Below are 57671 nucleotides of genomic sequence, written 5' to 3' on the forward strand. Positions count from 1 at the left end.
AGGAGAGTCGATGAGAAGAAAAAGAAAAAAATCGTAATTTTAACACTGAAATAAACACGCTTTTGGGAACTGTTTTGCTATGCTCTATTTAAACAGGAATACCCGGGTCAATTTCATAGGAATCTCCAACATAATTCACAAAGAATTACTACGTGGTCTATCTAAAGCAAAACCTCCACAAGAATTTTGCGATCTATTTGAGGTCATTCTTAAAGATGAATATGAGAATACAATACAGAATACAAAAATGATCATTGAAGCAATAGATAAGAAGTTATCTACTTTAAAAGAAAATCAACTGATGGTTGTAGAAAAGTATGCTTTGGGAAAAATAAAAGATGAACACTATGAAGCATTATTAACCAAGATGAATACTGAAATCAAAGAAACTGAACAAGAAAAAACTAATTACGCGGTAGATGAAAACATGAAGGAGTACATATCTTTTGGGTTAACCCTATTAACTAATTTAGACAAAATCTACAAAGACGCTTCTATTGACGTAAAAACTAAACTACTCGGTTCATACTTCTCAAATAAGTTAATTTTCGATGAAAATAAATTCCGAACCCTACCATTTAGCGACCCAATAAAGCTTTTGTGCAAGTATAGCAAGGGGTTTAAAGATTTTGAAAATGAAAAGGGAGGCAATTTTTCAATTACCTCCCAGTCTGTACTGAAGGCGGGACTTGAACCCGCACGGCCTTACAGGCCATTGGATTTTAAGTCCAACGTGTCTACCAATTCCACCACTTCAGCATGGTATATATTGTCTCAGAGCGAAAGACGGGATTTGAACCCGCGACCCTCACCTTGGCAAGGTGATGCTCTACCCCTGAGCTACTTTCGCAGTTTTTTAAGAACTTCGCAATCGTTATTGCGGATGCAAATTTAAAACATTTCTAGTAATACCAAAGTCTTTTCGCAAAAAAGAATAAAAAAATTTACACTTGCGATGCTTTCTTCCTGGTTAACATACGTTTAATCTCATTAAGTTTCATTAATGCTTCTACCGGAGTTAACGTATCTATGTCAATATCCAGAATTTCTTCCTTAATTTCTTCTAATAATGGATCGTCAAGATTAAAGAAACTTAATTGTAATTCATCTTCTTCCTGCAATCCTTTAATCTTATCTGTTAATTCTTCACTACTGTGGGATTTCTCAAGCTTTTTAAGCATCTTATTTGCTCTATGCAACACTTGCTGCGGCATTCCTGCCATTTTTGCTACGTGAATCCCAAAACTATGTTCACTCCCCCCAGGAACTAGTTTACGTAAGAAAAGTACATTATCTTTAAGCTCCTTTACGGATACATTATAATTTTTAATACGGTCAAATGTCTCACACATCTCATTCAATTCGTGATAATGTGTAGCAAACAAAGTTTTTGGTCTGGCTGGATATTCATGAAGAAACTCACTAATTGCCCATGCAATAGAAATTCCGTCATAAGTACTGGTCCCTCTACCTATTTCATCTAATAATACTAAACTACGATCTGATATATTATTAAGAATACTTGCAGTTTCATTCATTTCTACCATAAAAGTAGATTCTCCCATAGAGATATTATCACTGGCTCCTACTCTTGTAAATATTTTATCTACTACTCCTATTCTAGCTTCTTCTGCTGGGACAAAACATCCCATCTGTGCTAACAATACAATCAAAGCAGTTTGTCTTAAGATCGCAGACTTACCACTCATATTTGGCCCTGTGATCATGATGATCTGTTGATGATCTCTATCTAGCAATACGTCATTTGCAATATACTGTTCTCCAGGAGGAAGTTGTTTTTCTATAACCGGATGACGCCCATTTTTAATTTCTAAATCATAAGATTCATCCATTAGTGGTCTTACATATTGATTTTCCTGAGCCAATTGAGCAAAAGAGCACAAACAATCCAATTGACCTATCAAAGTTGCATTAAGTTGTACTGGTTTGATATACTCATGCATCCAAACGACCAGTTCACCAAATAGTTGCTGTTCTAACGCTAGAATCTTTTCTTCTGCCCCAAGAATTTTGGCTTCATATTCTTTAAGTTCTTCTGTGATATATCGCTCTGCGTTTACCAATGTTTGTTTACGTATCCAATTCTCGGGTACTTTATCCTTATGCGTATTTCTTACTTCTATATAATACCCAAAGACGTTATTGGATGCGATTTTCAAAGATGTAATCCCTGTGCTTTCTGTTTCGCGCTCCAACATTTTATCCAGATAGTCTTTTCCAGAGTAAGCAATTAACCTCAATTCATCTAGCTCATCCAAATATCCATCGGCAATAGTATTTCCTTTCAACACATTTACAGGAGCTTCTTCATTTAATGTCTCTTTGATCTTATCCCTTAACAATTCGCAATCATTAAGTGTATCTCCTATAATTTTTAGCGCTTCATTTTCACTATGAGACGCCTGAGATTTTATGGGAACAATAGCTTCCAAAGAGTTTTTAAGTTGAATTACCTCTCTCGGATTCACTTTTCCGGTAGCTACTTTAGAAATCAATCGCTCAATATCACCAATCTGCTTAATTTGATGCTGAATTTTTTGATGTAAAGCTGAATTGTCTAGAAAAAATTGAACAACCTCATGACGCTTTTGAATTGCAGTAATTTGACTAAGTGGTAACGCTAACCAACGTTTTAGTGTACGTCCTCCCATTGGCGAAATCGTCTTATCAATAACATCTAGAAGGGTTACTGCATTGATCGCATTTGGATTATACAATTCTAGATTACGAATAGTAAATCGATCCATCCAGATATATTGATCCTCTACAATACGCTGGATTGCCGTTATGTGCTGTAATTTATGATGTTGCGTTTCACCTAAATAATGAAGAATTACCCCTGCTGCAATGACACCTTCTTGTAAATGATCTACACCAAAGCCTTTTAGAGTTTTGGTTTCGAAATGGTTATTTAAAGTTTCATCTGCATAGTCTGGTTTGAAAACCCAATCTTCTAAAAAAAACGTATGAAAATCGTTTCCAAAATCCTCTTCAAAATCTTTCTTTTTTGGTTTACTAATCAAAACCTCACTTGGCCTAAAGTTTTGCATTAACTTATCCATATGAGAAGCATCACCCTGCGCCGTTAGAAATTCACCAGTAGAAACATCTAAAAAAGCAACTCCTAATTCTCTTTTACCATAATGTAATGCGCATAAAAAATTATTGGTTTTACTTTGTAACACCTCATCATTAAGAGCAACTCCCGGAGTAACTAACTCGGTCACTCCACGCTTAACAATGGTTTTGGTTTGCTTAGGATCTTCTAATTGATCACAAATAGCAACGCGTTCTCCAGCTTTTACCAATTTAGGCAAATAAGTGTTTAAAGAGTGGTGAGGAAACCCAGCTAATGCTGTTTCCTGCTCACTACCATTACCCCTTTTGGTTAAAACAATATTAAGAATCGCTGCTGCTTTGATCGCATCTTTACCAAAAGTTTCATAAAAATCTCCTACTCTAAACAGTAACAATGCATCAGGGTATTTCGCCTTTATTGCATTATATTGCTTCATTAACGGAGTAACTTTTTTATCGTTTTTTGCTGCCAAAAGAATAGTATTTATGAATACCGCTAAAGTAGCTATTCTTCTATTTTTTTTGAAATATCCACATTAGGAGTTATTCAATTTTATTCACAATTTTCTAAGCAAATAGTTTTTGTATGTTTTAGAATAAAAAATAAATCCTTACCCTACTTATAATATGGTTTTTATTGCTAAATTTCTTACACTTCCTTTGTCTGGTCAAAAAACAAATTACGATCTGATACTCAGAAAAAAATTATTCCTTTTTCTTTGCGTTTGCTTTTTCTTTAAGTTTTCTATGTTTTTTAAGAACGGAGTTATAGATTATAAACTTTATTTTTTGGATATTTTTTCTGATTTTCAACTTAATATCATCATTTGCAGAAACATATTTTCCTTTATAAATAAAATCTCCATCTTCCTCATCCAAACTTAGTGTGACTTTTTCTCCTATAGCGTTAGCTGTTTCTACCACCATATACATAAATTCGTCCTCTACTCTTAATTCTGTAACTCTTTCATTATAACGATTCACAAAATATATTTCTTTAAATTCTGGACGTGGCTTCTCTTTTTCCTGAGCACTTACTGTTATACTTACTAATGCTAATGCTATGAGTATTAAAAATTTGAATTGTTTCATTTCTACTATTTTTTGACAAATGTAAAGTGAAGGTTAATTTCATTAAAACACCTATCAATATTCGTAGAGTATGGTTTTATATACGTAATGATTTATGGATTTAAACACTACTATTAATTGAAGTTTGCTTTATGAACAAGCTTTTTAATTTTACTTTTTTCTTCTTCTGAAAACGTATTTCCTTGAAGTAAAAACTTTTCCAAATTGGTTAACTTTTCTATAGAATTAGGAAGATGTATTAGTTGGTTATTTTCTATAAAAAATCTTTTCAAATTAGTTAATCGTCCTATTGTTCCTGGAAGACTTGTTAGTTGATTTCCTCTAAGATTAAGATGTCTCAAAACTGTTAATTCCCCTATTCCTGTAGAAATACTCGTTAATTGGTTTTTGCTGAGATCAAGTGCTTTCAAATTCGTTAATTGTTCTATTTCTGAAGGAAAATTAGTCAATTGATTTCCTCTAAGATGAAGACTACTTAAATTCGTTAATTTCCCTACTCCTTCAGGAAGATTTGTTAATTGATTTTCTGTAACAGTAAGAAAACCTAAATTAACCAAATTCACTATTTCTGAAGGAAGGCTTGTTAATTGATTTTCACTAAGGTAAAGTGACTCTAAATGAATTAACTTACCTATCGTCATAGGAAGATTAGTTAATTGATTTTTCCTGAGATTAAAGCTTTTCAAACTAGTTAACTCTCCTATATCTTCGGGGATATTTGTTAATTGATTTCCTTTAAGGTAAAGCGTTTCTAAATTGATTAGTTGACTAATCTCTACCGGAATGTTTATCAGTTGATTATCATCAAGATCGAGCACTTCCAAACGAGTTAATTTACATATTGCTATTGGAAAATTTGTTAATCGATTTTCTTTAAGATGAAGGTTTCTCAAATTAACTAACTTCTCTATATTTACAGGAAGGCTTGTTAATTCATTTTCTAAAAGATAAAGCGATTTTAATTGGGTTAATTGCCCTATTTCTTCAGGAAGACTCGTTAATTGATTCCCTCTAATATTAAGAGTTTCTAAATTGATTAATTGTCCTATTTCTAAAGGAAGGCTTGTTAATTGATTATCCTTGAGGCTAAGGGTTTTTAGATTCGTTAATTGCCCTATCGTTACAGGAAGAACCTTAAGGTTTTTACCCGATAAATCTAATCTATACACGTTATTAGGATGTCGCAAAGCCTTTTTTAAAGAGTGAAACATTTTATCCTCTTGTGCTATTGCACCAAGTACAATAAAAAAAATCATTGCTACTATTATTCTCTTCATTAGTTTATTTTATTTAAGTATCCCAAAACAGTACACCAACTCACCCAATATTAAAAAATGATTTTATATTTGATACTTACTATTATTAATAGGGTTCATCTCTAGTTTTTAGATTTTTTGGCAAAAGCATACACCCTATAATTCTTCAACTGTAGATGTTACTAATTCCCACTCATCCTTTGCTATTTTCTTATAGGTTATGGTACTTATTTTACAACAACCAATAGGATGCATTTCGGTAATCGTTTGATTTTCAAAATCAATAGAAGTTGGAAAAAAAGAGAGTTGAAAAGGAAATGAATCCTCTCTTAAGAAAGTACCATTTTCTTGTTGCAAGAAAAAATCATAAATAGACCCTGCACTTCCTCCCACATCATGTAAAACTGCAAAATCTTCTAAACCATCCATATTAAAATCCCAAATAATAAAATATCCATACGCTCCAATCTCTATAGATCTATTATCACTACTGACTTCAAAATAATTTCTAACATCACAAGACACTTCTCCATAAGAATACCAAAGCGAAGGAAAATAATCCAAACGTTGAAAAATACTATTCTCATCCGTAATTCCTTGAATTTCTATTCTTACTTTGGACGGACGACCCTCTTCATTATACACTAACGCTTGCATACTATAGATAAAATTACTAGAAGCATTATCCATAACACATTGCTTATCCAAACTAAACGATTTTTTAGCCTGATCCAAAGAATCATAGAGTATTGAGCTATCTACACTGTAATTAATAAAATAATCATAGATATAGCCTTTAACTTCTTTATTAGTTATTGAAGAAAAGAAAGAAATATAAACCCATTGTCCATGGGCAATACGTCCATTGCCTAAGTTTAGGTTTTCAAAATTATTAGTTCTTCTTAATACTTTTACACTTGCTTCATAGGGAATTGTTCCTATTTTATCACTTTTTAGACTTGGTTCATTTCTAATATTCAATCCATTTTCAGAATTTACATATCCTTCATACAACAATGAAATACCTAAATCTCCTTGATCCTTATATGTTTTGCTTTTAACCAAATCATACTGATCATTAGGAGGGTTTATCATATAAATCTCAGAACCACTAACCTGATAATAACCTGGCTCATATTGGCAGATATAATAGTCAATATCTTCTCCGTCTTCAACAACTTGTAAAACTAGAGTATCATTAGTTTTTTTTTATTATTTCGCCAAAGTACTTAACTGGTTTTTCATCATTGACTCGAACCGTTAGACTAGACCTGGTTTCATTGACATCAAAAGTCAAATAAACACTATTAGCTTCCCCCATATGAGGTATATCTTCCAAATCAAGATGATACCTCCCCATCCATGTCTTTTTAGAAGGAATATTTATGTCTTTTTCAGAAGTTTCAAGGTCATTATTTTCTTTGGTATTAGCTTTAGTATCATTTTCTTTACATTGACAAAGCATGATAACTATATTTACAAGAAATAATGCTCTAAAAACCAATCTACAATTAGTCATTCTCGTGATCTTTAAAAATAAAAGTCGTTTTCATTACAAATATCTTATTTGAACACCCTAAAGATAAATAGCAAACCATCAAATAGAGAATCATCAATTTATATTCGATGAAGCTAATTGTATATTTGATCAATTTTTGATGTTACAGTGGTTTAAATTTCTCCCATTGGACACAAAACACTTCTCCTCGTTCTTTTTCTCTTCTGTGAATAAATGATATTTTTGCAGCAATGAAAAATAATAGAAAATTAAAAAATAACGAACTCGATCGCAAAACAATAGCAGAATTTAAAGCATCTACAAAAACACCATTACTTATTATTTTAGATAATATCAGGAGTTTGAATAATATCGGATCTGTTTTTAGAACTGCAGATGCTTTTTTAATCGAAAAAATATACCTCTGTGGTATTACTGCAACTCCACCTCATAAAGATATTCAAAAAACGGCTCTGGGAGCAACAGAAACAGTGGATTGGGAACACCATGAAGACACATTGAAATTAGTTGAAGATTTAAAATTAGAAAACATAAAAATCCTTTCGATAGAACAAGCAGAAAATGCAATTCTACTAAATGACTTTATCCCACAACCCAATCAAAAATATGCGGTTATCTTTGGAAATGAAGTAAAAGGTGTGCAACAAGATGTGGTTTCAGAAAGCGATGATGTAATTGAAATTCCTCAATATGGAAGCAAACACTCCTTAAATATTTCTGTAAGTGCTGGAGTTGTAATTTGGGATATATTCAATAAAATTTAAATAAAAATCCCTTGCTAAAACTCATGATTTAATCTTTTACATTTACTTTTTAAAGGGTTCAAAAAAAGTCGTCAACCAATCATTTCTTTGAAAAACAAGAGTGCTTTATAAAGAAAAATGAATACTCATCCAATCAACAATTTTTAAATTGTCCGAAATCCCTTTTCGGGCAGTTTTAGTTTCAGAAATGATGATCTAAAATTTGTTTCGTATGTTTATAGTTAACTGATTTTCAACGACAATAGCACTCAACATGAGACACATTTCATTATTTATCATTTTTATTTCTCTTTTTGTTTCCTGTAAACAAGAAACTACCATGACAGAAAAACCAACCGAAGATCAACTCATAGTCAAAGCAAAAAAAATTCACAATAATGTCATTACATTAGACACGCATTGCGATATCAATATTAAAAATTTTACAGATTCTATAAACTATACTCAGAACCTTAGTTCTCAAATAACACTGCCAAAAATGACAAAAGGAGGACTAGATGTCGCCTGGTTCATTGTGTATACTGGTCAGGATTCTCTTACTACCATTGGTTATGAGAAAGCATATGAGGTTGCAATGTCTAAATTTGAAGCGATACATAAATTAACCAAAGAAATTGCTCCAGACCAAATTGAACTAGCACTTACTTCTGATGATGTACGACGAATTCATAAAGATGGTAAAAAGGTAGCAATGATAGGGGTCGAAAATGGGTATCCTATTGGCACAGACATTAAAAATGTAAAGAAGTTTTATGATCTCGGTGCCAGATATATGTCACTTTCTCATAATGGTCACAGTCAACTTTGTGATTCTAATACTGGTGAAGCAGATGGTATTTGGTTACATAATGGAGTAAGTGAATTAGGTAAAGAAGTAATTGTCGAAATGAATAAAGAAGGAATTATGATCGATGTCTCTCATCCTTCTAAAGAATCTATGCGACAGATCATTGAACTTTCTAAAGCACCGATAATAGCATCGCATTCTTCTGCGAGAGCTTTATGCAATCATAGCAGAAATCTGGATGATGAACAACTGCAATGGTTAAAAGAAAACGGAGGTGTAGTGCAAACTGTAGCTTTTACTTCATATCTAAATACAGAAAAATTTGAAAAAAGAAATAAGATAGAAGTTCAGATCGCTAAGCAAATTGCGGATTCTATGAATGTAAAATGACTAGAACGAGAAGAAGTCATGGTTTTAACTACAGAAGAGAAAGAAGAATATTATGATTTCTTGGGGAAAATGGCGGCTATACGAAGAGGTAAAATAAAAAATATGAATGATCTCCCTCCTGCTGTAGATGTTGTGGATTTTGTAAATCATATTGATTACATGGTAAACAAAATCGGAATTGATCATGTGGGGATTAGCTCTGACTTTGATGGTGGCGGTGGAATTGAAGGATGGAGTGATGCCTCTGAAACCTTTAATGTAACCCTGGAACTGGTAAAACGAGGATACACTGAAGAGCAAATCGAAAAACTTTGGAGTGGTAACTTGCTTCGAGTTCTGGATGAAGTCCAAAAAATTGCCCAGGATTTATAATCGTTAACATAAAATTATTTAGAAATCTCGTCGAGAATGGAAATATAATCAGATCGATTTGCCACAAAATCGCGTTCTGAAACATCCACTACCCTTACATTAAATTCTGGTTGTGATTTTATAAACTGTAAATATCCCTTATTGATCTTATCAAGATATTCTGGAGGGATTTTTTGCTCATAATCTCTACCCCTTTTTTTTATGTTTTCCAAAAGACGTTCGGTATTTTGGTATAAGTACACATACAAACCTGGTTTTGCAAGGTTTCTATACATTAAATCAAACACCTTTTTATATAACTTAAATTCTTCTGACTGTAACGTCACCTTAGCAAAAATTAAAGATTTAAAAACATCATAATCGCTTACTACAAAATCTTTAAATAAATCAAACTGAGCAATATCATCCTGTAAACGTTGGTAACGATCTGCTAGAAAAGACATCTCCAAAGGAAAAGCGTATCGCTCCATATCTTCATAAAACTTTGGTAAAAAAGGATTATCAGCAAAACGTTCCAGAATTAATTTTGCATTAAATTCTCTTGCTATTAATTGTGCCAAACTTGTTTTACCTGCTCCAATATTTCCTTCAATTGTTAGGTATTGAAATCTTGACAAAGCATATCTATCCTTTGGGTTTATTATTTTATCCTGTACTAATGTTACTTGCGAGTCATCAGAAGTTTCTCTCAATAACTGCTCTACTGTTTTCTTCAGAGTTGGATGCATTATATTTCCTGCAATTTCTGCTAATGGCTCTAAAACAAATTTTCGATCTTGCATTGCCGGATGGGGAACTTTTAATGCTGCAGTTGATAGATTTCCTTCGGAAGAAAAAATAATATCCAGATCAATTGTCCTAGCTTCATAACCATTACCTTCCGTCCTATTTCGACCTAAATCATTTTCAATTTCCAAAAGAAAATTTAATACTTTTTCTGATGGAAAAATTGTGTGAATACATATACATGCATTATAAAAGTCATCGCTATTAAACCCCCAGGCTGGTGTTTGATACACACTAGAAATAGAAGTCACGTCTCCAATGCGTTTATAAATTTCATGTACTGCATTATGAAGAAAACTTAGACGATTTCCTATATTACTTCCTAACGAAATATGTATTTGATGAGGTGTTTTCAAGGCTGGATATTTATATTCTGGTAAGAACTCCTTATTTTTAAGAGCAAATTAAGCAAAACAAAACCACTTCACCTTATTTTTGCGTGAACTATTATTAACTATTATTTTATTTTGAACGAAACTCTTCTGGATTTAAAAGACAAACGTATAGCTTATCGAATATACCTTATTCTGGGAGCACTTTTTATCTCATCATTGGTAGTCTCTAATCTTATTTTTCAAAAATTCTTTTATTGGGATTTTTTTGGGATGTATACTTTTGAAATTTCTGTGGGTATTCTACCCTATCCTATTACTTTTCTAATTACTGATATCATAAGCGAAATATTTGGTAAAAAAAAGGCAAATCAGATAGTAACAGCAGGAATCTTTGCTTCTTTCTTTTCGCTACTTATTGTATCTGCTTCATCATATGTTCCCGCCACAGCTTGGTCACCAATAAATGATGATATATTTAACCAGGTTTTTGGAGCCACTGTAATTGCTGTATTTGCTTCAATGATGGCTTATCTTTTTGCACAATATATAGACATTCAGGTTTTTCATTTCTGGAAACGCTTAACTAAAGGAAGACATCTTTGGCTTCGAAATAATTTTTCTACTTTTTCTTCACAACTTATAGATACTTTAACCGTGTTACTATTACTATGTTCTTTTGGCATCATAGAATGGGATCGTTTTGGAGTTTTATTACTTAATGGATTCTTATTCAAAGTACTTGTTGCTGCACTAGATACGCCTGTTTTATATGTAGCTGTATATATAATTAGAAGACGATTTAAACTGCAACAAGGAGGCGAATTGGATATGGAAATTTAAAATCTAACAAATAGTTAACTTAAAATACGTAACATAGTATCTTTGTAAATCGTTATTTTATATAAAAGTTATGTCATCACGATATGAGCTGATCTCATTAAAGGGATCATTTTATATCGATTATACATCAGTACAAATCTGATCTTCGAAAAATAATAAATTTAAACCGATGAAAAAAGCCCTAAAAGTTCTTGGTATCCTTATACTACTTCTCATTATAGCCGTTATTTCTATTCCATTTTTATTTAAAGGAACGATACAGGACAAAGTACGATATCTTGTAAACGAACATGTAAATGCAAAAGTAGATTTTGCTAGTTTAGACCTTAGTCTTATCCGTAGTTTTCCTCAGGCGTCTGTTGTAATTGATGAATTTTCTATTATTAATTACGCTCCTTTTGAAGGAGATACACTTGCATATTCAAAAAGAATTGCTTTGGATATGTCGATAAATGAATTATTTAAAGATGCTTCAGAATCTATTAGTGTACAAAAAATCATTATTGATGAAGCGCTCATTGCCATTAAAACAGATTCTTTAGGGAATTCTAATGTAGATATTACCAAAAAAGATGATACCGTTGAAGAAACACCAATAGAAGAAGAAGGTAATTCTTTTACTTTTGCTTTGGATCATTATGAAATCAATGAAAGCAAAATTTTATTTAAAGATGATGTAAGTAAAACCATTTTAGAAATGACCGGACTTAATCATAGTGGTGATGGCTCTGTATCTGGTTCAACAATAATTCTTGACACCCAAACTTCATCTGAAGCCTCTTTTAGTCTAGATAACTCAAAATATCTAAATAAAAATAAGCTAAAACTTGATGCACAAATAGAGCTGGATCTTAAAAACCAACGCTATTCTTTTAAAGAAAATAAGGCAGAAATTAATCGATTACCTTTAGAATTTGCCGGGTTTGTTCAATTATTCGAAAAATATACCGAAGTGGACCTTAGTTTTAAAACTCCTTCTTCAGATTTTAAGAATTTTCTTGCTGTGATTCCTGAAACTTACGCCAAAAATCTAGATGGTGTACAAACAAGTGGTGATTTCTCAATTAATGGCATAATTAAAGGGAAATCTGATGATACTTATATTCCAAAAATGGATATCAAAATAGCTTCAAATAATGCTTCTTTTAAATATCCCGATTTACCCAAAGGAGTAAAAAACATTAATATAGATACCCAAATTATAAATGAAACTGGCCTGGTTGATGACACTTATATAAAAATTGGCAACCTAACGTTTAAAATAGACCAGGATTCATTTGCAGCCAGAGGAAGTTTACGCAATCTTACCAAAAATATGATTGTTGACATGATGCTAAAGGGTACATTAAATCTTGCTAATATAAATCAGGCATATCCTCTACAATTAGAACAAGAGCTAAATGGGATTGTAAAAGCTGATATCAAAACCAAGTTTGATATGCAATCTTTAGAAAAAGAACAATATCAAAACATAAAAAGCTCAGGAACTGCCAGCATTTCTCAATTTACATACGCTTCGCCTGATGTCCCTAATGAAATAAAAATTGAAAATGCCAACGTAAGTTTTAATCCAGAAACCATTTCACTTGATAAAATGGAAGCGACTACAGGTAGATCAGATCTGGCCGCCACTGGTACGATCAATAATCTTATGGGATTTTTATTTGCAGAACAAGACTTAAAAGGAAACTTTGATGTAAACTCCAAGGTATTCGCTGTAGATGATTTTATGGTCAACGAACAAGAATCAGAAGAAGGAGAAGAAGTAACAAGTACTAAAGGTAATGAGGATGACACTATGAGAATTCCTTCTTTTCTGGATGCTACTTTAAATTTTGATACCCAAACTGTTTTTTATGACAATCTGGAACTTAAAAATACAAAAGGTACAGTAAGAATAAAGGATGAAACTGCATATCTGGACAATATAACTTCTAATATTTTTGACGGAGGTATGGCACTTAATGGTAACGTATCGACCAAATCAAAAGTTCCGACTTTTGATATGGCTTTAGATTTAAGCAAGATTGATATTGTACAATCTTTCAACAATTTAGAGCTGATAAAAGGCCTGGCTCCGATTGCAAGAGCATTAACCGGTGATCTCACTACAAAAATAAACTTAAATGGTAGCCTTAATGAAAATCTCATTCCGATCTTAACATCATTGAAAGGGAAGGCGCTTGCAGAGATTCTTAATGCACAAGTATCGACCACAAAAACCCCATTCCTTTCTAACCTGGATAATCAGCTTAATTTTTTAGAATTAGACCAATTAAATCTAAAAGATATCAAAACAAAACTAAGTTTTGATGACGGAAAAATTAATGTAAAACCTTTCGAATTTGATGTTGAAGGCATAAAAATTACTGCTGGTGGTGATCATAATTTTGATCAGAATATAAATTATAATATTAAACTTGATATTCCTGCTAAATATTTAGGTAGTGAAGTAGGAAGTTTGATTTCTCAACTTGACGCAAAAGAAGCAGATGCAATGACTGTTGGACTACCTATAGGCATTTCTGGTAATTTCAAAAACCCAAAAATCAACCTTAATACCGGTGATGCTGTAAAACAACTAACACAACAAATAGTCGATAAACAAAAACAAAAGGTTAAAGGCGAATTAATAGGTAAAGGTCAAGAAGCATTAACCAATTTATTGGGAGGTTCAAAAAAATCAACAGATTCTTCTAAAACAAATGCTAACAATACTAAAGAAACATTAGAAAGCACTGCCAAAAATATTTTAGGAGGTTTTCTTAAAAAGAAAAAGAAGAAAGATTCTACAAAAACAAAGAATTAGAGAATAGAATATTTGATATCTAACTGCAATCCTTAACTCAATATAAATTAGTTAAGGATTGTTAATGATGCATTTACAAGTTCGTAGAACTAAAAAAAATCTAAAATTTACATCAAAAGAATCTGAAAATTATATTGTGATGCAGTAAATTTGAGTATCCACACTTAAAACTATTGCCACAATGAAACTACTTCATACTATTTTCCTCACCTGTTTTATCATAAACCTTAGTTATACTCAAACAAACAAAAATGTTTTTTTTGATCAAAAAGCCATGATAGGTAAATTTCACACTATAGATGAACTAGAAAATTTAAAAAAAGGAGAGCTCATCAGACTATATACAGCCCGTGTTAATGAGATTGTAACGATTTTACCTTTTTTAGCCTTGACCAATGAACCTAATGTTAAACTATCTGATATAGGAATCAAAGAAAATTCTGATCATTTAAAAACACTCAATAAACACCGAGAAAGTACTCTAAAAACTTTTGAAAACACCAAAGTTTTGATTTCTGATTTTATTCCGTATGCCGATACTGAAAAAATTATCTGGACTATACTATATTATGAAGAAGTAATCAAAAAAATTAGGATAGGCGCCAACGGAAATTTTTAACTTTAAAAAGAAAAATGAATAAAAAAGTCAGCTCGTACCGCTGATTTTTTTTGTTCTAAAACATACGTTTTAATGTATTTTTCTAAGCTTGAGTTAACACAAAAAAATGTTAATACCTATTTAATCTTGTAATCTTAGCCTTTTAATATCGACAACATAAACAAGTTTACAAACTACGAATTGTAAAATTTGAATTGATGTTTACAAAGAAAAGTCAGTGAAGATTTCTTTTAAAACTATCACCAAAAGATTAAATCATGAAAAAAATATACATAATTACCGGATTATTACTTTTAGCCATTTCCTTCAATGGATTTTCTCAAAATGATATTTTTAGTATGAAATGGTTAAGAGGATGGACTAATTTCGAACCAAATAAAACCGACTATGAAGATTACGATAAAGTATTACCAAATATAATATCCGAAGATACTTTTTTAAGAAGCGATCTGGTATATCTTATGTCGGGTGATATTTATGTAACTAATAATGCTACCCTTACAATACAAGAAGGTACCGTATTAAGAGGTGATGTTGAGAATTCTGCTAATCTGATTGTAACCAGAGGAGCTAAACTTATTGCTAATGGCAGTAAGGCTTATCCTATTGTCTTTACATCTAACAAGTCTCCTAATTCAAGAAGTCATGGTGATTGGGGAGGTATTACAATTATAGGTTCAGGAAATGCTTACAGCACAGAAGGAGAAGGAGTAATCAAAGGAAAATTTGATCCCCTTTACACTTCTTATGGAGGAACAAATGAAAATGAAGAAACAACAGTGTTAAGATTTGTAAGAATCGAATACGCAGGCAAATCAACAAACGGACTTTCATTATATGCATTAGGAAAGAAATCTATAATGGAAAATATAATGATTAGCTATTCTGCTGACGATTCTTTTCAATGGACTGGCGGTGAATCTGTTTCTAAAAATCTAATATCCCTTAAATCGAGTGATGACGATTTTGATTTTACTCAAGGCCATACATCAGAATTAATAAACATTCTTGCTATTAGACATCCATACATTACGAGTGATAATGGTTCTTACGCCGTCGAAATTGATGGTTATGACAATAAAGTTGGATTTAAGAATACAAAAAAGTTAACCACCGTAGATATAACGGGAGCAACTTTAATATCATTGACTGATCAAATGAATTATAGCCATTCTAGAGCTGCTATATCGGTTAACAATCTTGCTGAACTTTATATTAATGATTCGACTATTTCTGGCTTTTCTGATGTAGTTCGATTAGATAAAACTTTTTCTACTCTAAAAATGGTTGACCATGCATTTAAAATGGATAATAGCTTTTTAAATGTTCATAAAGAAGGTGTCTATACTGAAAATAAAATAGCAAACGCTACTTTTTATTTACTTAAGTACAATCGTTTTACTAAGACTTTTCAAAATCCTGAAGAATTGTTTGAAGATCCTTTTGATAAAGGCAATCCAAAATTCACATTAAAGAATTCATTAAATAACTATATGGTAATTCAATAAACGTATATCATTTTTAAAAAATCTAACAACTAGAATAAACAACTTACCTGATTATAATACTACTAACATGAAAAAACTAACTACTATAGTATTACTATTACTAAGCATTACTTCAATAAATGCCCAAACAAAAAATCAAAGATCAGTCTTGTACACTCCTGATAAATTAGTCACAAGGTTTCATACTATTGACGAATTACAAGAACTTAATAAGGGAGCTTTAATTCAGCTGTATTTAGAAAGAACTAAAGAAATATTTATTGCAATACCGTATCTATCCCTTACTAATACCGCAGGAACAACACTAAGTGATCTTGGTATTGAAGAAAGCTCTGAGAATATCAAAGTGGTTGAAAAAAATATCGAGATAGCTCGTAGAGCCTTTGAATATACAGAAAACACGGTCAAAAAACTTGTTCCATATTCGGATACAAGTGATATAATTTGGTCAATTCTATATTTTGAAGAGATGATAAAAAAAATGCGTTTAGGACCAAATGGAAACAACTAAACCGTAAGACATGTACAACTTTTATGTACTCATAAAAAAACAGCGCCGATAAGTGCTGTTTTTTTATAAGTACACCTCAAATAAAGAGTCTTAAAAAGTTACATTTTTATCACAAAAAACACCATTTTAAGATAATTTTTGAATAATTAGTGTTAAAAATACTCGTTTTTTTAACGATTAAACACCTTTTCAAAGAAGATAATTGAGCATAAAAAGGTTCAAAATGAGGGGAAAAGACCCCTTTTTTGTCAAAAACCTTTAACATTTACAAATTACTTTCAGCATTTACAACAAAAACACCTAAACAACCTAATTTACTGATATTAAGATCAATAAATATTTATCTAGTAGGAATTTTACTCATAATATTTTACTAATTTAAGTTAAAATAACGACCAACGTACAAAGTTTACGGTAAACACGTAACCAACTTTGATCCAAACTCCCATATCTTAGTATTCCGAAAAATTGAGAGAAAGAAATTTCTTCCAAAAGTTTAACCCCAAAATAACCTATTATGAAAAAAAGATGTTTTCTTTTAACAGCTTTTGTATTACTATTATTTCCTTTTTTAACCACAGCACAAGATTTTAGCGAGAATAACGATGGATGGACTAAAGGCTGGACAAGCTTTGCTCCTAACAAAGTAGACTATCCAGAAGCCGATGAGAAATTACCTAACGTTATTTCTAATCATACTTATTTAACAAATGATAGCGTTTACTTAATGTCTGGAGATGTATATGTTACTCCAGGTGCATCATTAACAATACAAGAAGGAACTATAATCCGTTGTGATTATGAGAATCCTGCAAATCTTATTGTCTCTAAAGGGGCTAAATTAATCGCAATTGGATCAAAAGCGTATCCTATTGTATTTACATCTAGTAAAGCATCTAAATCAAGAAACAGTGGAGATTGGGGTGGTATAACTATTGCTGGATCTGGAAAAGTAAATACTGTTTCTGGAAATGGTATAATCGAGGGGAATTTCAATCCTCAGTATTCTGTATATGGAGGAAATATGCCAGACGAGGAAACTACAATTTTAAGGTATTTAAGAATTGAATTCTCTGGTAATACAGCTAAGAGAAAAAAAGGCACAAGTGGATTATCACTTTATGGTATTGGCACCACATCAATCATAGAAGATATCATGGTTAGCTATTCAGGTCAAGATTCATATAACATTCATGGAGGAAAAAACAGTATAAGAAACCTAATATCTCTTAAAGCCCAAAAGAATGATTATCATATCTCAGAAGGGTTTAAAGGAACATTAAGCAGTATCATCGCAGTACGTCACCCATACATTAATAGCCCTCAAGGATCTTATGCCATAGAAGTAGATGGTTATAATAAAGAACTTGGTTACATAAGACCAAATACTGTAACAGATGTTACTATTAGCAATGCAACGCTGGTAAATCTATCTGACAAAACTAACTATCAACATACAAGCGCAGCTATTTTTGCATCAAACTCTGCTCTAACGTATATTCACAACTCTAAGATATCTGGTTTCTCTGATGTTGTAAAATTTGATAAATCATTTACATCATTAGCGGTAATGCAAAAAGCATTTATGATGGATAATAGCTTTTTTAATATTCATGGCGAAGGCGTAGACTCGAGCAACAAAACAATTAACAACACTTTAGATATTTTAAAATATAATAGGTTTACAAAAAGCTTTGTCGAAGTTGCTAACCTATTTAGTGATCCGAATAATTCAATATCTCCAAAATTTAAACTGAAGCAGTCTTTAAACAATTATATGGTAATGCAATAAAAAATGTGAACTGATTTATATAATAGGGTCAATTCAACACTATAATTTAGTATACACTATGTCAAAAATTTTAACAAGCTTTATTTTATTTATAACAACAAGTATAACTTTTGGGCAACAAGCGAACCCAGCTGTATTTTTTACCCAAAGAGATCAAATCAATAAATTTCATACCATAAGCGATCTTCAATCATTAAAAAAAGGAGAACTAATTAATTTGTATCAAGATCGAGTAAAAGAAATCATGACGATACTACCATTCTTATCACTCACCAATGAAGCCGGTGTTCGATTAGGTGATATTGGTATTAAAGAAGATTCAAGGCACCTTAAAGTTCTAAAAAACACTACAGAATCGATACGTGATAATCTGGAAACAATAGACACAATGGTCGAAGAATTAATTCCATACGCTGATACCGAAAAAATTATATCGACGATTTTATATTATGAAGAAATCATAAAAAAAATAAGAATCGGAGTCGACGGAAATTTTTAAAAATAAATTAGTAATGTATTCAAATTATCATTTTTACTAAGGGTAGATATAGAAGCGACAATTGTCGCTTCTATTTTTTTATAAAACAAAATATGTAAGATTATTATATTTGCAACTACTAATCAACCATGATACTATTATATCTTCTATTTGGAATTCTTATTGCTATAGTAGGTGCTTTACCTCTTGGGGCAGTTAATTTAGCCGTTATCAATACTTCTATAAAAGAAAGTATCAGAAACGCATCATACATAGCTTTGGCTGCAGGAATTGGTGAAGTAGTACTCGCTCTCTTTGCTTTACACTGTAGTATGGAATTATCAGATTTTTTTCTGGCAAACCAATGGATCCAAATCGTATTTATTTTTCTTTTCTTTAGTATCGGATTATATTTTTTAATTTTCAAAACCAAAACAAACACAAAAAATAATACCAGGAAAATAAAAATATCCAGCTCCAAATTTCTTACCGGATTTTCTCTATCTATATTAAACCCACCTGTAATTATCTATTGGATTTTAGCTATTTCATTAGTAGACAAGTATATTTTTGATCTCACTAGTCAAAACCCTTTAACATCTCTTTTTCTTTTCTTTTTTGGTATATATTTGGGTAAAATAGGAACATTATATTTTTATGGAAGATGGGGAAATAAAATGGCCCAAAAATCCGAGGATTCTAAAAACAAACTATCCAAAATCATTGGAATAGTATTAGTAACTCTCTCTATTTTTCAAGGCATTAATTTCTTAGTTGGATAAAATCTCTCTTTACTATTAAAATACCATTTTTTTAAAAGATTATACAAGTAAATTCTATTTAAGTATCCTACTTTTGTTATTCTGTACGATAAAAATGGCAACAAGATGATCAAAGATAACCTCAATTCTACACTAAAGCTGTCAAAAGAAGAAATGCAACAATATGGATATAAAATCATAGATCATATTGTAGAACATTTTGAAAATCAGAATTCAAAAAAACCAGTTACGATGGCATCACGAGAGGAGATGGATGCTCTATTGACAGAACAGATTCCTGATCAACCCACACCTGCAAACGAGGTTTTAGATTTTGTAATGGATCAGATTATTCCGCATAGCAATATAGTATCACATCCAAAATCATATTCGTTTGTTCCTGGACCAAGTAATTACATAAGTGCAATGGCTGATACAATTGCTACTGGCTTTAATATATTTTCGGGAGGTTGGGCAGCATCTCCAGCAGCGGCTGAACTAGAAATAATAACGATGAACTGGTTGCTGGATGTTTTTGGTTTTCCTACCAAAAAAGGAGGAGGTATATTCACCAGCGGAGGCTCGATGGCTAATCTTACGGCATTAGCTACCGCAAGAAGAATACGATGCGGAGATGATTTTTCAAAAGCTATAATTTATCTTTCTGATCAAGCCCATTCTTCAAATATAAAGGCAATCAAAGTACTTGGATTCAAAAAAGAACAAATTCGTATCATTCCAACTGATATGGAATTTAAAATATCCATAAACAAATTAAAAAATGCAATTGCCAGAGATCGTTTAGAAGGATTGCAGCCTTTTTGTATTATTGCCTCTGCCGGAACTACAAATACGGGAACAGTAGATCCTTTAAACGATATTGCTACCATATGTGAAAGAGAGCATCTATGGTTACATATTGATGGTGCTTATGGCGGAGCGGCAATTTTAGCCAATACAGGAAAGACTCTTTTAAATGGAATTGAAAGAGCAGATTCTTTAACTGTAGATCCACATAAATGGTTTTATCAACCTTATGAAATAGGGTGTCTATTAGTTAAGGATCATAATTGGTTAAGCAGCACTTTTAGCGAAAAACCAGAATACCTCAGAGACATAGAAGGAAATGAATCTGAAATTAATTTTTATGATCATGGTATTCAATTAACGCGTCGTTTTCGTGCCTTAAAGTTTTATATGTCCTTAAAAACATTTGGCTTAAATTCTTTTAGAAAAGCTATTCAATACAACATAGATCTTGCCGAGCAGACAGAGGATATTTTAAGAAGGAGCAGTCACTGGGAAATTACATCCCCCGCTACACTTGCCATAATTAACTTCAGATACAATCCAATAGGTCAACATTTATCAGAAAAAGAGCTAGATCAGATTAATCAGAATATTTCAAATAAAATAGTTACTTCGCGAGAAGCATTATTAGTTACTACCATATTACAAGGTCAAATTGTTCTAAGAATGTGTTTAATAAATCCTAGAACAACTATAGAGGATATAAAAGATACACTAGAAAAATGTGAAATTCACGGAAAAGAGGAGCTGGTAATTATACAGCAATCCTGTTAAGAAATTGTCAAACTCACCACATACCCTTCGTTATTTCTTACGTTAAAGACCGTATTATCTTCAAAAATGAGATACTGGCCTTTAATTCCCTTAAGAATTCCCGAAAATTCTGGTGTTTTCTCAAGATTTAAGCTTTTTAACTTATCCGGATATCGAAGTACAGGAAAATGAAGTTGTGTTTCTTTTCCATTTTCAATAAAATATTCTTTAACCTCATCAGGAACAAAATTTTTGATTTTATTTTTAAATGCAATCAAATCTTCATCGACCACTTCATTCTTAAGCATTGTTCTCCAATTTGTTTTATCGGCTACTTGTTCTTTTAATGCTACTTCTGTAATCCCTGCCAAGTATCTATTTGGCACTTCTACAATCTCTATAGCTTCATGCGCGCCCTGATCTATCCATCTAGTAGGCACTTGAGATTTTCGGGTTACTCCTACTTTGACATTACTAGAATTTGCTAAATACACTATATGAGGTTGAAGTTGAGCCTTTTTTTCAAAATCCAGATCTCTATCTTCTATACCTAAATGTGCAGTACTTAATTCTGGCCTCATAACCCAATCTCCTACCTGAGGCTGATTATAGAAATCATCATAACAATATCCTTGTCTAAATATTTTTTTATTCTCGCCACAAGCAAGACATTTGTAACCCACAAATTCTATTTGTATTTTTTTATTTAATAATTGATTAACTTGTATAAAATCAGACTCAAAAATCAAATAGTATTGAATAGGATCTCCTATTTCTGTCTGCATCTTAGTAAGTACTCCCTGATATTGCATAAAATTTTGTTATATAACAAGCTTATAAGAAGAATGTAATTATTTTTATTATTTTAGTTGACAACAACCAAAGATAAGGTATACCGAGTACACCTGTTTAAATATACATCAAAAAATGCCAATCCCATTAGTTAATTCTATTGCCAGCTGGTTCTTGAAAAAACGTTTTCATCAAATGGAGCTTTTTCTCAAATACCCTAATGAAGTACAACTAGAGTTATTACATGTACTTTTAGATATGGCAAAAAGTACGGAAATTGGAAAAGCTTATGATTTTGCAACAATAAACAATTACGAAATTTTTAAAGAACGTGTTCCAATACGATCTTATGAAGATTATGAAGCTATGATCGAAAGAAGTCGTTTAGGAGAACATAATATTTTTTGGCCCACGCCTATCAAGTGGTTTGCAAAATCCAGTGGTACAACAAGTGCTAAAAGCAAATTTATTCCGGTTAGCGAGGAGTCCTTAGAAGATTGCCACTTTGCGGCGGGTAAAGATCTTTTATGTATGTACCTTAACAATAATGAAGATTCTAAACTGTTTACTGGCAAAAGCTTAAGATTGGGAGGTAGCAAAGAGTTGTATAAAGAAAATGGAACGTCTTTTGGAGATCTTTCTGCCATTATTATCGACAATATGCCATTTTGGGCAGAGTTTAGCTCTACTCCTAGTAATGAGGTTTCTCTAATGAGCGATTGGGAATTTAAAATGCAGGCCATTGTTAATGAAACCATTCAGGAAAATGTAACAAGCCTAGCTGGTGTTCCCTCATGGATGCTGGTTTTACTTAACCAAGTACTAGAAACCACTGGAGAAGAAAGTCTTTTTGAAGTTTGGAATAATTTAGAAGTATATTTTCATGGAGGGGTTAATTTTGCTCCTTATAGAGATCAATATGACAAAATCTTGCCAAAAAGCTCTTTTAAATATTATGAAATATACAATGCTTCTGAAGGCTTTTTTGCAATTCAAGACCATAACGACTCCTCAGAACTATTATTAATGCTGGATTATGGGATATTTTATGAATTTATCCCAATGGATTCTTATGGAACCAATAATGAAAAAGTTATTCCACTAAGTGAAGTAGAAATTGGGAAAAACTATGCAGTAATTATAACTACAAATGCCGGGTTATGGCGTTATAAAATTGGGGATACTGTACGATTTACATCAATCTCACCATATAGGATTAAGGTATCAGGAAGAACCAAACATCATATTAATGTTTTTGGAGAAGAGCTTATCATAGAAAATGCAGAAGAAGCCCTTAGAAAAACAACCAGAAGCACAAATAGTGAAATTGTAGATTATACCGTTGCTCCTATTTTTATGAAAGAAAAAGAGAAAGGTGCACATGAGTGGATTATAGAATTTAAAAAACGACCTAATTGTATTAAAGAATTTACAAATATCCTGGATCAAAATCTACAGCAAGCGAACAGTGATTATGAAGCCAAAAGATATAATAACACCACCCTAAACCTACTTCAAATAAGAGAAGCAAGACAGCATCTATTTTATGACTGGCTTAAAAAGAATAACAAATTGGGAGGACAACACAAAATCCCTAGACTATCGAATAAGAGGACTTACATTGAAGAACTAATTGAACTTAATCAAGTCAGCCCTATTGGCTCAATTATAAAATAACGAAACTCTTCATCAATTTGACTTTTTTTCAAGAAAACACAGACAAAAGAAGATGTGTTTTTACGGTTTAACCGTAAAAAAACTATGTAAGAATTGTCTTTTTTAACAAAATTATCAGTATTTCATCGTCCAAAAAATGCGTTTTATCTAAAAAATATAAAATCACTTTTTAGCGTCTTATTTTCATATTAAATTTGTTCTCAGATAGTTATAATTTTTCAAGACCCCATAATATGAAAACTACGATATCTTGCATTCTTTTTTTATTCCTAATTGCGGGAGTTACTGCACAAGAAATCAAAACTACAAACAACAATGATAAGGCAAGTGTAAACAATGACATTTCTTCATCTGATAAAGATTCAAAATCTGATGTTAATGTAACATCAGAAGAAGATGTTTGTCATGCAGAATTATCTAAAGTAGCATTTTATGAGGCTTTAATTCGTCAAAATGGATTTGATATCAACCTCAAAAAAAATAATATCATAGCATTAAAAAACACAGAAGATATTATTGCTAATAATAAAGAACGTATATCATACTCTGAATAGAAAATAGTAAACATCACATTAACTAATCAACCAACAAAAACACCGTTATACAATTGTATAACGGTGTTTTTTTATTCTATTTTTTTATATAAAAGCTACTAAACTATATACTAAGAAACTGCTTTAAGCTTCTTAATAGTAGATTTATTTAGTTTCTTTTCTGCATAATCTTTAGTTACTCTAAACTCAGTCTCTTCACTCTCTGGCATTTCATACATAGCATCTGTTAAAATCGCTTCACAAAGTGATCTTAAACCTCTTGCTCCAAGCTTATACTCCATTGCTTTTTCTACAATATACTCTAATGCTCCATCGGTAATCGAAAACGTAATACCATCCATCTCAAACAACTTCTTATATTGCTTTATAATAGCATTCTTAGGAGCAGTAAGAATTGATCTAAGCGTATCTGCATCTAAAGGGTTCATATATGAAAGAACCGGGAGTCGCCCTATAATCTCTGGGATTAATCCAAAATCTTTTAAATCTAACGGAATAATATACTGAAGCAAATTATCTTTTTCGATAGTATCCTCACTTTTTGAAGCACTATACCCTACTGCTTGCATATTTAATCGTTTCTGAATATTCTTTTCGATTCCATCAAATGCTCCTCCTGCAATAAAGAGGATATTTTCTGTATCTACTTCGATAAATTTCTGATCCGGATGCTTTCTTCCTCCTTTTGGCGGAACATTAACAACAGTACCTTCTAAAAGCTTTAAAAGTGCCTGCTGAACTCCTTCTCCAGAAACATCCCTGGTTATACTCGGATTATCACTCTTACGTGCTATTTTATCTATTTCATCAATAAAGACAATACCTCTTTGCGCTTTCTCAAGATTATAATCTGCGGCTTGTAATAATCTGGTAAGAATACTTTCTACATCCTCGCCTACATAACCTGCCTCGGTAAGCACAGTAGCATCCACAATTGCCAGAGGCACATTAAGCATCTTGGCAATAGTTTTTGCCATTAATGTTTTACCAGTACCTGTTTGACCAACCATGATAATATTGCTCTTCTGAATCTCTATATCATCCTCTGTTTGCGGCTGCAACAGACGCTTATAATGATTATATACTGCAACAGACATTATCTTTTTAGTAAACTCCTGTCCTATTACATACTCATCTAAGAACTTTTTAATTGCCATTGGCTTACGCAACATTAACTCATTGCTAAGTTCTCCTGTTTCTTCATCTTTGGCTTCCTCTACAACAATACCATGCGCCTGTACAATACAACGGTCACATATGTGAGCATCTAACCCAGCGATAAGTAAATTAGTTTCAGGTTTTTTTCTCCCACAAAAAGAGCATTCTAAGTCTTCTTTGGCCATAGTTATTTAGTTTCTATTTCATAACAATTCTTCTATCTTATTATACAACAAGTATAAAGGATAACTTCCCCTTTATAAGACAGAAAAAATCACATCATTCTCTAGTCAAAATTTCATCAATCATTCCGTATTCCAATGCTTTGTCAGCTTTCATCCAATAATCTCTATCACTATCTTGATAAACTTTATCGTAGGTCTGTCCAGAATGTTTGGCTATAATTTTATATAATTCTTCTTTTAATATTAAAATCTCACGTGCCGTAATCTCTATATCACTAGCTTGTCCCTGAGCACCTCCTAATGGTTGGTGAATCATAACACGACTATGCGGCAATCCTGAGCGTTTTCCTTTTTGTCCAGCGCATAATAACACAGCACCCATAGAAGCAGCCATACCTGTACAAATCGTTGCAACGTCTGGCTTTATGAATTGCATTGTATCATAAATACCTAAACCTGCATATACACTCCCGCCTGGAGAATTAATATATATCTGAATATCTTTTGTTGAATCTACACTTTCTAGGAATAATAATTGTGCCTGAATAATATTAGCCACCTGATCATTAATTCCTGTTCCCATAAATATAATACGATCCATCATTAACCGTGAGAAAACATCAAAAATAGCTATATTCATTTGACGCTCCTCAATAATATTAGGAGTCATTCCAGCTGGATACATACTACTTATAATATCACCATAGTAATTACTATTAACCCCATGATGTTTTGTAGCATATTTTTCGAATTCTTTACCGTAATCCATATTTCTTTTTCTGAAAATTTTATTTATAAAAAAGGCGTTAATCTAAAGATAGTTTAACGCCCTAAATATAAGTATAAATTCGTTAGTAAATTACAACATTTACTATTTGTAAACTTCTTTTATGAATTCATCAAAGCTAACTTCCTTCTCCTTTAATTTAGCATTTTCTTTAAAATAAGTAAGAAGTTTTTTACTCATCATTTGTTCAGAAATTCTTTTCACCTCATCTTGATTAGATAGTATTCTAGCCGCAATATCTTCTAATTCTTTATCCTCGGGTGAGTTTTGCCCAAACTGAGCCATTTGACCTTTAATCAACTCCTTTGCAAAGTCTTTTAATTCTTCAAAAGTTACTTGTAGATTATTATCATTAATTATTTTTCCTTCAATTAATTGATAACGCAATCCCTTTTCACTTTTTTCATACTCATCCTTAGCCTCATCTTCTGTTAAAGGTTGTTCTCCTGTGGCGCGAATCCATTTTTGTAAAAACTCAATTGGAAGATCAAATTTAGTATTCTCCAATACGTTTTCTGTTATATCATTAAGCAACTGTTGTTCTGATTGTTGCTCAAACTGACGCTCAGCATCTTCTTTTATCTTATTTCTAAGATCAGTAACCGTTTTTATAGTCCCTGGCCCATATAATTTATCAAATAAGTCCTGATCTAAATCAGCAAGCTCCTGAGTATTGATTTCTGAAACTGTAAAAACCACTTCTACATTTAAATCATGAGCATCATCGTGATTTATTTTTAAAGCACTGATTAGATCATGATCATCACTAAATAATCCTTTTGTTTTTACTTTTATAACATCACCAACTTTTGCTCCGATGAATTTATCTAAGTTTTTCTTTCCCTTGATTTTATCTAAAGAAACTGTAGTTGCATTATCAATCTCCTTTTCTTCATTAACAAAAGTACCAGCAATCAAATCATCTTTTTCTGCAGTATCCTTAGAAATAAGTTTACCATATTGTTTTTGGATGGTTTTGATCTGATTATCGATCATTTCATCATTTGCAACAATTTTATAATGTGTAATTGCTTTTTTACCATTAAGCTTAACTTCAAACTTTGGAGCTAATCCAAGTTCGAATTCAAAAGAATAGTTATCCGTATCCCAATTAAAATTTTCTTGTTCCTTTGGTAAAGGATTGCCTAAAACATCAAGTTTTTCTTCTGTAAGATACTTATTCAACGCATCTTGTAATAGCTTATTTACTTCATCGACTAAAACAGCTTTCCCATATTGCTTTTTAACAAGCCCCATAGGAACATGTCCTTTTCTAAACCCAGGGATGTTAGCATTTTTGCGATAATCACTAAGAATTTTATCTACTTTATCGCTATAATCTTCTTTAGCTATATCTACAGTTACTACAGCATTTAATTCGTCTAATTGCTCTTTTGAAATATTCATTATCTCTACGTTTACTACTAAAAATTGGGTTGCAAAAGTAATACTTTTTTTATACCACAACAAATTTTAACTCCCTGAAAAACAGTTAGCTTTTATCTTTCTTTAAAATAGAATGTAGTATCGATTGAAATACTGATAGCAAAACACTAAAGATCAGTGCCCACAACCACCCATTAACACTAAAACCAGATATAAAATAATCTGCTAATAGAATAATTGCAGCATTAATAACAAGAAGAAATAACCCCAATGTAATCACAGTAGCGGGTAATGTTAAAATAACTAATATTGGCTTCACTATACTGTTTAAAATTGCTAGAACAAGAGCAACTATTAACGAACTCACATAACTATCCACTCCAACTCCAGGTAGGATTTTAGCCAAAACAATTACTGCTACAGCGCTTAAAATAAGTTTAAGTAAAAAATTCATATCTCAAATATAAACTTTATCTGCTTTAAAAAAAAGCCTGCTAATTAATTAGCAGGCTTTTTATATATCTATATAAAGAGGAAAAAATTAATTCACCTCATTACTTAATGTAACTGTACCATAATCAGCTGGATCCACCCTAGGTAAAACCGAACCATACGTAGCCTGAATAGCATCTAAAACACCATTTGTAACCAAGGCATGTGCTCTTGGAGTAGGATGTACTCCATCTAATGAAAATCCTCCTCCACTTACAAAAGTAGAAGTAACTGTTCCGCCATTAATACGAATACCACCACTAGATGCTTGCTCCAGAACACTTGCCACATCATAAAAAGCAAGCCCATTAGCTGTTGCAAGTCCAGAAATAGTAGCATTAAATGCCACACGTGCATTTTCTATTGCCGTTTGTTCTTCTGGTATTAATACATACTGGTCTCCTAATGGTAATGATACTCCGCTAACAGAAAATTGAGCCGCTGTTTCTTGTGGCACACCAAGCATTACTAATTCTGCCACCCTATCTGTATTTAATTGCCCAATAACTCTAGAGCTAGGAAGCACTAATAAATCTTCAGCTGTAGCCTGTCTTGCTTGTCCAAATTGAGCAGCAATAATAGGTGCCAGAGGACCAAAAGCCCCTGCAAGAACCGCAGAAAGATTAGTAGTGATATCAGCAAGGGATTCATCCTTAATCACTACTGCACTAGCAGCAGTTGTTGAAAATTCAATTGATCTTTCAGGAAAACCTAAAAATGTAAATGCCATATTTAATTGAGAATATACTCCATTAAGTGTTGGTATTTGAGGCCCAAAATTAGGATCTAAAGGACTTAGCGGTGCATAAGGAACCGTTGTAAAGAATGGTAATGAGGTTACACTTGGTAAATTTAAAACCACACCTTTAGCACCATTTGCGGTAAGCCCATCTATTAATTGACTATATACACCTGCAAACGTAGTTGTATTTGTAATATCATTAGATCCATATGTTGACGGATCAAGATTAGGGATTTCGTTATGATCTACACCTACACCTCCTGAAGTTGCATAACTAAGAATATCATTATTCCCAATCCATAAAGAGAAGAAGGTAGGGTTTTGTGCAACTGCATCTCCAATTACAGTTGATGTTGCAGAAGAAGCAAATCTCGCATAATATGGATTTGCTAATCCAGCACTTACACCCGCGGCATTACCATACCCTGGAGCAGCTAGATGATAACTCTTGGCTCCCGGAACTCCCATATTATTAAAAGAACTCCCCAGACTAGTTGTAAAATCTGTAGAAGGCGCAGCTCCTGTAAATGTAGCTGGCCCAACAGGATTACCATCAGCATCAAACACCAATACAAATCTTGGAGGGAAACTTACAGGATCATTACTAAACCCTCCTACATTGTCTGCCATTAATGGCTGTGTAAAATCTCCTCCGCCTGCAAATGCAAACTGTTGAGATAAGATATTAGGATATGAATTTTCTTGTCCTGTAATATATAATGCTCCATCAGCAAAACCTGCTGTAAGCGAATTTCCTAATGCAACAAAATTACTAAAATCAGCCTCACCACTTGCGTATGTTCCTGCCTCATCAATTGGATTATCAAATTCTGGTTCACAAGCTACTAATCCTAATGCCAGAATTGCCAAATATTTTATATTTTTCCTCATCATCTTTATTACAATTTATAAGTTAAACCAAGTCCAGGCGCAAATGCGCTTGATTTATATGTCCCACCAAAAGTTTCTGTACCTCCTGTTGAACTTGTACCAAAATCATAAGAAGCATCAGTTTCTTCAAATCTTAGGTAAAAGAAAGAAGCATCAATTGCTAATTTAGATGTTACAGCAAAGCTTAAACCACCAGAGAATCCATCAGAATCATTACGTGGCGTTTCAGGAGCAAAAAATCCAGGTTGTACTGGTGTTTCATCTCTGTAATATCCTGCTCTTAATGTAATCTTTTCTGTTGCCGCATACTGGACACCAAAACGGTACACAGAAGAGTTTTTATAGTTACGAGGGTTTATAGAATTTCTACCGTTTCCGAAATTAATATCTAAAGACTCATAGACATCCCAATATTGTCTATTATAGTCAAAAGCAAACAACCATTTGTTATACTCATAAGAAAGTCCTACAGTTAATTCTGCTGGTAATGGTAATTCTGCGTTAAAAGAAGTTGTTCCATTTGCAGGAGCTCCTGTAGAATTAGGGAAATTAGCAAAAGTAGCTTCCCCACCATCTGATTCTAATATAATTTCGCTTCGGTAACTAAATCCAAGTCTAAGATTATCTACAGGGTTAAACATTGCACCAATACTCCATCCCCAATTAGAAACACCAGAATCGTCTATAGTGATATTCGAACGAACACCTTCTATATCTGTTGTTGTTCTACTGGCATTACGGTTAAAGTTTACATTACCCGTAACATAAATAGGACCACCACCAATACTAAAATGATCAGAAAGTTTAAACGATACTACTGGTTGAATATAAATAGCTGCCAAATCAATATTATTTACTAACTGAGATCCAGCCCAATCAGTTGGCCAGGTAACCTCACTACCATAAGGCGTATACACTCCAAGTCCAACAGACATCCAGTCATTTACTTGATATGAAGCATATAAGTTAAGAGGCGTCCCTACAGAATTATCGGTTTCTGCAGAAATTCCTAGTTCTTCGTTTTGAAAAATTACATCAGTAAAAATCGCACTCGCACCAACACTCACGTTAATTTTGTTCTCTAAGTACACAAGACCTGCCGGATTAAAGAACACAAGCTCAGCACTGTTCACCACCGCTACTCCCGTATGTCCCATAGCCATTGCTCGCTGACCTTGTACACTAACTCTATATCCACCTGCATATGTGACCATAGTCACCGAGACGAATAGAACTAATAATAAAAGTTTTCTCATAATTAATTTAGAATTGTTTTGTTATTTTAGGATTATGTAAAATTGATTTTCCAAATTTAATAGAAAATACTAATTATCCAACGAAATCATCAAAATATTATGCATACATAGCATTTTTTATCTATTTTTTGATAAATTCTAACACTCTGGTCAAAAATTCCGTTGGATTTTCTGCGTGTAACCAATGCCCAGCAGCAGAAATTTCCCCAATCTCTGAATGCGGGAATTGCTTTTTAATCCTAATTACATCTTCACTAACAATGTAGTTAGACTTTTCCCCTTTTAGAAATAAGGTTTTACCATTGTAGTTTAAATTTTCAGGGAGCTCCACACCTATTTCAGAAGCATTTTTCATCAACGCTTCAAGGTGTATTCGCAATCCTAATGTTCCTTTATCTATCCAATACAAATTTTTCAATAGAAACATTCGCACTCCTACATCAGGAACATACAAACTAAGTTCCTTATCTACTTCTCCTCTTGATTTTAATACTTCAAAATCCAAAGCACTTAATCCATCCAAAATGTCCTGATGATGCAATGGATAATATTTTGGTCCTATATCTGCAACAATAAGATGGTCAATAAGAGTAGGATATTTTACTGCAAAAAGCATCACAGTTTTCCCTCCCATTGAGTGCCCTAAAAGATTAATATTTTTTAAATGATGTATTTCACAATACTCAGCCAAATCATTAGCCATCAATTCATAATTAAAATCATCACTATGTGAGCTTCTACCATGATTACGCTGATCAATAAGATGCACCTGAAAACCTTGTTCAGCAATCTTTTTACCAAGTGTTTTCCAATTATCTCCCATCCCTAAAAACCCATGAAGGATTAGAAATGGTTGACCTTCTCCAAAAACGTTAGCGTGTAATTTCATAAAACAAACTATTATTATTTGAGTCGATATAAATACATATTAATCACATTCTCTAATCCTAGATATATAGATTCACTTATTAAAGCGTGACCAATTGAAACTTCAAGCAAATCAGGAACATTATCCTTAAAAAACTTAATATTATCCAAAGAGAGATCATGCCCTGCATTAACCCCTATACCCAAATCGATAGCTCGCTGAGCACATAATGCATATGGCTTTACAGCTTCCAGATTTCCTTTTGCATAAGACGAAGCAAACTCCTCTGTATACAATTCTATTCTTTCTGTACCGGTAGCTGCAGCCCCTTCGATCATTTCTTCTACAGGATCAACAAAGATTGAAGTCCTTATATTATTACGTTTAAATTCTGATATCACATCTATCAAAAAACCTTTATGCTTTTTTGTATCCCACCCGGCATTACTAGTAATAGCATCTTCTGCATCAGGAACCAAAGTAACCTGGGTTGGAGCGACAGCCAATACCAATTCTATAAATTTAGGAATTGGGTTTCCCTCTATATTATATTCTGTGGTTACAATAGGCTTCAAATCATATGCATCTCTATATCTGATATGTCTTTCATCTGGTCTTGGATGTATTGTAATTCCCTGCCCTCCAAAATTCTGAATATCAGACGCCACCTGAATCAGATTTGGTGTATCTCCTCCTCTAGAATTTCGTAAGGTTGCAATTTTATTTACGTTAACACTTAACTTTGTCATGGTTTTTGATGTCTTTATCTAAAAAAGCAAAAATACAAAGTTGAGAACGCCTTGATTGTATATTTTTTGATTATTTTGCATAATATAGCTCCCCATAAATTATGAAGACAAATTTGTATATAGTTAATGAAATAGAGCCTCTAGATGTGTCTGCCAAAGTTACAGACACACAACTGTTGTTTAATGAGCTTACCTACACTCATTTTCCAGTTTTAAAGAAAGGCATTTACCTTGGATGCATCTCTGAGGCTGACATTAGGTGTTTTGAAACTGACAAAAATCTAGATGCATATCAATATGCCCTTGAAGGTTTCTATGCGCGAAAAGATGATAATTGGTTAGACATTCTAGAGTCGTTTGCTCAGAACAACTCCAACATCATGCCTATACTTGATGATGACAATAGATATTTAGGTTTTTTTGAACTTGGAGACATCATTAATCTTTTTAACGAAACTCCTTTTTTAAGTGAACCAGGAAACATTTTAATCGTAGAAAAAGGGATTTTAGATTATTCATTCAGTGAAATTTCGCAGATCGTGGAATCTAATAACGCCAAAGTGTTAGGGTTATTTATTTCTAAAATGGAAAATGACGTAGCACAAATAACACTAAAAATTAGTGATAGTGATATCAACAACATTGTACAAACATTTAGAAGATACAGCTACAACATTGTTTCCAAACACCATGAAGATTCATTTTTAACAAACCTTAAAGAGAGATCACAATATTTAGAAAAATACCTTAATATATAGTGCTATTTAGCTAACCAATACTAACACAAATCAAAATATAATGAAGATCGGTATATATGGCCAGTTCTATCATAAAAACTCTGGAATCTACATACAGCAATTATTAGAAACTTTAGATAAAAATGGTGCAGAAGTCGTAATCGAGAAGAATTTTCTTGAATTGATAAACCTTCATGACGAAATCGACAAGACCTATTCTCATTTTAGCACTTTTGAAGAACTAGACACTTCTTATGATCTTTTTTTCAGTATAGGAGGAGATGGCACTATCCTTAAAACCATAACATATGTTCGAGATTTAGGAATTCCAATAGCCGGAATAAACACAGGGAGACTAGGTTTTTTGGCAACTATTCAAAAAGAAGAAATCAAAGATAGTATAGCATTAATACTTGATAAAAAATTTTATATATCCTCAAGAAGCCTGGTTACCATAGAAACCTCTCCGTCCAGTGAAGAATTTGGCGTTTTAAATTTTGCCATGAATGAAATCGCGGTAAGTAGAAGAAATACGACATCTATGGTTACAGTACACACTAGCCTTAACAACGAATTTCTAACTTCATACTGGGCAGATGGTTTAATCGTTTCTACCCCTACTGGCTCTACAGGATATTCATTAAGTTGTGGAGGACCAGTAATAACCCCTGATGCAGAAAGTATGGTCCTCACCCCTATCGCACCGCACAACCTTAATGCCAGACCTTTAGTAATTCCTGATAATCAAGAAATCGAATTACAGGTTTCTGGAAGAGAGGATTCTTATTTAGTTTCTTTAGACTCAAGAATTCACACTTTACCAAACGATACTACTATTATTATTAAAAAAGCATCTTTTAAAATTAACATGGTAGTTCTTCAAGACAATAGTTTTCTAAAAACATTACGTAAAAAGATGTTATGGGGAGAAGATAAACGTAATTGAACAATAAAACTGATTAAAAAGTGTTTTTTATTCATACTATTTTACACAAATTCTTGTGTAGTAAAGTTAATTGTTATATTTGCAAACTTTTGAAAATCTATGAGATACTTAGCATCACTTATAATTGTAGTATTTTTTACACAATCTATAGCATCACAAACTTATGAAGTAGGTTTGATGTTAGGAGGTTCTAATTATATAGGAGACGTGGGGTCTACCTACTACATTTCACCAAACGATATTGCTTTTGGAGCTATTGGAAAATGGAATAGAAGTAAACGACACGCTTTTAGAGCTTCATTTCTATATGCAGAACTTAATGCTGATGACGACAAAGGAGATGACAGAAGAAAACAAAGAGGGTTAAGTTTTAACAATTCTGTAAAAGAATTATCATTAGGAATGGAATTTAACTTCTGGGATTGGTATCTTTACGACGGAGAATCCCAATTCACCCCTTACCTATATACTGGAATAACTGCATTTAACTATGGAGCATTAGCTGTTGATCTTAATAATGAGATTGACGCTTATGCAGATAAATGGAGTTTTGCAATCCCTATGGTATTAGGTATTAAAAAAACATTAGGTAGAGATTTTGTACTTGGTGCCGAAATAGGTGCTCGGTATACATTTACAGATAATCTAGACGGTAGTGACCCTGATGATAGATTCGGTACCGGATTTGGTAATTTAAAAAATAACGACTGGTATTTATTTACCGGCATAACAATATCTTACACTTGGGGTAGGGTACCTTGTTATTGTGCTTTCTAAAAATGATCGATAAAAAACAATTAAACTCTAACATTCCTCAGCACGTTGCCATTATTATGGACGGTAATGGAAGGTGGGCTAAAAAGAAAGGGCTATTTAGAGCCGTTGGCCATGAAAATGGAACCAAAGCAGTTCGGGAAGCTGTAGAAAGTTGTGCAGAATTAGGAGTAAAATATCTTACATTATATGCTTTTTCTACCGAAAACTGGAATAGACCAAAACTTGAGGTAGAAACCTTAATGAAGCTTCTCGTAAGCTCACTAAAAAGGGAAATCAAAACACTTCAGGACAATAACATCCAACTTAATGCTATTGGTAACTTACAAACACTTCCTAAAAAAGCAAGAACAGAGCTATTAGAAGTTATTGAAAAAACTAAGTCCAATAACCACATGACACTTACTCTTGCCCTTAGCTACGGCAGCCGTGAGGAGCTTATAAAAACTATTGAAGAAATAAGTATTAAAGTTAAAAATGGTGTAATTTCGCCACATCTTATAAATGAATCAGTCATTAATGAGCATTTGTATACTAAAGACCTACCAGATGTGGATTTATTAATACGTACCAGCGGGGAACAACGTATTAGTAATTTTTTACTTTGGCAGATTGCGTATGCAGAATTATATTTTACAGAAATTTTATGGCCAGATTTTAAAAAATCAGATTTATTAGAAGCCATATTCAATTATCAAAAAAGAGAGAGAAGATTTGGAAAAACTAGTGAGCAGCTCAGTTAAAGAAATGACAAAAAAATTACCTATTACGTATTTTACGTTACTCGCCTTATTAATAAATTCAATATCACTTTCTGCACAAAATTTACCTGGTGCTAACGGGAAAGAATATATTATTGGAGATATTAAAGTTACCGGTATTACCAGTTATAATGAGAATACTGTAATCACTTTTACAGGCCTTCAAAAAGGAGAACGTATTTTTTTACCAGGAGACGAAATAAGTAAAGTCATCAAAAAATTATGGGATTTAGAGCTATTTAGTGACATTAACTTTTATATCACCGATGTAGAAGGAGAGGTTGCAAATCTTGAAATCAATATACAAGAAGTTCCAGAATTAAATGAAGCACGTATTGAAGGAATAAAGAAACGTAAGTCTGAAGAATTAATCAAAGACAATGGACTTACAAAAGGTGCCAAAGTGACCGAAAACCTTACAACTACGACACGTAACTTTATTACCAACAAATACAGAAAAGATGGTTATCTTAACACAAAAGTTGTGATTAATACCATCCCAGTAAAGGATACTGTGGCTAGTAATAAAGTAAATATGGTTGTCCGTATTGACAAAGGTGATCGCGTAAAGGTAGATAGAATCAACATTGAAGGAAACGAACAGTTGTCTAATGCTAAAGTGCGCAGGGCAATGAAAAACACAAAACGTAAGAAACCTCTAAGATTCTGGAAACGCTCAAAATACATCAAAGCAGATTATGAAGAAGATAAGGATAATATTATAACAAAATATAAAGAAAAAGGTTATAGAGATGCTCGTATAACTTCTGATAGCCTTATCGTAGAAGATGACAATAGCATATCTTTAAATCTTAACATTGAGGAAGGAAACAAGTATTACTTTGGTAATATTACATTTCTTGGTAACAGTGTGTATACAGACAGGCAATTGGCTAGACAACTGGTTATCAAAAAAGGGGATGTGTATAACGGTGTACTTTTGGAAAAACAAATTGCAGACAACACAAAACCAGATGCAAACGACTTGACAAACTTATATCAAAATAATGGATACCTATTCTCCTCTATTGATGCAGTAGAAACCAAAGTATACAATGACACTCTTGATTTTGAGATAAGAATTCGTGAAGGAAAGCTTACGTTTTTTGATCATATTACTGTTACAGGAAATGATAAAACAAATGACCATGTAATTTACAGAACACTAAGAACCAAACCTGGTCAACGATATAGTAAAGATCTTGTAGTACGCACAGTTCGTGAATTAGGTCAATTAGGATTTTTTGACCCAGAACAATTAGAACCTCAATTCCAGAATGCAAACCCACAAGCAGGTACTATTGATATCAATTACCCGGTTGTAGAAAAAGGATCCAGCCAGATTGAGCTTCAAGGTGGTTTTGGTGGTGGTGGTTTCGTCGGAACATTAGGACTAGCTTTTAGTAACTTTTCTATACGCAATATTTTTAACAAAGAATCGTATAGTCCTCTACCAATGGGTGACGGTCAAACTCTTAGAGTTAGGGCTCAAGCCAGTAGATTTTTTCAAACGTATAGCCTTTCATTTGTTGAGCCTTGGCTAGGAGGAAAAAGACCTTACCAGCTTTCTACTTCATTTTCTCACACCATACAATTCTTATTAAATAATAGAACAAGGAATGTGGATAGAGATAGTAAATTCCTGATCACAGGTGGATCCATTGGTATTGCAAAAAGATTAAATTGGCCCGATAATTATTTCACACTATCTCAAGCTATTAGTGTAAGACATTATAATCTAAAAAATTATAACACAAGATTATTTACCTTTGGTAATGGTTCATCTAATGATTTATCCTATACCATTGGTATAAACAGAAACAATACTACAGTTAACCCAATTTTCCCAACGGGAGGATCTGAGTTTAATATTGTAGCTAAACTATCTGTTCCTTACTCGCTTTTTGACGGAGTTGATTATAGTGAATTAGCAGAGCGTAGAGCAATTTTGGATCAAGAAATAAACGACCCCAACACAAATCCAATAACGCGTCAAGAAAAACAAACTGAAATCGGAGAAATTGATCAAGAGCGTTTTAAATGGTTAGAATACTATAAGCTTAAATTTGACGGAACCTGGTATACTAGTTTAATTAATATAGGGACAAAACCTTTAGTTTTAAGAACAAGAGCAGAGTATGGGTTCTTAGGAGCTTATAACAATGATAGAGGTAATATTCCTTTTGAACGATTTTTCTTAGGAGGAGATGGTCTAGGCGCAACGAGTTTGGATGGTAGAGAAGTTATTGCATTAAGAGGATACCCTAATCAGTCGATTACTCCTCAAAGCAGAACAAATAATCAAGATTTTGATGCCGATGGGGCAACAATTTATAATAAATATTCGTTAGAACTTCGTTATCCTATAACGCTAAAACCTGCAGCATCCATATATATGTTAGGGTTTTTAGAAGGGGGTGCTTCTTATGATAGTTTTAAGAGATTTAACCCTTTTCAACTAAGTCGTTCAGCTGGTGCAGGTTTACGTATCTTTATGCCAGCTTTTGGATTACTTGGTATAGATTTTGGATATGGTTTCGACCCTATTCCTGGAACAAATCAACCAAATGGATGGGAAACCCACTTCATTATAGGACAACAGTTTTAGTTTTGGCACGATTATTTCAATATATACACAAAATTATGAAAACAAAGGGTCTTTTACTAGTTGCAGCAATCAGTTGGCTATTTTTTACACAAGCAATAAACGCACAGAAAGGTATCAGGATTGGTTATATAGATATGGACTATATCCTTGAAAATGTTCCTGAATATAATGAAGCTTCCTCTGAGCTTGAAACCAAAGTTCAAAAATGGAAAGTTGAAATCGAAGCAGAGCTTAAAGAAGTAGAAGAAATGCGAAAAGACCTTAATAGTGAAAGGGTTCTATTAACCAAAGAATTAATTGAAGAAAGAGAAGAAGATATCTTTTTTAAAGAAAAAGAAATATTAGAATATCAACAAAAACGTTTCGGTCCTAATGGAGATTTATTTATCCAGAAAAAGAGGCTAGTACAGCCGGTACAAGATCAGGTTTTTGTAGCAGTGCAAGAAGTTGCAAAAAATAAGAAATATGATTTTATCTTTGATAAAACTGCCGATTTAGTAATGTTATATTCTGCAGATAGATATGATATTAGTGATCAGGTACTATTAAGAATAAATAGAGTTTCAAAAAGAAAACAACTTAATAGCAAACAAGAAAAGAAAGCTCTGGAAAGAGCCGAAAAGAGAAATGCAGAACAAGAAAAAGAAGTAACAGATAGAGAAAGACTGGCTCAAAAAAGGCTATCAGACAGAGAGCAACTTCTAGCAGAACGTAAGGCAGAAAGAGACTCTATACGAGCTGCAAAAAAGAAAGAGTTTGAAGCAAGAAGAGCAAAATTGTTAGAAATACAAAAAAGAAAAAAAGATTCTATAAAAGCATTAAAAGCTAAAAAAGAGAATCTGGATAATAACAATGCTGAAGATAACAATAATTAAAAAATTAATTTTATAAATTTATAACACCCTTTAATATTACTTACAAATGAAACAATTTAGAACATTACTAGTAGCTATTGCGATTACTATAGGAACATCAAGTTTTGTAAATGCTCAATCAAAAGTAGCACATATAGCATCCCAAGAGCTTGTAGAGGCAATGCCTGCTTTTAAAGCAGCCAAAAGTGAAGTGGAGAAACTTAATAAGACTTATGATGCAGAGATAAGAAATATGGTACTAGAGCTGCAAAATACTATAAAGAAATATTCTCAAGAAGCAGAAACTAAAACTGATGAAGAGAACCTAAAAAGACAACAAGAAATACAAACTACAGAAAAAAGCATTAATGATTACAGACAAAATGCTTTACAGGATCTTCAAAAGAAAGAAGTTGAGCTTTTAAAGCCAATATATGAAAAAGCACGTACATCTATCCAAAAGGTTGCTAGAGCACAAGGATTTCAGTATGTACTTGATTCAACCACAGGAACGGGAGTCATTATGGCTGACGGTAAGAATCTTATGGCTGATGTAAAGAAAGATCTAGGAATATAAGTATAACTTTATCTTTTTATAAAATTTAGAAAAACAGTGAGTCTCTTCTCACTGTTTTTTTATTTTTGGAATAAACTATCTTGTACTCATGCAAAAACAGCCTATCGGTATATTTGACTCTGGTGTTGGAGGGACTTCTATCTGGAAAGAAATCACATCACTACTTCCTCATGAAGACACTATTTTTTTGGCCGATAGTAAATATGCCCCTTATGGCAAACGAAGCAAAGAAGAAATAACTTCGCTAAGTATTAAGAATACTGAGAAATTACTAGAGTTAAACTGTAAAATTATTGTAGTTGCATGCAATACAGCTACCACCAATGCAATAAAAGTATTAAGGTCGACTTACAACATCCCTATTATAGGAATAGAGCCTGCTATAAAACCCGCGGCGATTAATACAAAAACAAAAAAAGTAGGAGTTCTTGCCACAAAAGGCACCCTTTCTAGTGAGTTATTTGCAAAGACATCAGATTTGTATGCTCAAAATATAGAAGTAATAGAAGTAATAGGTACCGGCTTAGTAGAACTAATAGAAGAAGGCAAGAAAGACACTAAGGAAATGAGAGCCCTTTTATATTCGTATATAACTCCAATGATCAACAAAAATATTGATTATCTCGTTTTGGGATGCACACACTACCCTTACCTTATACCTATTTTAAAAGATATGCTTTCTGATCAGGTTACCATCATTGATTCTGGTGAAGCTGTAGCAAGACAAACAAAAGCCATATTAATCAAAAACAATCTTCTGAATCAAAAATCAGAGATTGGAAATCATAGCTTATATACGAATAGCGACACAAAAACGTTAAAAGCAATACTCAACACAAATCACTCCATTAGATATACCGTAAATGCTTTAGATTTTTAACTCTTATTTAAAGTAATCTAATAAAGCTCCTTTTTTAGAAGAAGACACAGGTAACTCCTTACCCGAGGAAAGTTCGATACTCCCCCCCTTCCCTTTTCTATACCGTATAATTTTACTTACATTAACCAAATAACTTTTGTGAATCCGTGCAAATCCATGAAGATTCAAAGATTCCTCAAAATATTTAAGAGTTTTGCTTACCAGCTTCTGACCTTTGTCAAGATAAATCTTGGTATAGTTATCATCAGCTTCACAATACAAAATGTTAGAAATTTGCAACACCTCAAAACCATCTTGTTGAGGAATCGTAATTTTACCTTCTGCAGCAGTAACTTTAGGAACTAGAACAGCATCCTGAAGCACCGCCTCTCGTTGTTTAATATGAGTAACATGATCAACAGCCTTAATAAGGTTATCTATCGCAATTGGTTTTAACAAGTAATATGTTGCTTGCGCATTTAAAGCGTCTACCGCATAGTGGTCATATGCCGTCACAAAAACAATTTCGAATGTACGATCAGGAACTTGCTCCAGTAAATCAAACGCATTACCGTAAGGCATTTCTACATCCAGAAATAATAAATCAGGAGTATGAGATTCTAACTGTTCTAATGTTTCTTTCACACTTGCAGCTTCGCCCAAGATCGAAACCGAGGGGCAATATTTACCCAAATAATTTCTAAGAATAGTTCTACTATTTGCTTCATCGTCTACTATAATTGCAGTTAAGTTCATTTATTTATCTTTCTTAAGCATTAATTTTACCTGAGTTCCTTCTTGATCATTTTCTAAATCGGATATAAATACATCCACCTTATCTTTATACATTTTATTAAGGATTGCAATTCTCTTTTTTATATTACCCATTCCTCTGGACTTCTGTAATTTTTGATTTTGTGTTTTTAGTTCTTTAGATTTCTTACGCCCAATACCATTATCCATAATTGTAATTTCTATGCTATCCGAAGTAATTTTTTGAAAACGTATCGATAAAATTCCTTTTTCAGATTTATAACGTAATCCATGCCATACCGCATTCTCTACATAAGGTTGTAACAGCATTGGCGGTATCATATACTCATTAACATCAATTTCTGAATCTACTTCAACCGTATATTCAAATTTATCTTGAAATCTAAAATGTTCCAGTTGTACATATAGCCTTAAGAGTTCTATCTCTTTTTCTAGCGGAATGAAATCTTCTTCGCTATTTTCTAAAACAGCTCTCATTAATAGTGAGAAATCTGTTAAGTACCTATTAGCTGTTCTCTCATCACTAGTAGCTATAAAGGTATTTACAGAATTTAAGGCATTAAATATAAAATGTGGATTCATTTGGGATCGCAATGATTTAAGTGCCAAAAGATTATTAGCATAACGTTGTTGTTTCATGTTACGAAACATCAAATACGCTGCAAGAAGTAATAATAATGTTAGCCCAATTAAAAAATAAATCACATTTTGTTGCCTAAGACTCTGTTGATTTATCAATTGTTGTGAGGCAAATGCCAATTCATACCTTGCTTCATTAAGTTCCCTATCCTTTTCTAAGGTAGTAATACGATTTGCTCTTTGAGCTAATTCTCTACTAAAACGAGCCGCTTGTGAGATCTCTTGATCCTTTTGAATATATAACTTATCAATAATTACTTCGTATTCTTTAAACGCATTGGATGCTTTTTCTAACTCTCCTTTTTCTCGATATACTTCTCCTAATTTTCTAGTAGCATCTTTTTGGACAATCAGGTCATTTTTTGATTCTGCCTCTTTAATACTTTCTTCCAAATAAGGAATCGCCTCATCATACTCTTCTTGCGCCGCAAAAGCTCTAGCTATTTTATAATTTTGTACTTGTGGAGTCAATGCATTATCCTCTTCCACTGGAGCGACACCACTGGTGATCTCCTGCTCCTGTATCTCTTCAATATCTTCAAGAGCTTCTTTTCGCAATTGTATTTCTTTATCAAAACGGTTACTCTTATTATAAAAATCTGCAGCCACAGCTCTTTGTCTGGCAGATGTTTTTTTATCCTTTTGATCAGCTAACTGTACCGAATTATCAAGATATCCTTCTGCATCTCTTGTATTCCCTTCTTCCTGTAATACTCCTGCCAGTAAAGAATTCAATGAAATAACAATATCATCAAAACCCTTTCTTTGACTTATAGACAATGCTTTATTATAATTTAATCTTGCATTAGCAAAATTCTGCAACCCCTTATAACTATCTCCTAAACCTTGATATACCTTTACTTTTTGTTCAGAATTTAATCTAGATCGTTCTAATTGAGAAAATGTATTTAAAGCACCCTGAAAATTCTTGTTTTCGAGTTGAGCGTTCCCTAATTTGATTTTTACTGTAGTATTTGCTCTATTTTTAAGACTCATCAAATAATTACTCTCAGCCAGATCAGGTTGTTTCCAATGCCTATAAATATCTGCAAGCGTCTCAAACAATTCGGCTTTCTTATTATCTGATGATGGATCATCATCACGTACTGTTTCCAGTGCATTCGTTATATATTCGATACTCGTTGCGGCATCCTTTTTTAATGCGCCTTTTGCTGCTTTTAGATTTTTCTGATACGTAGATTCACGTTTTTTTTCAGAAGCAATTTTTGATTTTTTTACAACCGGATGATCATCAACCTCTATATCAATCCTTTGTCCATCTACAATAGTATATCTTACGGTATTAAAAGTATCATGAGAAATCACCAGTTCATCACCAACCTGAGCTTGAATTTTAAAATCTCCAAATATATCTGTTGTAATTGTTCCTTTTCCAAGTATTGTAACTTCTGCACCTGGGATAGCTTTTCGAGTACTTTTCTCCTTAACCGAGCCCTTAATACTCATGGATGCAGATCGTCTTGCAGCAGCATTCTCTTGCCCCAAAATCAACACTGGCAAAAACAAGAGAAATATTATTATTAAACCTATCTTCTTCATTATTCACTATTAAATCTAGGTAAACTTAATCCATTTAACTGGGAAAATAAAATCAGCATTTACAGATTATATCGTTTTATAGCAGCTTTTTAGCATAAAAAAGATAACTCGCTAATTATATAAGAGTGTTCACTCATCCATCATACACAATCCCTCATTATAGGTTTTTATACAGAAAAGTTCGATATAATTTTATCCAGAATTAAAAAAAGAAACTATGAAGACATTTTTTACATGGAGTATGCTGAGTGTATTAATTACTATTTCTTGTAATGCAAACCATAAATCAAACTCCGAACTAGCATTTCAAAATGAGAAAAATCATTTAATAGAAACCACCAAAACAGATCCAAATACACGTAATATACAAGTAGCACTATTATTAGATACTAGTAACAGTATGGATGGTCTTATTGATCAAGCCAAAGCACAGCTTTGGGAAATTGTAAATGAATTATCATATGCCAAGTGTGGTCATAATACTATAAAACTAGAGATTGCATTGTATGAGTACGGCAACGATGGCTTACCTTCTCAAGAAGGTTTTATAAGACAGGTATTACCTTTTTCTAATGATTTAGATGAAATATCAAAAGAGCTTTTTGCATTAACTACTAATGGCGGAAATGAATATTGTGGTAAAGTGATCACTACGTCAATCAATCAATTAAATTGGAAAAAGAATAATGATCATCTTAAACTGATATTCATAGCAGGAAACGAACCCTTTACTCAAGGACCTGTAAATTATAAAGATGCTGCTACAGATGCGTCAGAAAAAGATATTACAATCAATACTATCTTTTGTGGTAATTTTAGACAAGGGATAGATACCATGTGGAAACACGGAGCAGATCTAACTCGTGGAGAATATAGTGCAATAGATCATAATAGAGAAACTATTCATATTGCAACACCATATGATGATATCATTCTTGAGTTAAACAATAAACTAAACGGTACATATATTTACTATGGCCATCGAGGAGCTCAAAAAAGAGAGTTACAGGCAGAACAAGATCATAATGCTAGATCATATAGTCCTGCAAATGCGGTAAGCAGAACCATAAGTAAGAGTTCTGGTTTTTACAAAAACAAAAGTTGGGACCTGATTGATGCTGTGGAAGATGAAAGTTTTGAAGTTGAAAAAGTAGCAAAAGAAGAATTACCTGTAGAGTTAAAGGATAAGTCTGAGAAGGAATTAAAGCAATATATAGCTGAAAAAAGTAATGCTCGTAAAGAAATACAAGGCAAAATAAATGACCTAAATAAGAAACGTATGCAATACATTAAAGAAAACAGTAAAAAAGACGATTCTAATCTGGAAACCGCATTACTAAATGCTATAAAAAAACAAGGTAGAGAAAAATCATTTTCTTGGGAAAATTAAAAAACACTATAACTATGAGAGCCACAATAACCATAATGATACTAACGCTAATGCCATTATCCATGCTATCACAGAAAAACAGAGAGTATCCTAAAGCATATGTGAATTTTAGTTTTTTTGAAGAAGTTGTAAAAGATGCAAAATTGCACAGAGCAAACAGACTTATAAGTTTCGCAAAATTCAATAAAATGTCAAAAAATAAAAACACTATAATTTTAGATACCCGTTCAAAAAAAATGTACGATAAGATGCATATAAAAGGTGCTGTTCATCTCAATTTTTCTGACTTCACAATAGAAACCTTATCTCGTATTATACCTACTAAAGACACGAGAATATTAATTTATTGTAATAACAATTTTGAACAGAAATATCCTTTTTTGGAAGCTTTCCCCACTAAGAAGATTTCACCAAAAAAGATTTCACCAAAAAATGAACCTTTCCCCGAAAAAACATTGGCTTTAAATATTCCAACATTTATAAATCTATTTGGTTATGGTTATACAAATGTTTACGAATTGGATGAGTTGTTGTCTTCTGATAGCGCAGTAGAACTTGAAGGAAATCGCCTTCCAATAGTGCCTAAATAACAAGAAAAAAATGAAGCTACAATAAAAAAAGTAGTGTTTAATGACAGCACATGAAGTAACTTCTTTAGAATTCTGAAACATATTACGCTTCTAATAATTTAGAACCGTAATATGTTTATATTGTTATTATACGATTTAAAAAATTAATCCCTTAATAAAATATAGCACATGAATCTAAAGGAAAACAAAAAAAATGCAATTGCATTTTACAAAACGGCATATGAAGGAAACCCAAAAGATGCCATCACTAAGTATGTAGGTAAAGAATATATTCAACACAATCCTGATGTGGCAGATGGCATCGAAGGATTTATCGCATATTTTGAAAGAATGCAAAAAGAATATCCTGATAAATCAATTGAATTTGTGAGATGTATTGCTGAAGAAAATCTAGTAGCGCTTCACACACATCAAAAATGGCCTGACAATGATGAGTATGTAACCATGGATTTTTTTCGGTTTGATGAGAACGGAAAAATATGTGAGCACTGGGATTCAATTCAACAAATCCCTAAAGATTCTGCAAACCCCAACACAATGTATTGATATTAGATTTAAAAGTATTGGATGCGAATATGATTTTTAATCATGAAAAATAAATATCCTAAAAGAATAATTTATGTAATTAGATTCACAAAATTTCAGCAAACCTGTTTCTGATTTTATTTAGAATTAACGGCAGGACATTTACAATTCCATCTTTCCTTACGTTCTCCAAAATCATACCCCAAAGTAATTTGGTGAAAACCACCATCACTAAGTACAACAGAATTAGATTGATAACTATAGGTATATCCAACCAACCATTTTTTATAATTCACCCCTACAAATGGTGTTATATACTGTAATTGTTGACTTTCTACCGAGGTTCCATTTTGAGAAAATTCTGCTCCATCCAAACTACGTCTGTAAGAAATCCCACCCCATAAAGTTCCAAAGTTAAAATCTTTATATGCTTTTAAATTAGCATCAATAGTACTTTCTTTGGTTTCATCTGTAGCCTGATACAGAATAGAAGGCTCTAGGCTCAAAATATTCCCAATACCAAATAAATATCCTAGTGAAAATACATATCTACGTTGATTATTAGATTCCTGCACCGGAGTATCATTATTAAAAGTATCTCGAGTTGTCGGTAAGATATTTTTGACCGTAAAATGAGCATACCATTCTAAAAAATTATATGACAATCCTACATCTACATTGTAGTAAAAATCTTTTTGAACTCTATCTAATATTACTGGATCAGGATCAGAAGGATCATCAAGCCCTCTTAAATCTAAATTAGACTGTATGAAGCCTGCACTCATACCAAAGGATAGCATATTTAAATCTGTTCTATCTCTAGAAAACAATAGATGATACGCATACGTAGCATAAAACCCCGTTTGAGAAAACCTTCCATTTTCATCTCTATACAGGATTCCTCCCCAACCAGATTTATCACCGGTTCTAAAATTAAGATTCAATGTTTGTAAGCTAGGCGCATTATCTACATCAAACCATTGCTTACGAGCTGTAAGTCTGATCTTATTGGCATTGGCTGCACCTGCCATTGCAGGATGCACCAGATATAAGTTATCTGAAAGATAATCAGAGTATATAGGTATTCCTTCTTGCGAAAATCCAAATTGAAACACTAACGCTAAGAAGACTACATAAAATATTTTTAAGTTCATTTGGGCTCTATCATTTACGGGGCTAAAATAGAATTTGTGAATTTAACCTTAACTAATAAAAACAGCTTATATTGTAGGGATTCACATTTTTTTTCACTTCATCGCTACTTAACGACAGCTCCAAAGATATAAATTTTTGTCAGAATACCAGATTTACAGTTTTATAAGAACAATACGTTAAAAAGTGTTAGCAATATAATTACACTACTTATATCGTTTTGCTTTTTAGTAAATTTGCCAAAAATTAGCGCATGGAAAAGAACTTTGAAATAAAAATAGAGGCGACTTCAAATCCAGGAATTGTTAAGTTTGAAGCAAACTACTTTTTGACTCAACATACTAGTTATGAATTTGAGAATATAGATCAGGCTAAAAACTCTCCTCTAGCCCAACAATTGTTCTACTTACCTTTTGTAAAGAGAGTATTTATCGCACAAAATTTTGTTGCCATTGATAAGTATGATATTGTAGAATGGTCAGATATACAAGAAGAGGTAGCAGAACAGATTAAAACATATCTTAATAGCGGAGAACCTGTAATCAATGAAGTAGAAACCGAAGTCACAAAAAAGGTTCCTATTACAATCTATGCAGAAAGTACTCCTAACCCAGCCGTCCTTAAATTTGTTGCAAACAAGAAATTAGTAACTACGGGACACGAATTTAAAAACATAGATGAGGCGACAGAAGCTCCTCTCGCACAAGAATTATTTCATTTCCCTTTTGTTAAAGAGGTATATATAGATGAAAATTATATTTCTATTGGCAAGTACGATATGGCCGATTGGAATGATATCACTACAGAGATAAGAGAATTTTTACGCAATTATCTCGAACAAGGCAAAGAAGTACTATCTGCTAATGCCACAGTATCCAAAAGCGAAGCAGAAAAACAAGCTGATGTTGACTTTGAAAAGCTAGATGACGTTTCTAAGGATATCATAAATATTATCGAAGAATATATAAAACCAGCGGTTGCAAGTGATGGAGGGAATATTCTATTTGATTCTTATGATCCAGAGAGCAAAGGAGTGAAAGTGGTTTTACAAGGAGCATGTAGTGGATGTCCTTCCTCCACTTTTACTTTAAAAAATGGAATTGAAAATATGCTGAAGGAGATGTTGAAAGATAAAGTAGAGTACGTTGAAGCGATCAATGGGTAGTTCATCGAAAAACCTTTGATTACATCGAAAAAACTGTTAAAAGAATACCTGTTTTTTATTTCAAAAGAGTAAAGTATCTCGTATCTTAGAGATTATTCGTAAAACATTAACTAAAAAATCATTAAAATGGCAATTGTTAAAGTAATTGAAATAATAGCAAGCTCTGAAAAAGGTTGGGAAGATGCAACTAGAAATGGAATAAAACAAGCTGGAAAAACGGTAAAAAACATCAAATCAGCTTGGGTATCTGACCAAAAAGTTATGATAAAAGATAACGAAGTCTCAGAGTATAGAGTAAACCTTAAAGTATCGTTCGAAATAAAATAGTATTCTCAATAGTATTTTCTAAGATAATCCATATTTGTATATTGAAGTTTAGATATACTTAAAATGAAGAAAATCTAATTTATTTCATAAAATTAGACAGCATCTCAATATTCTTGGGATGCTTTTTATATTTTTAAGGATTACTAAAGTCAAACAAAAATGAAATATTGGTTTCTCATCTTACTAATTTTAAATATCTCTTGCACAAGTCAAAACAAACCACAACCCATGGAACACGAATACACTAATGATTTAATTCATGAAACCAGTCCATATTTATTACAGCATGCACATAATCCTGTAAACTGGAAACCTTGGGGAGAAAAAGCACTGGATCAAGCCAAAAAAGAGAATAAGCTTATCATTGTAAGTATTGGGTATGCAGCTTGTCATTGGTGTCATGTGATGGAGCATGAAAGCTTTGAAGACCCAAAGGTTGCAGAGATCATGAATACTAATTTCATTAATATTAAAGTCGATCGTGAGGAGCGTCCGGATATTGATCAGGTATATATGAATGCGGTACAATTAATGACCGGTAGTGGTGGATGGCCTCTTAATATGATAACGTTACCCGATGGAAGACCCGTTTGGGGAGGAACATATTTTCCTAAAGGAAACTGGGTTGACGCACTCGAACAAATTGCTGGATTGCACGAAAAACAACCTGATAAACTTGTCGAATATGCTGATAAACTTGAACAAGGTATAAAAGCCGTAGATGTTATTGATGTAAATACTAATGAAATCAATTTTGAAAAAGAATTCATTGCCTCATCTGTTAAAGAATGGAGTGCAAATTTTGATCATCAAAAAGGTGGGACAAAACGTGTTCCAAAATTTATGATGCCAAATAATTATCAGTTTTTACTTCGATACGCCTACCAAACAAATGATGAAGAATTATTAGCTTTTGTAAAAAACACATTACAAAAAATATCATATGGTGGTGTCTATGATCACATTGGAGGAGGTTTTTCAAGATATTCTACAGATGACAAATGGCACGTTCCGCATTTTGAAAAAATGCTATATGACAATGCTCAACTAGTAAGTTTATATTCTGATGCATATCTCATCACTAAAGATCCATGGTTTAAAACTGTTGTATATGAAACTTTAGATTTTGTATCACGAGAACTCACTAATGAAGAGGGTGCTTTTTATTCTTCATTAGATGCTGATAGCAACACTCCAGAAGGCGAGTTAGAAGAAGGTGCTTTTTATGTATGGACAAAAGAAGAGCTTAAAAAACTTTTAGAAGAAGATTATGAACTCTTTTCTTCATATTACAACATAAACGCATATGGCTTTTGGGAAAAAGAAAATTATGTCCTAATAAGAAAGGACACTGATCAAAAAATATCTGATGATAATAATATAAATTCAGAAATACTTGCTGAAAAAGTTTCAAATTGGAAAAAAGTTTTACTTCAAGAACGTGAAGAACGCTCAAGACCAAGATTAGATGATAAGACATTAACTTCCTGGAATGCTTTAATGTTAAAAGGTTACCTCGATGCTTATCGTGTTTTTGGGGAGAAAGCATTTCTTAATGCAGCAATAAAGAATGCAACATTTATTACAAAAAATCAACTTCAAAATAACCAATCATTGTTTCATAATTATAAAAATGGTAAAAGCACAGTGAATGGCTACTTAGAAGATTATGCACTTGTTATCGAAGCATTTATTGTTCTTTATCAAAATACTTTTGATTCTGAATGGCTCGACATAGCGAATCAACTTACAGAATACACGTTAACACATTTCTTTGATAAAACAAAAAATATATTCTACTTCACTTCAGATGAAGATCCAGAACTTATTTCACGAACCATAGAGTATAATGACAATGTAATTCCTGCATCCAATTCTATAATGGGTAAAAACCTATTTCTACTATCTCATTATTATGACCGTTCTGATTATAAAGAAATAAGCGAGAAAATGCTTCATAATATTCAACCACAAATTGAATCGTATGCTTCTGGATATTCTAATTGGTTAGATCTTATGCTTAATTTTTCTTTTAATTTCTATGAACTAGTGATTGTTGGAAATGATGCTGAAAATAAGTTAAAAGAATTAAATCAAACATACATCCCCAACAAGTTATTGGCAGGAAGTGTATCTGATTCTGACCAGGCATTACTTAAAAATAGATTTGATCAAGATAGAACATTGATTTATACCTGTGTAAATAATGCATGTAAATTTCCGGTTGAAGACACAAACGAGGTCCTTAAAATGATCGACTAGTGCTTTTATAATTTCTCTAAAAATGCATCAAAATTAGCAGATAATAGAGGATTTTAATCTTTTAAACTTACTGATTAACATGTATTTGTGACTAAAATCTTACAAAAATTACGGTTTTAACGTAAAAAATCTATGTGAATTTTCTGTTAAATTGCTTATTTTTTTCATAATAATTGATTAAGCAATGCCTTTTCAATGAATAATCCGTAAAAATTGTACTAAAAAACCATAAAAATTTTATTTAAAGTGTTATTTTTTTAAATTTATCACACCTAAATCGATGAATTATGAAGAGAATACTACTTGTTTTATGCCTAGCAGCATTTTCTGCTTCGTTTGCTCAAATACCAACAAGTTTACTCGTACCCACCTCAAGAGTAAACACTTTTGATGAATATGATGGAAGTATTTATCTAAAATCTCGTTATAAAGAATCTAGCGTTATTGATGAAAAATCCAGCGCTTATGATGCCAAGTTAAAATATAACATTTATAACGATGGATTAGAACATACATCTAGATCAGGTGAATTGTATGAATTAGTTAAAAGACCAACCGTACATGCCCGAATCGATGGTGATTATTTTTACTATTGTAATTTTAAAAGTCCTAGAGGACTTGATAGAGAGGGATATTATGTATTAGTAGAGTTAACAGATAGATATCGTATTTACAAAAGATTTACGCTAGAAATTAAAGACCCTGAAAAAAAAGCAATAGTAAGTAGTGGTATTGCAGAACCAGGATCAATTAGAACTATTACTTCTTACTATATAGAAGAGGCTGAAGTGATTATGGAATTGCCTCTCAATAAAAAAGAAATGCTAGCAACTTTTAGCGATAAAGAAAATGAACTTAAGGAATATATTAAGAAAGAAAAAATTCGTCTAAAAAAGGAAGAGGACCTTATTCGCTTTGTTGCCCGATATAATGCATTAAAAAGTGATGAAACTTCCCAGAATAGAAGTCTCCTAAGCAATGCTACTTCAGGTAGAAATTAATGAATACTTTGTTTTTTTACTTGAAATGATCTTAGACCATATAGATTCTTATTTTTCAATACAATTATTTTTAATCGTCTAACTATAAATAGAAATTTGTAGTTAGACGATTAAAATTATATGGATTTATTAGTACAAATACCTTTTTATCTTAATATTCAAAAAAATTAAAAAATTCTCAAATCAAACAACAACAATTAAACTAAAAAAACTACATTGCTCTTAATCAAACGCTTAACAAACTCAACCTAAAATTACAAACTATGGGAAAAACACTACTCTTATTTTTAACAATATCATCTTTATCATTTGCCCAATTACCGAAAAGTTTAGTTACAGACATTCAAGAAGATTATACATATAGTGATTATACCGGATCTGTTTATATGAATCCTAGCTATAAAGAATCTAGCGTTATACATGAAAAGTCAACTACATATCATGCAAAATTAAGATACAACATTCAAACTGACGCTATAGAATATAAGTCTCAATCAACATTATATGAATTAGTCAAAAACCAAACTACTCATGTAAGAATTGAGGAAAACTATTTCTACTACTGTAATTTTAAAAATCAACGAGGCCTGAGCAGACCTGGATATTATGTATTAGTAGAATTGACAGATTTATATAGTATTTACAAAAAATACTCTCTTAGCATAACTGATGTTGAGAATCAAGGAATTAGTGGCAGCGCTGTTAAACCTGGTAAAATCAGACAAGTTATCACCTATTATATAGAAGAAGCAGGAGTGATCATGGAACTCCCTTTAAATAAAAAAGAAATGTTAGCAACATTTAGCGATAAAGAAAATGAACTCAAGGAATACCTCAAGAAAGAAAAAATTCGTTTAAAAAAGGAAGAGGACCTTATTCGCTTTGTTGCCAGATACAATGCTTTAAAAAGCTCTGATTCTAGTCCTTCGCACAGCCTTTTAAGCAATACCGATAGAGCAAATTAAATATCTAAGAAAATACATGTATGTACATTGTCATTTATTCTCAACAAATGACAATGTATTTTAATAAATACTGGTGGATAGTAGAACTCTACAAGAAAAGAGTTAACCACTTACAAAATCTTTTAAATAATAAGGTTCAAAATACCCTACATCTTCAAAATCTTTGTCTTGATATTTAGAATGGCTCAATACCGCCATCTCTTGTGCAGATGGCAATTTGTTTTCAACAAAAATCGCATTACTTGCATTGCATATGGCAGAAAACTTCTCTACGCCATTACCAACAAAATACACATTCTTCTTATCAAGATATTTTTTAAAGGAATCTTCAGTGAGAATTTCTGCTTTTGTATCCCTTAGCTGTTCATTCTGATTAGAGAAAATTGCAGAATACACTTCCATTCTTCGTGCATCAATCATAGGAACGATATATGATTCGTTTTCTGAGTCTATTTGTAATGCCAATGACCGTAATGTTGATATAGCAATTAATGGAATATCTAACGCATAACACAGTCCTTTTGCAGCAGAAACTCCAATTCTTAATCCTGTATATGAACCAGGCCCTTTACTCACTGCAACTGCCGCAATATCTTTTAATGATATACCAGCCCTTGATATAACTTTATTAATAAAATTATGCAATCTTTCTGCGTGAGAATATGATGTATTATAATCTTCTTCTAAACAAATTATCTCTCTTTCTTTGGCTAAAGCTACAGAACAATTTGTTGTTGAAGTTTCTATACAGAGAATATAGGCCATTGATTAAAATTTGGGCAAAGATAATCTAAATAGATAAATTATCTTATCTCCTCAACCATCATTCATTACTTGTTTTATACTGAGAGAAATCTCAAACACAAGTGCACATAAACAGTTTTATGCTATACTTTACAAGTACTTATTTACTTGGTTTTTTATCAGTTTCTGATTTCACTTTATCTCCGGTTTTAAGAATCTTCGTAACTACATTATATGGTCCGGTTATCACTTCATCACCTTCTTTCAAACCACTAATAATTTCAATATTACTATCGTCTTGAATCCCAGTCTTTACCACCCTTAATTTTGCAATTTCACCATTCTTTACGAATACACATTCGAATTTCTTATCGGTACTTGATGTTATTTTATCTTTTGATACGGTCTCTTTTACACTAGAGGTATCATTCTTAATCACTATAGCACTTATAGGGACTCCTATCACACCTTTTCTTTTATCAGTAATAACATCAACAGTAGCAGTCATCCCAGGGCGAAAGGGGGAATAGCTTTCTGGTTTACCATCAATCAAATCTTTATATGATTCTTCTAAAATCCTCACTTTAACCTTAAAATTAGTTACCTGATCTGCGCTTACTGCATTTTCTGCAGAATTAGCTATTTCTGTAACTAATCCTTTAAATTCTTTTTTTAAATATGCATCTACTTCAACAATAGTCGAATCTTCGATAGTGACCTTAACAATATCATTTTCATTTACATCAACTTCGACCTCCATATTACTTAGATTAGCAACTCTTACAATCTCGGTACCTGCCATTTGTTGCGTTCCCACAACTCTTTCTCCTAATTCTACCGATAATTTAGAAATTGTACCTTCCATTGGAGCATAAATAGTAGTTCTACTTAAATTATCTTTCGCCTCATTAACAGTTGCCTGAGCACTTCGAACATTATAATAAGCAGATTGTTTCCCTGCTTCAGCTCCTTCAAATGCAGACACAGCTCTATCCCACTCAGCTTTAGAAATCACTCCTTTTTCAAATAGTTCTTTGTTTCGGTCATAACTAAGTTTTGCTTCCTTGAGGCTTGCTTCTGCTTGTTGTAATCCTGCTCTAACATTTTCTAATGCGGCTTGCGATCTATTTAATCCAGACTGAATTATATCTGGGTTTATACGCACTAAAACATCTCCTTTCTTAACTTGCTGTCCTTCTTTAATTGGCAGATCTATTATCTCTCCTGACACCTCTGATGAAAGTTTAACCTCTACTTCAGGTTGAATTTTGCCCGTTGCAGAAACGGTTTCGATAATATCAATTTTTTCAATTTTTGTAATTGACACTTCTTTAAAATTGCCATTTTCTCCAAACCAACCTGCTTTTTTACCATAAACAAGCGATACGATTAAAACAACAACTATTCCTAAAATAAAGAGTAAAGTTTTTTTATTCATGACTTACTTTAACGTTAATTCTATTGTATGAAAATACAATCTTTTCTATGTAGCAGCCAAAAAAGAGATACTACTATTTTATAATTTTATATCAGCGATCTTTATTCCGAAGTAAAGCTCTAATACTTTTAGCTTAAAGATATAATCAAATTTATTTTGCACTTCCTGACTTTGCGCATTTTCTAATCTAAATTTTGATTGGCTAAAATCAAAAGCGTTTGTTAATCCTACATCATAGCGATCTTTTGCATATTCGTAGGCTCTTTCCTGAGCTTTTACTGAAACCTGTGCTGCTTCATATGCTTCTGCAGCTCCTTTTGCATCCAGATAAGCCTGATATACATTACTATCCAAGTCTAATTCTGCTTGCTCTAGTTGAAATTCTGTACGTTTTACGTTTACCTTATTTCTTTTCACCGCATTTCTTGCAGAAAACCCATTAAATATTGGAACCGATAGCGATAGTCCATATCGAAGTCCATCGTTTGTATACAACTGCTTAAAATATGAACTAGGGTTTTGTTCTACCAGAAGTAAATTAGGAGATTGATTAAGAACATTTTGATTTGTCCCTTCTACAAACCCAATGGTTTGAGTCAATACAGGATTAGTTTCATCTAACACTCTTCCAAAACCTTTGGCTCCTGATTCTCTTGTATCATAACCAAACGATCCATTTAGGGTTGGATAGTATGCTCCTCTTGCAATCTCAAGATCCTTTTCTGCTATAAGCTTGTTTTGTTCTGCAATTTGCACTTCATATCTTGATTCTCTAGCTTTAGCAATCACTTGATCTATTGGCTTATCCATCATTTCTGATCCTGGAACCAAATACTCCTGTTCTGCAATATCAAAACTCGCGTAATCTTTAATCAATAATGTCTGAGCTAAACTTACTAATGCGATTTGCACTGCATTTTCTGCTTGTACAATTCTAGTTAACTCATCTGCAGAAGTAGCTTCTATTTCCAAAAGATCTCCTTGTGGAAGCACACCTGCATCAACAAGGTCTTTGGTACGTTGCAATTGTTCTAAAGTAATTTCATGTTGTTTTTCAATCACCTTTAATGATTCTTTATTTAATAGTACCTGCAAATAACTATTTGCAATAAATAAAGCAATATCATCCTTTGATTTCCCTAAATTATATTGACTAAGTAACTTATTAAGTTTAGCTCTCTGAAATCTTTTTATGTTTCTCAAACCGCTAAATATCGTAATTCCAACATTTACACCATATCTTGAACTCCTAAATGTCTGAGTTCTATTTTCATTTGTAATTGGATCTGTCGATAAACCAGAACTCCAAAAATTTGACGCATCTGCATTCAAGGTAGGTAGAAAATTTCCAATAGCCTCAAGTCTATCAATACTTGTAGCTTCTACATCAAGCTCTGATTGTTTGATGGTGATATTATTTTCTAAGGCATACTCTACACATTCGCGTAATGTCCATTTCTTTTCTTGTGCTTGACTCCCCAATCCAGCAAAGAGTGTAATACATAAAACTAAGACTTTAATTCTCATAAGTTTAAAATTTAAAGCACTACCTCGGCTTAAATCTTTTAATATTAATTTCATACTACGTATATGTATATATTTGATTGATGTTGTTACAGATTTATGAATATTTTCATAAAGTATTTTAATTTTGTCCTTCTTCACCTTCTTTCTTCACTGGTTCAGTTTTATTCCAAACCTTGATATTATCTTCTTCAGTTATTCCTGATAAAACTTCGACATTTATACCATCAGACAATCCTATTTCAATATCCTTCCTTTCAAACTCCTGATCTCCGGTCTGAACCTCTACGTAAGCTTCTTCTGTCTCTCTATCAAATTGTAACAACGCCTCTTTTATGGCTAGAATATCCTTTTTCACATCTAATACAATAGAAGCATTTGCGCTGTATCCTGCTCTAATAAAGTATGACTCATCAAGAAAAACTTCGCCTTCAATTTTAAACTGGACAGCTCCTTGTTCTTCATCTCCTTTAGGGGCTATAAATTTTAGCTTAGCATCAAATTCTTTATCTCTAATAGCTCCTAAACTTACTTTGAGGGGCATATCGATTTTTAATTTATTTACCTCTGCTTCATCTACTTTTCCTTCAAAGATCATTTTATTAAGGTCAGCTATAGTTGCTACGGTTGTTCCGTCATTAAAATTATTACTTTGGATTACCTGATCTCCTTCTTCAACCG

Annotated in this window: 50 protein-coding genes, 2 tRNA genes and 1 pseudogene (1 of these 53 running past the window's edge); 29 read left to right on the plus strand and 24 right to left on the minus strand. The window is 32.5% G+C overall.

From position 1 onward, the window contains the following. Positions 1-674 precede the first annotated feature (674 nt). The 7 genes from FOF46_RS13110 to FOF46_RS13140 form a co-directional block, all read right to left on the minus strand. A tRNA-Leu gene (locus tag FOF46_RS13110) sits at positions 675-759 on the minus strand. A gap of 19 nt (positions 760-778) precedes the next feature. Continuing rightward, positions 779-850, minus strand: a tRNA-Gly gene (locus tag FOF46_RS13115). 94 nt (positions 851-944) lie between these two features. Then, a complete protein-coding gene (gene mutS / locus FOF46_RS13120) occupies positions 945-3536 on the minus strand; it encodes a DNA mismatch repair protein MutS (RefSeq protein ID WP_143916781.1) in 2592 nt (863 codons plus the stop codon). Positions 3537-3804: 268 nt separating this feature from the next. Beyond that, positions 3805-4191: a hypothetical protein gene (locus FOF46_RS13125; protein ID WP_143916747.1), complete on the minus strand. Its 387-nt coding sequence runs from the start codon at positions 4189-4191 to the stop codon at positions 3805-3807. A 113-nt stretch (positions 4192-4304) separates the two neighbouring features. Then, positions 4305-5468: a leucine-rich repeat domain-containing protein gene (locus FOF46_RS13130; RefSeq protein ID WP_143916748.1), complete on the minus strand. Its 1164-nt coding sequence runs from the start codon at positions 5466-5468 to the stop codon at positions 4305-4307. A gap of 135 nt (positions 5469-5603) precedes the next feature. Further along, a complete protein-coding gene (locus tag FOF46_RS13135) occupies positions 5604-6542 on the minus strand; it encodes an XAC2610-related protein (protein ID WP_143916749.1) in 939 nt (312 codons plus the stop codon). Positions 6543-6645: 103 nt separating this feature from the next. Further along, positions 6646-6966 carry a hypothetical protein gene (locus tag FOF46_RS13140; RefSeq protein WP_143916750.1) on the minus strand — a complete coding sequence of 107 codons (321 nt, stop codon included), beginning with the start codon at positions 6964-6966 and terminating at the stop codon, positions 6646-6648. Positions 6967-7196: 230 nt separating this feature from the next. On the opposite strand from FOF46_RS13140, the gene FOF46_RS13145 reads away from it, so the two are divergent. Then, entirely contained in the window at positions 7197-7730 is a 534-nt protein-coding gene (locus FOF46_RS13145; RefSeq protein ID WP_143916751.1) for an RNA methyltransferase, read from the plus strand. Positions 7731-7983: 253 nt separating this feature from the next. Next, positions 7984-9279: pseudogene (locus FOF46_RS13150) on the plus strand (dipeptidase). A gap of 14 nt (positions 9280-9293) precedes the next feature. Here FOF46_RS13150 and folK read toward each other — a convergent pair. After that, positions 9294-10421 carry a 2-amino-4-hydroxy-6-hydroxymethyldihydropteridine diphosphokinase gene (gene folK, locus FOF46_RS13155; protein WP_143916752.1) on the minus strand — a complete coding sequence of 376 codons (1128 nt, stop codon included), beginning with the start codon at positions 10419-10421 and terminating at the stop codon, positions 9294-9296. A gap of 111 nt (positions 10422-10532) precedes the next feature. Here folK and FOF46_RS13160 point away from each other — a divergent pair, with 111 nt between their 5' ends. The 9 genes from FOF46_RS13160 to FOF46_RS13200 all read left to right on the plus strand — a co-directional run bounded on the left by FOF46_RS13160 (position 10533) and on the right by FOF46_RS13200 (position 21302). After that, entirely contained in the window at positions 10533-11240 is a 708-nt protein-coding gene (locus tag FOF46_RS13160) for a queuosine precursor transporter (RefSeq protein ID WP_244299611.1), read from the plus strand. A gap of 169 nt (positions 11241-11409) precedes the next feature. Continuing rightward, positions 11410-14049 carry an AsmA-like C-terminal region-containing protein gene (locus FOF46_RS13165; protein WP_143916753.1) on the plus strand — a complete coding sequence of 880 codons (2640 nt, stop codon included), beginning with the start codon at positions 11410-11412 and terminating at the stop codon, positions 14047-14049. Positions 14050-14230: 181 nt separating this feature from the next. Continuing rightward, the gene (locus FOF46_RS13170) at positions 14231-14668 is read left to right on the plus strand and encodes a hypothetical protein (RefSeq protein ID WP_143916754.1); all 438 of its coding nucleotides are present in this window, start codon (positions 14231-14233) and stop codon (positions 14666-14668) included. Between the two features lie 257 nt (positions 14669-14925). Then, a complete protein-coding gene (locus FOF46_RS13175; RefSeq protein WP_109435542.1) occupies positions 14926-16176 on the plus strand; it encodes a hypothetical protein in 1251 nt (416 codons plus the stop codon). Between the two features lie 67 nt (positions 16177-16243). Beyond that, positions 16244-16687: a hypothetical protein gene (locus tag FOF46_RS13180; protein WP_109435543.1), complete on the plus strand. Its 444-nt coding sequence runs from the start codon at positions 16244-16246 to the stop codon at positions 16685-16687. Between the two features lie 517 nt (positions 16688-17204). Continuing rightward, a complete protein-coding gene (locus tag FOF46_RS13185) occupies positions 17205-18479 on the plus strand; it encodes a hypothetical protein (RefSeq protein WP_109435544.1) in 1275 nt (424 codons plus the stop codon). 58 nt (positions 18480-18537) lie between these two features. Beyond that, on the plus strand, positions 18538-18978 hold the full coding sequence (locus FOF46_RS13190) for a hypothetical protein (RefSeq protein ID WP_109435545.1): 441 nt from the start codon (positions 18538-18540) through the stop codon (positions 18976-18978). A 128-nt stretch (positions 18979-19106) separates the two neighbouring features. Beyond that, positions 19107-19739 (plus strand): LysE family transporter, encoded by a 633-nt coding sequence (locus tag FOF46_RS13195; RefSeq protein ID WP_143916755.1) that lies wholly within the window; start codon positions 19107-19109, stop codon positions 19737-19739. A 105-nt stretch (positions 19740-19844) separates the two neighbouring features. Further along, entirely contained in the window at positions 19845-21302 is a 1458-nt protein-coding gene (locus tag FOF46_RS13200; protein ID WP_143916756.1) for a pyridoxal phosphate-dependent decarboxylase family protein, read from the plus strand. On the opposite strand, the gene FOF46_RS13205 is transcribed toward FOF46_RS13200, so the two are convergent. Next, positions 21299-22093 carry a DUF2797 domain-containing protein gene (locus tag FOF46_RS13205; protein ID WP_143916757.1) on the minus strand — a complete coding sequence of 265 codons (795 nt, stop codon included), beginning with the start codon at positions 22091-22093 and terminating at the stop codon, positions 21299-21301. The two genes, FOF46_RS13200 and FOF46_RS13205, sit on opposite strands and share 4 nt — an antisense overlap. 115 nt (positions 22094-22208) lie before the next feature. Here FOF46_RS13205 and FOF46_RS13210 point away from each other — a divergent pair, with 115 nt between their 5' ends. Further along, the gene (locus FOF46_RS13210; RefSeq protein WP_143916758.1) at positions 22209-23750 is read left to right on the plus strand and encodes a GH3 auxin-responsive promoter family protein; all 1542 of its coding nucleotides are present in this window, start codon (positions 22209-22211) and stop codon (positions 23748-23750) included. 233 nt (positions 23751-23983) lie between these two features. Then, positions 23984-24304 (plus strand): hypothetical protein, encoded by a 321-nt coding sequence (locus FOF46_RS13215; protein ID WP_143916759.1) that lies wholly within the window; start codon positions 23984-23986, stop codon positions 24302-24304. A 110-nt stretch (positions 24305-24414) separates the two neighbouring features. Here the strand turns inward: FOF46_RS13215 and clpX are convergent, their stop codons facing one another. The 8 genes from clpX to FOF46_RS13255 all read right to left on the minus strand — a co-directional run bounded on the left by clpX (position 24415) and on the right by FOF46_RS13255 (position 32818). Next, positions 24415-25647, minus strand: a complete 1233-nt coding sequence (clpX, locus tag FOF46_RS13220; protein ID WP_109435551.1) for an ATP-dependent Clp protease ATP-binding subunit ClpX — start codon at positions 25645-25647, stop codon at positions 24415-24417. 94 nt (positions 25648-25741) lie between these two features. After that, entirely contained in the window at positions 25742-26416 is a 675-nt protein-coding gene (gene clpP / locus FOF46_RS13225) for an ATP-dependent Clp endopeptidase proteolytic subunit ClpP (RefSeq protein ID WP_109435552.1), read from the minus strand. A gap of 102 nt (positions 26417-26518) precedes the next feature. Continuing rightward, positions 26519-27841 carry a trigger factor gene (gene tig, locus FOF46_RS13230; RefSeq protein WP_109435553.1) on the minus strand — a complete coding sequence of 441 codons (1323 nt, stop codon included), beginning with the start codon at positions 27839-27841 and terminating at the stop codon, positions 26519-26521. Positions 27842-27926: 85 nt separating this feature from the next. Next, complete coding sequence (locus FOF46_RS13235; protein WP_143916760.1) at positions 27927-28274, minus strand: phage holin family protein; 348 nt, start codon at positions 28272-28274, stop codon at positions 27927-27929. A gap of 87 nt (positions 28275-28361) precedes the next feature. After that, positions 28362-29948: a G-D-S-L family lipolytic protein gene (locus FOF46_RS13240; RefSeq protein ID WP_333968537.1), complete on the minus strand. Its 1587-nt coding sequence runs from the start codon at positions 29946-29948 to the stop codon at positions 28362-28364. Positions 29949-29953: 5 nt separating this feature from the next. Next, entirely contained in the window at positions 29954-31201 is a 1248-nt protein-coding gene (locus FOF46_RS13245) for an OmpP1/FadL family transporter (protein WP_109435556.1), read from the minus strand. Between the two features lie 121 nt (positions 31202-31322). After that, a complete protein-coding gene (locus tag FOF46_RS13250) occupies positions 31323-32090 on the minus strand; it encodes an alpha/beta fold hydrolase (RefSeq protein WP_143916761.1) in 768 nt (255 codons plus the stop codon). 14 nt (positions 32091-32104) lie between these two features. Beyond that, positions 32105-32818, minus strand: a complete 714-nt coding sequence (locus FOF46_RS13255) for a pyridoxine 5'-phosphate synthase (RefSeq protein ID WP_143916762.1) — start codon at positions 32816-32818, stop codon at positions 32105-32107. Between the two features lie 101 nt (positions 32819-32919). Here FOF46_RS13255 and FOF46_RS13260 point away from each other — a divergent pair, with 101 nt between their 5' ends. The 8 genes from FOF46_RS13260 to murI all read left to right on the plus strand — a co-directional run bounded on the left by FOF46_RS13260 (position 32920) and on the right by murI (position 40955). Continuing rightward, entirely contained in the window at positions 32920-33576 is a 657-nt protein-coding gene (locus tag FOF46_RS13260) for a CBS domain-containing protein (protein WP_109435559.1), read from the plus strand. A 40-nt stretch (positions 33577-33616) separates the two neighbouring features. Then, positions 33617-34501, plus strand: coding sequence for an NAD kinase (locus FOF46_RS13265; RefSeq protein ID WP_109435560.1), 885 nt, complete (start codon positions 33617-33619; stop codon positions 34499-34501). 99 nt (positions 34502-34600) lie between these two features. Continuing rightward, complete coding sequence (gene porG / locus FOF46_RS13270) at positions 34601-35278, plus strand: type IX secretion system protein PorG (RefSeq protein ID WP_143916763.1); 678 nt, start codon at positions 34601-34603, stop codon at positions 35276-35278. A gap of 2 nt (positions 35279-35280) precedes the next feature. Then, entirely contained in the window at positions 35281-36018 is a 738-nt protein-coding gene (locus FOF46_RS13275; protein ID WP_109435562.1) for an isoprenyl transferase, read from the plus strand. 4 nt (positions 36019-36022) lie between these two features. Then, positions 36023-38644, plus strand: coding sequence for a BamA/OMP85 family outer membrane protein (locus FOF46_RS13280; RefSeq protein WP_143916764.1), 2622 nt, complete (start codon positions 36023-36025; stop codon positions 38642-38644). Between the two features lie 35 nt (positions 38645-38679). After that, a complete protein-coding gene (locus FOF46_RS13285) occupies positions 38680-39519 on the plus strand; it encodes an OmpH/Skp family outer membrane protein (RefSeq protein WP_109435564.1) in 840 nt (279 codons plus the stop codon). Between the two features lie 46 nt (positions 39520-39565). After that, complete coding sequence (locus FOF46_RS13290; protein ID WP_109435565.1) at positions 39566-40075, plus strand: OmpH/Skp family outer membrane protein; 510 nt, start codon at positions 39566-39568, stop codon at positions 40073-40075. A gap of 88 nt (positions 40076-40163) precedes the next feature. Further along, complete coding sequence (murI, locus tag FOF46_RS13295) at positions 40164-40955, plus strand: glutamate racemase (protein WP_143916765.1); 792 nt, start codon at positions 40164-40166, stop codon at positions 40953-40955. 3 nt (positions 40956-40958) lie between these two features. Here murI and FOF46_RS13300 read toward each other — a convergent pair whose 3' ends face one another. After that, positions 40959-41690, minus strand: a complete 732-nt coding sequence (locus FOF46_RS13300) for a LytR/AlgR family response regulator transcription factor (protein ID WP_109435567.1) — start codon at positions 41688-41690, stop codon at positions 40959-40961. Then, complete coding sequence (locus FOF46_RS13305) at positions 41691-43907, minus strand: histidine kinase (RefSeq protein ID WP_143916766.1); 2217 nt, start codon at positions 43905-43907, stop codon at positions 41691-41693. It lies immediately after the preceding gene. A gap of 217 nt (positions 43908-44124) precedes the next feature. Between FOF46_RS13305 and FOF46_RS13310 the strand changes: the two genes are divergently transcribed. The 3 genes from FOF46_RS13310 to FOF46_RS13320 all read left to right on the plus strand — a co-directional run bounded on the left by FOF46_RS13310 (position 44125) and on the right by FOF46_RS13320 (position 46433). Next, the gene (locus FOF46_RS13310; RefSeq protein WP_143916767.1) at positions 44125-45297 is read left to right on the plus strand and encodes a VWA domain-containing protein; all 1173 of its coding nucleotides are present in this window, start codon (positions 44125-44127) and stop codon (positions 45295-45297) included. Between the two features lie 14 nt (positions 45298-45311). Continuing rightward, entirely contained in the window at positions 45312-45887 is a 576-nt protein-coding gene (locus tag FOF46_RS13315; protein WP_143916768.1) for a rhodanese-like domain-containing protein, read from the plus strand. A gap of 168 nt (positions 45888-46055) precedes the next feature. After that, on the plus strand, positions 46056-46433 hold the full coding sequence (locus FOF46_RS13320; protein ID WP_109435571.1) for a nuclear transport factor 2 family protein: 378 nt from the start codon (positions 46056-46058) through the stop codon (positions 46431-46433). Positions 46434-46549: 116 nt separating this feature from the next. Here FOF46_RS13320 and FOF46_RS13325 read toward each other — a convergent pair whose 3' ends face one another. Next, positions 46550-47566: a PorP/SprF family type IX secretion system membrane protein gene (locus FOF46_RS13325; protein WP_109435572.1), complete on the minus strand. Its 1017-nt coding sequence runs from the start codon at positions 47564-47566 to the stop codon at positions 46550-46552. 251 nt (positions 47567-47817) lie between these two features. Between FOF46_RS13325 and FOF46_RS13330 the strand changes: the two genes are divergently transcribed. The 5 genes from FOF46_RS13330 (at position 47818) to FOF46_RS13350 (ending at position 53284) form a co-directional block, all read left to right on the plus strand. Next, positions 47818-48729, plus strand: a complete 912-nt coding sequence (locus FOF46_RS13330; RefSeq protein ID WP_143916769.1) for a NifU family protein — start codon at positions 47818-47820, stop codon at positions 48727-48729. A gap of 126 nt (positions 48730-48855) precedes the next feature. After that, positions 48856-49056, plus strand: coding sequence for a dodecin family protein (locus tag FOF46_RS13335; RefSeq protein ID WP_109435574.1), 201 nt, complete (start codon positions 48856-48858; stop codon positions 49054-49056). 228 nt (positions 49057-49284) lie between these two features. Then, positions 49285-51318, plus strand: coding sequence for a thioredoxin domain-containing protein (locus FOF46_RS13340; protein ID WP_143916770.1), 2034 nt, complete (start codon positions 49285-49287; stop codon positions 51316-51318). Positions 51319-51605: 287 nt separating this feature from the next. Next, a complete protein-coding gene (locus FOF46_RS13345; protein ID WP_109435575.1) occupies positions 51606-52319 on the plus strand; it encodes a hypothetical protein in 714 nt (237 codons plus the stop codon). 263 nt (positions 52320-52582) lie between these two features. Continuing rightward, the gene (locus tag FOF46_RS13350; RefSeq protein WP_109435576.1) at positions 52583-53284 is read left to right on the plus strand and encodes a hypothetical protein; all 702 of its coding nucleotides are present in this window, start codon (positions 52583-52585) and stop codon (positions 53282-53284) included. Positions 53285-53386: 102 nt separating this feature from the next. Here FOF46_RS13350 and tsaB read toward each other — a convergent pair whose 3' ends face one another. The 4 genes from tsaB to FOF46_RS13370 all read right to left on the minus strand — a co-directional run. After that, positions 53387-54049 carry a tRNA (adenosine(37)-N6)-threonylcarbamoyltransferase complex dimerization subunit type 1 TsaB gene (tsaB, locus tag FOF46_RS13355; protein WP_143916771.1) on the minus strand — a complete coding sequence of 221 codons (663 nt, stop codon included), beginning with the start codon at positions 54047-54049 and terminating at the stop codon, positions 53387-53389. Between the two features lie 139 nt (positions 54050-54188). Then, positions 54189-55466: an efflux RND transporter periplasmic adaptor subunit gene (locus FOF46_RS13360; protein WP_143916772.1), complete on the minus strand. Its 1278-nt coding sequence runs from the start codon at positions 55464-55466 to the stop codon at positions 54189-54191. A gap of 78 nt (positions 55467-55544) precedes the next feature. Beyond that, entirely contained in the window at positions 55545-57047 is a 1503-nt protein-coding gene (locus tag FOF46_RS13365; RefSeq protein WP_244299612.1) for a TolC family protein, read from the minus strand. A 64-nt stretch (positions 57048-57111) separates the two neighbouring features. Next, on the minus strand, positions 57112-57671 hold the end of the coding sequence (locus FOF46_RS13370) for an efflux RND transporter periplasmic adaptor subunit (RefSeq protein ID WP_109435579.1). It continues 562 nt past the right edge of the window; only the last 560 of its 1122 coding nucleotides appear in the window; the start codon falls outside the window, past its right edge — the gene reads right to left on this strand; the stop codon is at positions 57112-57114.

Origin of the sequence: Aquimarina algiphila, from assembly GCF_007489275.1 — a bacterium.
Classification (GTDB): Bacteria; Bacteroidota; Bacteroidia; order Flavobacteriales; family Flavobacteriaceae; genus Aquimarina; species Aquimarina algiphila.

Excerpts from the sequence above, each read along its gene's own strand:
- FOF46_RS13280 (WP_143916764.1), top strand. The coding sequence starts at position 36,023 with ATGACAAAAAAATTACCTATTACGTATTTTACGTTACTCGCCTTATTA.
- FOF46_RS13200 (WP_143916756.1), top strand. The coding sequence starts at position 19,845 with ATGATCAAAGATAACCTCAATTCTACACTAAAGCTGTCAAAAGAAGAA.
- FOF46_RS13205 (WP_143916757.1), bottom strand. The coding sequence starts at position 22,093 with ATGCAATATCAGGGAGTACTTACTAAGATGCAGACAGAAATAGGAGAT.
- FOF46_RS13250 (WP_143916761.1), bottom strand. The coding sequence starts at position 32,090 with ATGAAATTACACGCTAACGTTTTTGGAGAAGGTCAACCATTTCTAATC.
- FOF46_RS13215 (WP_143916759.1), top strand. The coding sequence starts at position 23,984 with ATGAAAACTACGATATCTTGCATTCTTTTTTTATTCCTAATTGCGGGA.
- FOF46_RS13345 (WP_109435575.1), top strand. The coding sequence starts at position 51,606 with ATGAAGAGAATACTACTTGTTTTATGCCTAGCAGCATTTTCTGCTTCG.
- FOF46_RS13335 (WP_109435574.1), top strand. The coding sequence starts at position 48,856 with ATGGCAATTGTTAAAGTAATTGAAATAATAGCAAGCTCTGAAAAAGGT.
- FOF46_RS13245 (WP_109435556.1), bottom strand. The coding sequence starts at position 31,201 with ATGAGAAAACTTTTATTATTAGTTCTATTCGTCTCGGTGACTATGGTC.
- FOF46_RS13170 (WP_143916754.1), top strand. The coding sequence starts at position 14,231 with ATGAAACTACTTCATACTATTTTCCTCACCTGTTTTATCATAAACCTT.
- FOF46_RS13135 (WP_143916749.1), bottom strand. The coding sequence starts at position 6,542 with ATGATAAACCCTCCTAATGATCAGTATGATTTGGTTAAAAGCAAAACA.
- tig (WP_109435553.1), bottom strand. The coding sequence starts at position 27,841 with ATGAATATTTCAAAAGAGCAATTAGACGAATTAAATGCTGTAGTAACT.
- FOF46_RS13275 (WP_109435562.1), top strand. The coding sequence starts at position 35,281 with ATGATCGATAAAAAACAATTAAACTCTAACATTCCTCAGCACGTTGCC.
- FOF46_RS13305 (WP_143916766.1), bottom strand. The coding sequence starts at position 43,907 with ATGAAGAAGATAGGTTTAATAATAATATTTCTCTTGTTTTTGCCAGTG.
- clpX (WP_109435551.1), bottom strand. The coding sequence starts at position 25,647 with ATGGCCAAAGAAGACTTAGAATGCTCTTTTTGTGGGAGAAAAAAACCT.
- FOF46_RS13165 (WP_143916753.1), top strand. The coding sequence starts at position 11,410 with ATGAAAAAAGCCCTAAAAGTTCTTGGTATCCTTATACTACTTCTCATT.
- FOF46_RS13195 (WP_143916755.1), top strand. The coding sequence starts at position 19,107 with ATGATACTATTATATCTTCTATTTGGAATTCTTATTGCTATAGTAGGT.
- FOF46_RS13140 (WP_143916750.1), bottom strand. The coding sequence starts at position 6,966 with ATGACTAATTGTAGATTGGTTTTTAGAGCATTATTTCTTGTAAATATA.
- FOF46_RS13360 (WP_143916772.1), bottom strand. The coding sequence starts at position 55,466 with ATGAATAAAAAAACTTTACTCTTTATTTTAGGAATAGTTGTTGTTTTA.
- FOF46_RS13235 (WP_143916760.1), bottom strand. The coding sequence starts at position 28,274 with ATGAATTTTTTACTTAAACTTATTTTAAGCGCTGTAGCAGTAATTGTT.
- FOF46_RS13260 (WP_109435559.1), top strand. The coding sequence starts at position 32,920 with ATGAAGACAAATTTGTATATAGTTAATGAAATAGAGCCTCTAGATGTG.
- FOF46_RS13310 (WP_143916767.1), top strand. The coding sequence starts at position 44,125 with ATGAAGACATTTTTTACATGGAGTATGCTGAGTGTATTAATTACTATT.
- FOF46_RS13365 (WP_244299612.1), bottom strand. The coding sequence starts at position 57,047 with ATGAAATTAATATTAAAAGATTTAAGCCGAGGTAGTGCTTTAAATTTT.
- FOF46_RS13340 (WP_143916770.1), top strand. The coding sequence starts at position 49,285 with ATGGAACACGAATACACTAATGATTTAATTCATGAAACCAGTCCATAT.
- FOF46_RS13320 (WP_109435571.1), top strand. The coding sequence starts at position 46,056 with ATGAATCTAAAGGAAAACAAAAAAAATGCAATTGCATTTTACAAAACG.
- porG (WP_143916763.1), top strand. The coding sequence starts at position 34,601 with ATGAGATACTTAGCATCACTTATAATTGTAGTATTTTTTACACAATCT.
- FOF46_RS13285 (WP_109435564.1), top strand. The coding sequence starts at position 38,680 with ATGAAAACAAAGGGTCTTTTACTAGTTGCAGCAATCAGTTGGCTATTT.
- FOF46_RS13290 (WP_109435565.1), top strand. The coding sequence starts at position 39,566 with ATGAAACAATTTAGAACATTACTAGTAGCTATTGCGATTACTATAGGA.
- FOF46_RS13180 (WP_109435543.1), top strand. The coding sequence starts at position 16,244 with ATGAAAAAACTAACTACTATAGTATTACTATTACTAAGCATTACTTCA.
- FOF46_RS13125 (WP_143916747.1), bottom strand. The coding sequence starts at position 4,191 with ATGAAACAATTCAAATTTTTAATACTCATAGCATTAGCATTAGTAAGT.
- clpP (WP_109435552.1), bottom strand. The coding sequence starts at position 26,416 with ATGGATTACGGTAAAGAATTCGAAAAATATGCTACAAAACATCATGGG.
- FOF46_RS13175 (WP_109435542.1), top strand. The coding sequence starts at position 14,926 with ATGAAAAAAATATACATAATTACCGGATTATTACTTTTAGCCATTTCC.
- FOF46_RS13315 (WP_143916768.1), top strand. The coding sequence starts at position 45,312 with ATGAGAGCCACAATAACCATAATGATACTAACGCTAATGCCATTATCC.
- FOF46_RS13265 (WP_109435560.1), top strand. The coding sequence starts at position 33,617 with ATGAAGATCGGTATATATGGCCAGTTCTATCATAAAAACTCTGGAATC.
- FOF46_RS13300 (WP_109435567.1), bottom strand. The coding sequence starts at position 41,690 with ATGAACTTAACTGCAATTATAGTAGACGATGAAGCAAATAGTAGAACT.
- FOF46_RS13240 (WP_333968537.1), bottom strand. The coding sequence starts at position 29,948 with ATGATGAGGAAAAATATAAAATATTTGGCAATTCTGGCATTAGGATTA.
- FOF46_RS13325 (WP_109435572.1), bottom strand. The coding sequence starts at position 47,566 with ATGAACTTAAAAATATTTTATGTAGTCTTCTTAGCGTTAGTGTTTCAA.
- FOF46_RS13190 (WP_109435545.1), top strand. The coding sequence starts at position 18,538 with ATGTCAAAAATTTTAACAAGCTTTATTTTATTTATAACAACAAGTATA.
- FOF46_RS13330 (WP_143916769.1), top strand. The coding sequence starts at position 47,818 with ATGGAAAAGAACTTTGAAATAAAAATAGAGGCGACTTCAAATCCAGGA.
- mutS (WP_143916781.1), bottom strand. The coding sequence starts at position 3,536 with ATGAAGCAATATAATGCAATAAAGGCGAAATACCCTGATGCATTGTTA.
- murI (WP_143916765.1), top strand. The coding sequence starts at position 40,164 with ATGCAAAAACAGCCTATCGGTATATTTGACTCTGGTGTTGGAGGGACT.
- FOF46_RS13350 (WP_109435576.1), top strand. The coding sequence starts at position 52,583 with ATGGGAAAAACACTACTCTTATTTTTAACAATATCATCTTTATCATTT.
- FOF46_RS13185 (WP_109435544.1), top strand. The coding sequence starts at position 17,205 with ATGAAAAAAAGATGTTTTCTTTTAACAGCTTTTGTATTACTATTATTT.
- FOF46_RS13130 (WP_143916748.1), bottom strand. The coding sequence starts at position 5,468 with ATGAAGAGAATAATAGTAGCAATGATTTTTTTTATTGTACTTGGTGCA.
- FOF46_RS13255 (WP_143916762.1), bottom strand. The coding sequence starts at position 32,818 with ATGACAAAGTTAAGTGTTAACGTAAATAAAATTGCAACCTTACGAAAT.
- FOF46_RS13145 (WP_143916751.1), top strand. The coding sequence starts at position 7,197 with ATGAAAAATAATAGAAAATTAAAAAATAACGAACTCGATCGCAAAACA.
- FOF46_RS13210 (WP_143916758.1), top strand. The coding sequence starts at position 22,209 with ATGCCAATCCCATTAGTTAATTCTATTGCCAGCTGGTTCTTGAAAAAA.
- tsaB (WP_143916771.1), bottom strand. The coding sequence starts at position 54,049 with ATGGCCTATATTCTCTGTATAGAAACTTCAACAACAAATTGTTCTGTA.